This window comes from Arthrobacter sp. (genome assembly GCF_031179985.1).
GTDB lineage: Bacteria > Actinomycetota > Actinomycetes > Actinomycetales > Micrococcaceae > Arthrobacter.
Map to the genome: position 1 here is coordinate 1 of NZ_JAPSHJ010000020.1, position 57,106 is coordinate 57,106.

Below are 57,106 nucleotides of genomic sequence, written 5' to 3' on the forward strand. Positions count from 1 at the left end.
CTCCACGGTCAAGCTCGCCGCACAGGCACCGGCGTCTGCAGTGAACGTCGCCGGCAACCTGGCCAACACCGGGCTGGACGCAGCACCGCTCGCCCTCGGCGCGCTCGTGCTCTTCCTCCTCGGCGGAGCTGCCATGACGGTCAGCAAGGTACGTCGCCGGCCAATTCAATAAGAGGTACAGCTCTCGCTGAGACCGAGAACTGAGACCAGGAAGCGGCGCCCGGGATAACCCGCCGGGCGCCGCTTTCGTCTGCCCAGCAAGGCAAAGGACGGCAACGGCCGCCCATCCGAGGATGGGCGGCCGTTGCCGCACAGGGAAGAGGAAGTGAACCGCTACTGGTAGAGGTTCGGCTTGATCTCGTCCGAATCGATGTTCTTGGCGTCGTACCAGTAGAAGCCGGTGTCGATGATCTTCTCCAGTTTTTCGCCCTTGATGGCGGCTACGGCAGCCTTCACTGTTTCGTAGCCGATTCCGACCGGGTTCTGCGTGACGGCGCCAGCCATGAGGCCGGACCGGATGGCATCGATCTGGGCCTTGCCTGAGTCGAAACCGACGATGGTCAGCTTGCCCTTGAGGCCGAGTTCTTCAACCGCCTTGACGACGCCGATCGCCGAACCCTCATTGGTGCCGTACATGCCCTTGAGGTTGGGGTTGGCCGTGACAATGGCCTTAGCCGCATCGGCCGAAAGGAGCTGATCGCCACCGGCGTACTGGATGGCCACGATCTTGATGTTCGGGTGGTTCTTTTCGATGTATTCCTTGAAGCCGTCCCGGCGGTCGGTACCGGACTTGGAGGTCTGGTCGTGGCCGATGATGGCAATGTCGCCGCTCCCGCCGATGAGCTCCGCGAGGTGCTTGGCGGCCTCGGCCGCAGCAGCCTTGTTGTCCGTTGAGGCGGTGGTCACCGGAATGTCGGATTCAACCCCGGAGTCAAAGGCAACCACGGGAATGTTCTTGCTCTTGGCCTGCTCCAGCAACGGGGTGGCTGCCTGGGAGTCCAGGGCGGCGAAGCCAATGGCGGCTGGTGACTTGCCCAGAGCGGTCGTCAGCATCTGGATCTGCTGGTCCACGTCCTTTTCGGTGTTGGGACCTTCAAAGGTGATTTCGACGTCGAGCTCTGCTGCTGCCTTGTCCGCGCCCTGCTTCACGGCCTGCCAGAACTGGTGCTGGAAGCCTTTGGAAACGATGGCGATATAGGGCTTTGCTCCGTCGGCGGGAGAAGCGCCGGGGGTTCCGGCAGGGGCCTCGCAGCCGGCGATGGCTACAACACCGAGGGCCAGACCGGACAGGGTAAGGAAACTGCGCCGGTCGAAAGTTGACTTGTTCATGGATGAAAACTCCGTTGTTTTTCTCATTGGAAAGGAAGAGAGGGTGGGAAAGAGGGGATGATGCTGGAGGGAGGTCCGCATCGGACCGGCTGAAGACGCTACTTGGCTGCCTCCTTCCGGCGAAGCATGTCCAGGTAGACAGCCACCAGGATCACAACGCCGATGGCCACGTTCTGCCACTCCTGCGGCACCGAGATGACGCGGAGGCCGTTGGTGAGGACGGACATAATGAGGGCACCAATAACCGTGCCGACGATGGAGCCTTTGCCTCCGGCCAAGGACGTCCCACCGATCACAACGGCGGCGATCGCCTGGAGTTCATACCCCATGCCCTGTCCTGGCTGTGCTGAGTTGAGCCTCGCCGCGATGATCACGCCGGCCAGCCCGGTGAAGGCTCCTGCGGCGGTGTAGATCCAGAGCTTCCAGCTGCGGACGTTGATGCCCGAGAGCGCCGTCGCTTCCTCGTTGGAGCCGATGGAGAAGGTGTAGCGGCCCAGCAGGGTCTTGCTCATGACCACGCCGGCCAGTGCCGCCGCTCCGAAGAAAATGAAGACAGCATTGGGAATGACCAGCCCGGCAATGGGTTTGCCAAGGGCGAGGTTGGCAAAACCCTCGGTACCTGTGAAATAGATGGGCTTGGTTCCCGAAACCACCAGCGCCATCCCCTGGCAGACGAGCATGGTGGCCAAGGTTGCAATGAATGGGGGGATTTTCAGGAAGGAAATGAGGAAGCCATTTACGGCCCCGATAACTGCTCCCATCAGGATGCCGCCCACAATACCGGCCCATATCGGCAGGCCCAGATAGGTCAGCACGACGCCAACCATCACAGAACACAGGCTCATGCCGGTGCCCACGGAGAGATCGATGCCGCCAGTGACGATGACGAAGGTCGCACCGAGGGCAAGGAGCCCGATGACCACCGTGGAAAGCAGGATGTCCGAGAGGTTGCCCGGCAGCAGGAACCGGGCGTTCATGACGCCGAAGAAGACCACCAGGACAATCAGCGAGCCGAAGGCCAGGAGCTGCTGCAGGGACGAGCGGAGCCGCAGGGAGAGGCCTTGGGCGCGTGGCGGTGAAGACGGCGCCGTCAACACCTTGGATTCTTTCGGTGTGGGGGTTTCTACAATGCTCATGAGGTTGGTGCTCCTGTGGTGATGGAGACGCGCCGGGTGGCAAGTTCCATGATGTTTTCCTGGGTGGCTTCTGCATTATTGAGGAAGCCGGTGATCCGCCCTTCGCACATAACGGCGATCCGGTGGGACAGGCGGAGGACTTCGGGCAGTTCGGAGGAGATCATGATGATCGCCTTGCCTTCGCCCGCAAGTTCGTTGAGGAGCTTGTAGATCTCGTCCTTGGCTCCGACGTCGATGCCCCTGGTGGGCTCATCGAAGATGAGGATGTCACAGTCCTTGACGAGCCATTTTGCGATGACTACCTTCTGCTGGTTGCCGCCCGAGAGGTTCCGGGCAAGCTGCCTGATGGACGGCGTCTTGATCCGGAGCTTGCGGGCGTATTCGTCGGCGGTGCGGCGCAAAGCAGCGTCCTTGATAAAGCCGCCCGCAGAGTTCTCCACGAGCGAGGAGAGCATGATGTTTTCCTTCACGTCGCGCTCCAGCATGAGGCCCAGATGCTTTCTGTCCTCAGAGAGGTAGCCGATGCCCAGCTTCGCCGCTACGGCCGGGTTGGGAACCTGGACGTCGGCCCCGTTCACTTTGAGGTGTTCGAAGCTGGCCTTGTCCGCGCCCACCAGGGCCCTGGCAACTTCGGTGCGTCCGGCACCCATGAGTCCGGCAAATCCCAGGATCTCGCCCCTGCGCAGCGCGAAGCTGACACTCTTCAGCAGGGAAGGGGTAGTGAGCCCTTCAACCGAAAGTACGACGTCGTCCGCGCGGTCTGCTGCGTCGGCCGGCGGGCGCTGGTCACCGGAAATCGAACGTCCCACCATCAGCGAGATGACCTCCTGCATGCTGGTTTTTTCGGTGTCCACAGTGTCCACGTACTCGCCGTCGCGGATAACGGTAACGCGCTGGGAGATCTGCTTGAGCTCATCCATTCGGTGTGAAATGTAGATGACTCCCGTCTCCGGCGAGACAAATCCGCGGATCAGTTCATGCAGGGTGGCCACTTCGGCATCGTTCAGGGCCGCGGTGGGCTCATCCATGATGATCACCTTGGAGTCATGACTCAGGGCCTTGGCGATCTCTACCATCTGCTGTTTGGCCACCGTCAGATCACCGCAGCGCTCCCTTGGATCCAGCTTGAGGCTCATCCGGTCGAACAGATCCTGGGTCTTCCGGTTCAGTGCCCGCTCACTGAGCATTCCAAAGCGGCGGGGTTCCCGGCCGATGTAGATATTCTGCGAGACGGTCAGGTCGGCCATCAGGTTGAACTCCTGATGGATGATGCTGATGCCCAGCTCCTGGGCATGCTTTGGTCCGGCTGGCGTAAAGGCCACACCGTTGAGTTCAAAGGTTCCCTCATCCGGGACGTAGATGCCGGAAAGCAGCTTCATCAAGGTGGACTTGCCTGCACCGTTTTCGCCCACAAGAGCGAGCACTTCACCGCGCCGAAGGTCCAAATGCATGTTGTGCAGTGCCCTGACACCGGGGAAGCTCTTCTCCACGCCGTGCACCGACAACAGTGGTGTCTGATCCGCCGTCATGCTTTCACCTCGTCCTGCTTGGTTATGGTTGATTCCGTTTCCGGGGTGGTTCCGTCCGCTGACGATGCAGGCAGCCCGGAGTTTTCCAGTCCATAAGTACGGACCGCTGTTCCTTCGAGGAAAGCGTGCCGCTCCGCGGGACCCAGGTCGGCAGCCAGTTCGAGCAGCACCTCCACTGTGCGGCGGTAGGGCGCTCCGAGCGTGCTGACCGGCCAATCCATGCCGATCATCAGCCTCTCGGGTCCAAAAGCTTCGAGTGCCTCTTCCCAAAGGGGACGCAGCGCCTTCGCCGTGTACTCCAGTCCTGGCAGGTGCAGGCCGGAGACCTTGGCCACGGTGTTAGGCAGTTCAGCCAGAGCCCGGAATTCGCGGCGCCAGCGCTCCAACTCACCGCACGACCCGTTGCCGCCGGAGGTGACGGTGCCTGAGAGTGGCGGTTTGCCCAGGTGATCCAGCACCACGGTGAGTTCAGGAAGGTCCCTGGCAAGGTCAACGGCACGCTGGAGGTGCCGGGGATAGGCGTCCGGGACGTCCAGTGTCAGTCCCTTGGCGGACAGCAGCTTCAGCGATTCCCTCACCTCAGGCAGCTCCAGGAAGTTATCCCGCGGGTCGTTGTGGACCAGGTGGCGGACACCGCGGAACTTAGGGTTCTGGCCCAGCCGTTCCAGCGCGGCCTCTGCCTGCTCAGGCTGTTCCAAAGGTATCCAGCCGACGACGGCGAGCACCCAGTCGTTGCGGTGAGCCGCGGCCAGCATAAATTCTGTGTCAGAGATGGCGTCGTCCGCCTGCACCAGCACCGCTCCGCTGACACCGGCGTCAACCAGGGTTCCCTGTGCCTCTGCTTCGCCATAGCTGCGGAAGAGCGAACCATGCTGAGGACCGAGCCATGAGTACGGACGCCGCGGCGCTCCCGGCTCGGTTGGCTGCTCGGGGACAGGCGGCAGTTCCCACAAATGGAGATGTGAGTCGATCATGCCGGGATCAACTTCCGCTGTGAAAGTTCCGTCCACAGTTCCTCCGGAACCACTTCTTCCATCCGGCTGGCGCTGTCGCGGATCTGCTCCGGGGACGTTGCCCCAACCGTCACATTGACTACCGCGGGGTGCCGAAGACCAAACTGGAGCGCCGCCGTCGGAAGCTCTACGCCGTAACTGGCGCAGATCGCTGCCAGTAGGCGGGCGCGTTCCAGTAGCTCGTGCGGTGCCTGTCCGTAGTTGTAATGGGCGTCGTCGGGAACGTCCTGGCGGGCCAGCAATCCGGAATTGTAAGCTCCGACGTTGACCACGCCTGTACCTTTCTCTACGCATCGCGCCAAGAGCGGCACCTGGGGCTGCTCAAGAAGGGTGTACCGGCCGGCCAGCATCACGAGGTCCAGGTCAACCGCCTCGACGCAGTGAAGGGCGGCTTCGGCTGAGTTGATTCCGACGCCGATGCCGCGCACGAGCCCTTCGGAGCGCAGCTTTTCCAGGGCGGGAAGTCCGTCACTGATGCCTCCGGCGAGGTCATGGATGTCTGCATCGTGAAGGTAGGCGATGTCCAGATAATTCAGGCCCAGGCGTTCCAGCGATTCCTCGATGCTTTGCCGGATACCCCGCTCGGTGAAGTCCCAGACGCGGCGGCTGGCGGCAGGCACGTCGAATCCTTCCGGATCGCGTGGGCTGACTCCATCGATGTCACCAGCGGTCACACCCTGCTTGGGTACAAGGAGGCGTCCAACCTTGGTGGAGATGACAAATTCCTGCCTGGGCTTGCCCTGGAGAAAAGCACCGAGACGGTGTTCGGACAGGCCCAGGCCATAGTGCGGGGCCGTATCGAAGTATCTGATGCCGGCGTCCCAGGCGGCTTCTGTGATCGCTGAGGACGTGCTGTCGGACATGGCACGGTAGAGATTGCCGAGCCCGGCAGCGCCGTAGCCCAGCCTGCCGAGTTGGAGGGTGCCAGGTTGCAGGCTGCGCGCGTCACTGGAAGTCTGTGCGCTCATGGCAGTTCCCAGACCAGCGGAACACCTGAATCGTTGCCGCTGTAATCGTCTTCGATCTCCAGCAACTCGGCCATGCGGGCTTGCCAGGCGAGGTTGACCGGGTGCTGGGCAAGGGCTTTGCGCATAGCCTTGTAGTCCTCTACTTCCACCACGTGAATCAGTTCCAGGCCGCTGCGCCAGATGCGCCAGTTGGCGACGCCGGCATCCTTCAAGGCAGTGACCAGCTCGGCGGGGATGGCGGCGTGCGCGTCGGCATAGGCCTGCGCTGCTCCCGGCTTCAGCTTGGTGTGCAGGACGATGGTCTCAGGCATCAGCCGACGCCTCGTTGAGTGCCAGCTCCCGCTCGGGCGACAGGGGATCGGTGGTCTGGTGGCCGGCAGGCTGGTGAACGTCCGCTGCGGTGCCGCTCCAGGTTCCGCCGTCGGGGAAGCTGAAGGCAGTCAATGTCTGCCGGTGCATTTCGGCGCCGGCCCCGGGTGCTGAGGGCGGCCAGTAGCAGCCTCCGCGGACGTCCACGGGGGTGATGAAATGCTCGTGGAGGTGGTCCACAAACTCAATCATACGGTCGTCCTTTTCTCCGGAGACAGCAATGAAATCGAACATTGAAATATGCTGAACGGCCTCACAAAGACCGACCCCGCCGGCATGCGGACAAACACGGATGCCGAACTTCGCGGCGAGCAGCAAAATAGCGATGTTCTCGTTGACGCCCGCCACCCGGGCCGCGTCAAGCTGAAGCACTTCGATGGCACGTGCCTGCAGAAGCTGCTTGAACATGACCCGGTTCTGCACGTGCTCACCGGTGGCAACCGGGATTGGTGCCACACCGCGCGCTATAGCGGCGTGTCCCAGGATGTCGTCCGGGCTGGTAGGTTCTTCAATCCACGCGATGTCGTAGGGAGCCAGATGTGCCATCCAGTCAATGGCTTCCTGAACGTCCCACCGCTGGTTGGCGTCGACAGCAATCTTGATGTCAGAACCTACGGCCTCGCGGGCTACACGGACACGCCGGATGTCATCCTCCAGCGAGGCGCCCACTTTGAGCTTGATCTGCGTGAAGCCGTCCGCAACAGCTTCCTTGGCCAGGCGTGCGAGCTTCTCGTCGCTGTACCCCAGCCATCCCGGTGTTGTGGTGTAGCCAGCGTAGCCCTCGGCTAGGAGCCTGGCATGCCGTTCGGCGCGGCCCGGCTCGGCGCGGTGAAGTATCTCCAGCGCTTCCTCCGGGGTCAGCGCATCACTGAGGTAACGGAAGTCAACCAGGGCCACGATCTCCTCCGGGCTCAAGGATGCCAGCAACTCCCACAGCGGAAGCCCCGCACGCTTGGCCTTCAGGTCCCACAGGGCATTCACCACGGCGCCGATTGCCATGTGCATCACGCCTTTTTCCGGGCCCAGCCACCGCAGTTGGGAGTCGTGGACCAGGAGGTTCCAGGTACCGCCCATGTCCGCCAGCAGGTCTTCGACGTTCCGGCCCAGAATGTGGGGGCGCAATGCGTCGATGGCTGCAGCCTCGACTTCATTGCCGCGCCCGATGGTGAACACAAAGCCGTGTCCCTCCAGGTCATCGCCCGCATCTGTGCTGATGATCAGGTAGGCCGCGGAGTAATCGGGATCCGGATTCATCGCGTCGGAACCGTCCAGTTCCTGGGACGTGGGGAAGCGGATATCAAAGGTTTCTACCGCCGTTATGACGCTCATAATGCTCCTGACTGTGCAGCGGCCGGAAGGGGCGCTTCGTGGCCGACCGGGCACATCACGAAGCTGCCGGGTCGGGAATCTGGGATTAACCTAAACATCCGATGTTTCACTTGTCAATGGGTAACTTATGCGTAGTATTAGGGGAGGCCCGCAGCAAAAGCTCGGATGTTAGCGGCATACCTTGCGCCAAAGTCAGAGGAGATCATGAATATCAAGCTGGCCCGTTTGGGCGAACGCGGAAAAGAAAAGCCGGCAGTGGTCACCACTGACGCCAACGGGGACGAAAAATACTTCAGCCTGGCAACACTGACCCGCGACGTCGACGGCGTCTTCCTGGCAAACCAGGGCATCTCCCGCACTCGGCAGGCCCTCGATGCAGGGACTTTGCCGGAGGTTTCAGCAGCTGGCCTTCGGGTCGGAGCGCCGGTCGCCCGTCCCGGGGCCATCGTCTGCATCGGCATGAACTACGCTGCCCATGCTGCCGAATCAGGTGCGGCGCCGCCAGAGATTCCAGTGGTGTTCCTCAAGCCGTCAAACACCATCAGCGGACCATTTGACGCCGCCCCCATCCCGCCGTCGTCCAAAAAATACGACTGGGAGGTTGAACTGGGAGTGGTCATCGGCCGGGAGGCCAGTTACCTTGCTGACCCCGCCGAGGCCATGGACTACGTCGCAGGATATGTAATTGCCAACGATCTTTCCGAGCGCGACTATCAGCTGCCCGGCGCGGCCGGTCAATGGACCAAGGGCAAATCCCTGCCGGCTTCCACACCGCTTGGCCCCTGGCTTGTTCCTGCGGATGAGATCGATCCGGGCCAGCTGAGGTTGCGGTCCCTGGTCAACGGTGACGTCCGCCAGGATTCTTCAACAGCGGATCTGATATTTGACGTGGCTACCTTGGTGCACCATGTCAGCCAGTACATGCTGCTGGAGCCGGGCGACGTGATCCTCACCGGCACTCCTGAAGGAGTGGCGTTGTCGGGTCGCTTCCCGTACATCCAGCCGGGGGACGTAGTGGAGCTCGATATAGAAGGACTCGGCCGGCAGCGCCAGGAGTTTTACCGGCAGGGAGCAGCGCAGTGACGACGTTAGGAAACAGTGAAGTGAACAGCGAATTTGAAGGCCTGGTGGCCCTCGTCACCGGAGGAGCGTCTGGCATCGGGGCGGCAGTCGCGGACAGGCTCGCGGCTGGCGGCGCCCAAGTAGCGGTGCTGGACCTGAACCCTTACGGCACGCCGCACTTCGGGATTGAATGCAATGTTGCGGATGACGCTTCCGTGCGGACCGCCGTCGAAAGCGTCGCCGCCCGCTTCGGTCGGCTGGATATCGTGGTGAACAACGCGGGCATCGGAGCCATGGGTGACATTGCCGCGAACGACGACGACGAATGGGCCCGGGTCCTGGACATCAACGTGGTGGGGATCGCCAGGGTGACCCGCACGGCCCTCCCCCATCTGCGCCAATCGCCCGCAGCAGCCATCGTCAACACCTGCTCCATCGCCGCCACCGCAGGACTCCCCCAGCGGGCCCTCTATTCGGCATCGAAAGGCGCGGTCCTGTCCTTGACACTGGCCATGGCCGCTGACCACATCCGTGAAGGCATCCGCGTGAACTGCGTGAACCCTGGAACAGTGGACACCCCCTGGGTCTCCCGGCTGCTGAGCCAGGCGGCCGATCCTGAAGCCGAACGGTCCGCCCTCAACGCACGCCAGCCGCATGGCAGGCTCGTGGCGGCGGAGGAAGTGGCTGAGGCTGTGGCTTACCTGGCAAGCCCCCGCTCGGGGTCAACCTCCGGCACGGCCCTGGCGGTCGACGGCGGCATGCAGGGACTGCGGCTCAGGCCCCTCAGCTGATCTTGCGACGGTAGATGGTAGCCGCGAAGGTGTAGGCGACGGCGAGAATCCCGACGAGCCAGACGAGGGCGATCCAGATATCACTGCCGATGGGTTCCCCGGCGTACAGCGCCCGGATGGTGTTCACAATGGAAGTCACGGGCTGGTTCTCCGCGAACCATGCAACCGGGCCTGGCATCGATTCGGTGGGTGCGAACGCCGAGCTGATGAACGGCAGGAAGATCAGCGGGTAGCTGAATGCGCTCGCGCCGTCGACAGTTTTCGCCGATAGCCCGGCAATCACGGCGATCCAGGTCAGGGCGAGCGTGAACAGGATCAGGATGCCGGCCACGGCCAGCCAGGCCGCCACCGACGCCCCCGTGCGGAATCCCATGATCAGCGCGACGCCGGACGCGATGGTGATGAGAAGGATGCCAGGGAGCATGTAGTTAAGGTACGACTCGTCGGATCCGGTGTTGATCGCACCGCCGAACACGTACACGAACAGCAGCATCAGCGCGATCGGGGTGACCGCCGTGGTGATGATCGTGTCGGGGCTGCGGACGATGTGGCGCAGCGAGCGGCCTGTCAGGATGCCGGTATCGCCGAGGACATGGGTGCTCATCGTGGTTCCTTTCGTGCCGGGACTGTGCGGTGGTCTCCGGAGCTGCCGTCGCCGTCGCCAGCGGCGGCTGGGGCCGTGCCACCGACGAGGGCGAGGAAGACATCCTCAAGGGAGGGTTGTTTTTCGACGTATTCCACCTTGGCGGGCGGGAGGAGTTGCTTGAGTTCGCTCAGGGTCCCGTTTTGGATGATTCTGCCTTTGTGCAGGATTGCGATGCGGTCGGCGAGTTGTTCGGCCTCGTCGAGGTACTGCGTAGTGAGGAGCACGGTTGTGCCTTGACCGGCAAGTTGCTTCACCGTCTGCCACACCTCGATACGCGCCTGGGGGTCAAGTCCGGTGGTCGGTTCATCCAGGAAGATGATGGGCGGGTTCCCGATCAGGCTCATTGCGATGTCGAGTCGGCGTCGCATGCCGCCTGAGTACGTTGAGGCCTTGCGGTTCCCTGCGTCCGTGAGCGAGAAGCGGGCAAGCAGGCCATCGGCGATCTCACCCGGGTTCGTCAGGTGACGCAGCTTCGCGACCAGTACCAGATTTTCCCGGCCGGTGAGCACTTCATCGACGGCGGCGAACTGGCCCGTCAGGCTGATCGACTCGCGCACATCACCGGGTGTCGCTGCGACGTCGAAGCCATGGACTGTGGCGGTACCAGCGTCGGCCTTCAGCAGCGTCGAGAGGATCCGCACCAGCGTGGTCTTGCCCGCACCGTTCGAGCCGAGCAACGCGAAGATGCTCCCCGCCCGCACGTCGAAGTCGACCCACCGCAGCACGTGCAGGTCCTTGAATGACTTCTCGATGCTCTCGACTCTGATCGCCGGTTCGAGGGCCTGGCTGGTGGTCATGCTGTGGTCTCCTTCCCGTTCTGAGTGCTAGCGGCGTCGATCGCCTTCATCAAGCGGGCGCGCTCCTTATCGATCCACCGAGTGCCGCCGTAGGCCTGGGTGAAAGTTTCGGCGAACTCCACCGGGTCCTCGCCCACGATGCTGCGAACCGGCGTTCCGTCGACGGCGGCCCGCTCCCAGAGGTCGGCGAAATCGCCGAACATCCTGATGATGGTCTCGCCATCGGTGACTCCGCCGTAGTACATGAAGTAACGCTCGAATGCCTTCGCGGCGGCGCGGTATGGCTCGGGGAGCGCCTCGATGCGGGCCTTGTACTGCCTGTACTGCTTCTTCTGCTCGAGCGATCCGGTGAGGGCTTCAATCCACTTTGCTGCCATGGTTATTTCTCTCCTTGTTTCTGCGCGTGCTCAATGTGGTGGTGGAGCTGTTCGATCCGCTGTTCGAGGAAGCGCCAACTCCTCCAGAACTCTTCGAGGTAGTCGCCGCCCAGCGCATTCAGCGAATAGACCTTGCGCGGCGGCCCCTTCTCGGACGGGATTTTCGCGACGTCAACGAGGCCGCGCTGCTCGATCCTGACGAGCAGCGCGTAGACGGTTCCCTCGACAATGTCGGAGAAGCCCTGCTCACGCAGCCGTGCCGTGATCTCGTATCCGTATGCCGGCTGCACGGCCAGGATCGCGAGGACGATGCCTTCCAGTGTGCCCTTGAGCATCTCGGTCATCTGCTTGCCCATGGAAGCCTCTCTACAGCTACTCAGTGTTACTGACTACCACTAGATAGTAACACTGAATAGCGGTCTGGCAAGGGGAGATTTACGGGCTTAACCGATGATGGGCCGTTCTTCCGGCAGTCGGTAGAGCCTGGGGCGGGAGGAGAGCGCTATGGCTGAGGCGACCGTGATGGTGCCGATGCGGCCTGTGTACATGAGGACGATCAGTACCCATTCGGCGCTGGGTGGCAGGTTGTAGGTGATTCCGGTGCTCAGGCCGACGGTGCCGAATGCTGAGATCGATTCGAACAGCACTTTTTCGAGGCTGTAGTCGGTGAACATCAGGAGCAGCATGGTGCCCGTGACCACCGCTGCCACACCGAGTAGGGCAACAGCGAGCGCCTGCCGTTGTGAGGATGAGCTGATCGACCGGTGTGCGATGGTGACCTGGTCGCGGCCCCGGATTTCGTTCCAGATCGCGAAGCCGAGCACCAGGAATGTAGTGACTTTGATGCCGCCGGCTGTCCCTGCGCTGCCGCCGCCGATGAACATCAGAACGTTGGTGACCATTAATGTTTCCGGTGTAGCTGCGCCGTAGTCGATGCTGTTGAAACCGGCGGTTCGGGGGAACACGCCCCCGGCCAGTGAACTGAGCAGCTTTCCTCCGAAACTCAGCGGGCCGAGGGTCTCCGGGCGGTTCCATTCGAAGGCCGCGAACAAGGCAATACCGGCGACGAGCAGCAGCAGCGTGCCATAGATGGTCAGACGGAGGTGGATACTCCAGTCCTTGATCCTGGTCTCGCCTCTGAGGAGTTGGATGATGACTGGGAAGCCGAGTCCTCCGGCGATGACGGCGGCGCAGATGGGAACGATGATCCAGGGATCTTCGGCGAAGCCAATCAGGTTGTCGCTGTAGAGGCCAAAGCCTGCGTTGTTGAATGCGGAGACCGCGTGGAACGTGCCGTGCCACAGGGCCGTGGCAGGGTTGTCGTCGTAGGCGATCCAGAAGCGGGCGGTCAGGATCAGGGCGGTGGCAGCCTCAAAGAAGACCATGATCTTGGCTACCCTGAACAGCACCGTCCGGACGTCGCCGAAGTTCAGGGTGTGGGTTTCGGATTGCGCCACGAGCTGGCCCCGCACGCCGATACTCTTGCGGACGAGGAGTGCCAGCAGGGTCGCCAGGGACATGATGCCGAACCCTCCCACCTGGATCAGTCCGAGAATTACGCCTTGGCCGAGCGGCGTCCAGAACGTTGCCGTGTCCACGGTGATCAAGCCCGTGACGCAGACTGCTGAGACAGAAGTGAAAAGAGCTGTGGTGAAGGTGTCGCCCTCGTCTCCGGTCCGCGACATCGGCAGCATCAGCAAAAGTGCGCCCACAATGATTACGGCCAGAAATGCCAGCGGCACCAGGCGGACCGGATGAAGCAGACCCCTCGCAAGGTACTCTCCTCCGTCGGCGAGATTCCGCAATACGCTTCGGCGGATAGGAAGACCTCGGGACACGTGGCTCTGTACTCTCGGCAGACTGATGGTCTCCGGATGCCTTTTAGATAGAGTCACCCCACATGCACCCAAGGCCGTTGGGTGACGTCGGGTTCGGCTTCGCGCAGCACCTCGCGGGTGACCGGGGCAATCTCGCCCTCGCCCAGGAACAGGAAGCGCAGCAGGTTCGCAACGGGGTTTCCTTCAGTCCAACGGAAGTAGATGTGCGGCATCAAACCTGTTGCGTCACGGATATGGAAGAGGACGGAGGCGATGGTGTTGGGCACCACGGGGCCATGCACTTCCAGGATCCGGTATCCGTGACGGACAACCCCGCGGACGTGGAGTTCTGTTTCAAAGTCGGAGGAATCGTCAACGATCACTTCCAAGAAGAGGGCCTCGTGTGCGAGGGGAAGATGACTGACCTCGATCGCGGACCTGAGCTTATCCCTGTACGCCTCGGCGGACGTTAGGAGGGGTTCGTGGGCGATGATGGTGATGGGCCCGTCCAGGTTGGAGGACATGAACTCCAGTGCCGCCTGGTCCAAGTGGACACGGATGGCGTGCAGTTCGAAGGAACGCCGCACCCGGGAGAGCAGGGACACGACGATGATGCCCAGGATAAATATGCCGGCGATCCTGATGCCTTCGGGGCGTTCAATGATGTTGGCCACTGTTGTGTAGAGGAACACGACGGTGATGACGCCGAAGCCGATCGTTTGTTTGCGCTCTTTCCGCCGTCGCGCGGACAGGGTGACGGCCACGGCGGCTGAGGTCATCAGCACCAGGACGCCGGTGGCGTACGCACCGCCTTGGGCGTCGACGTCGGCCTCGAACAGGTAGGTGATCAGGAAGCCGACCAGGGTGAACACGAGTACGAGCGGGCGGACGGCTTTGGCCCAGCCTGGTGCCATGCCGTAGCGGGGCAGGTACCGGGGAACGAGGTTCAGGAGTCCGGCCATGGCGGAGGCGCCGGCGAACCAGAGGATCGCGATCGTGCTGATGTCATAGACGGTTCCGAATCCGACGCCGAGGTATTCATGGGCGAGGTAGGCCAATGCCCGGCCGTTGGCCTGGCCGCCGTCCTGGAATTCCTGCGCGGGGATGAGCACCACTGTGATGAAGCTGGTGGTGATGAGGAAGGAGCTCATGATCACGGCGGCGGTGGTCAGCATGCGTCGGGTTCCGCGGATGCGCCCTGTCGGGTTGACCTCGGTGTCATTGGTGTCTCCGCGGACCTGGGGCATGACGGCCACGCCTGTTTCGAAGCCGGAGAGTCCGAGGGCGAGCTTCGGGAAAACGATCAGTGCGACGGCGACGGCCATCAGCGGATTGCCGTGGGAGGTCCACAGGGTTGTCCACCAGTCGCCGACCGCGACGGGGTGGTTGATGACGCCAACGATCGTTACTGCCACGACCACAACATTGAGGCACAGGTACAGGGCGACAATGGCGACGGCGACGGCGATGGCTTCCTTGAATCCGCGCAGGAACACCGCTGCCAGGAGAGCGAGCAGGAAGAGCGTGACAAGGACGTTCTGTCCGTGGAGCCAGTCAGGGACGACCGGGTTCTCGATCAGGTGGGCGCTGGCATCAGCGGCCGAGAGTGTCATGGTGATCATGAAGTCGGTGGCAGCGAAGCCCAGGAGAACGAGGACGAAAAGCTTCCCGCCCCAGCGTGGCAGAAGGCGCTCAAGCATTGCGATGGACCCCTCCCCGCGAGGGCTTTCTCCGGCGACACGACGGTAGACCGGCAGCGCGCCGAAGAGGGTGACAGCGACCAGGACGAGGGTGGCGAGTGGAGAGATGACACCAGCGGCCAGCGCAGCGATGGCCGGCTGGTAGCCGAGGGTGGAGAAGTAGTCCACACCAGTCAGGCACATGACCTGCCACCAGGGGTGCTTCATTTCCAGCTTCGTGGTTACGCCGCCGGGTCCCTGGTGAGTGCCTTTGCTGTCCTGGAGTCCGAACAGCAGCCAACTCTTCAGCGCTGCCTTACCCGCCGGCCCGGGAGCCGAGGGGTCTGCCGGCGGCCTGCTCAATGTGGTCATAAGTTCCTCTCCGTGCGGCGCACCAGGCACCGCGACCGGAGCCGAAACTACCAGCGGCAGGGAGCCGAAATTCCGGAAAGGGGATTTTTTTGATGAATCCTTTACGCCTCAATAATCAGGACACAGGTACCCTTTCAGGGCTCGAAGCGGTATCCCATGCCGGCTTCGGTGAGCAGGTGCCTGGGCCGGGCTGGATCGGCTTCCAGTTTGCGGCGGAGTTGTCCCATGTAGACACGCAGGTATTGGGTCTCACTCCCATATGCGGGACCCCAGATCTTTTTCAGCATCTGCTGCTGGGGGATAAGGCGGCCGGGGTTGCGGACCAGGAGCTGCAGAATGGCCCATTCCCGCGGGGTCAGACGCACCACTTCGCCGCCGCGGGTGACCTTCTGGTTGATCAGGTCAACGCTGAAGCCACCGGCCTCGACGACGCTCACCTGTTCGCCCCCGTCGGATGCTGTGAGGCGCCGTTCCGCGACACGCAGCCGTGCGAGGAGCTCGTCGAGGCCGAAGGGTTTGGTGACATAGTCATCCGCCCCGGCGTCCAGGGCTCGTACTTTGTCCTCGGATCCATGCCTGGCGGACAGCACGATGATGGGCGTGCCGGCCGTGCGGCGGACCTTGGTGATGACATCCACGCCGTTGATATCGGGCAGTCCAAGGTCAAGGACGATGAGGTCAGGATGGTGGTTTCCCACGTGCTGGAGGGCTGTCATTCCGTCGAGGGCAACCAGGACCTGATATCCCTCCGCCTGCAGGTTGACCTGGAGTGCGCGGAGCAGTTGCGGTTCGTCATCCACCACAAGGACTGTTCTCATGAGGCACTCTTGGATTCGTGGGCGGTTGGGCTCATCTTCCCAGGACCGGCAGGGGCGCCGGCGCCGGAAGAGAGGGGCAGGCGGATGATCATGGTGAGCCCGCCACCCGGGGTTGGTTCTGCCGTCAGCGTTCCGCCCATCGCTTCGGTGAAACCTTTGGCGACGGCCAAGCCAAGTCCGATCCCAAGGCCCTCCGGTGCGTCGTCGAGGCGCTGGAAAGGCTGGAACATGGCAATGACGTCGGCGGCCGGGACGCCCTGGCCGTGGTCCACAATCCGCAGCTCACCGCAGGGCCGCCCATCGACAGTGCCCGTTACGGAAGCGCTCGAGGGTCCCAGAATGACGACGTCGGAGTCGGGAGCGTATTTGAGGGCGTTCTCCACGATGTTGGCAATGACCCGCTCCAGCATGCCCAGGTCGGCGTCAACCGCCGGCATGTTCGGGGCCAGTTCCACGCGCAGGCGTCCCGCGGATATTCCCCGTAGTGAGTCTTCGATGGCGTCGCGCCAAGTGACCGGAGCGGTGTGGGGCGCGATGGCGTCGCTGGATATCCTGGACATGTCCAGTAAGTTGCCGATGAGCGCATCCAAGCGGTCCGAGTACGAGTCGATCGTCTGCAACATCTCGGCCTGAACCTCCTCGGGCAGCCGGGTGTGCTGCCGCTGGAGGGCGGTGACTGCCAGTTTGATTCCTGCCAGCGGTGTCCGAAGGTCATGGCTGACGGCACGCAAGATGGCAGTCCTGATCTTGTTCCCCTCGGCCAGCTTGGTTGTCTGCTCAAGGCTTCGCTTGAGCGCCTGCCGCTGTTGCAGCAGGAGAAGATGGGCCCCGTGGGCTGACAGCAGGCGGCGCTCTCCCGCTGTGAGGGTTCTGCCGGACACGACGATGGCAGTCAAGGGATCAGCCAGCTCGGTCGTTTCAGCACTCGAATCCGGGGTTCCCGGACGTAGGGGCGGAGCGTCGCCGGCATACGCTTTCAACTCCCACTCCTCCTGGCCGGCAGCGGCCCCTCTCGTGAACAGCCCGGCCGACCGGACGCGGAAGGTTTCACGGACTTTTTCAAGGAATGCCCCAACGGTGTCGTCGGCAAGGAGTGCACCCCTGGCCAAGTCGGCAAGGGTGGCGGCCTCGGCGCGGGACAGGGTGGCCTCATGCGACCGTTTGGCAGAGACACCCACCACCAATGACACCGCGACTGCCACACCGAGGAACACCACAAGGGCAAAGAGGTTCTGGGGATCATCGATGCTGAACGTCCCTACTGGACCCGTCTCAAAGTAATTGATCAAGAGAGAATCCAGAATGGCTGCAACCACTGCCGGCCAGAGGCCTCCGATGAACGCCACCGCGATCACGCCCGTCAGATGGACCAGCACATGCGTAGCAAGGTTCAGCTCCGGACCAAGGGACATCAACGCCGTGGCCAGGACCGGCAGAAGAACCGCCAGGACAAAACCCACGCCCGTTCTGGTCCGGCCCAGCAGTCCGGGCACCCGCCGTCGCAGCGACCGCGGTGCCCAGGGATGCGACACCATGTGGACATCAATGTCGCCGGAATCCCGCACCACCTTGGCGCCCACGCCCACGCCCCCGCCCAGGAACCCTTTGAAGCCGCGGGAAACGCCAACCACTATTTGGGTGGCGTTCACGTCGCGGGCAAACTCCAGCAGGCCGTCGGCCGGGTCATCAACGGCCACCGTGTGATAACTTCCGCCGAGTTCTGTGACCAGACGGTGCTGGATTTCCAGTTCCTGCCAAGATTCCGTTGCAGCACCGTTCGCACGGCGGGCATGAACCGCCAGCAGATCCCCGCCGCTGACCCTGGACAGGATCCTGGCTGCGCGGCGGACGAGCACTTCCCCCTCGGGACCTCCGCTGAGTCCGACAACCACTCGTTCGCGTGCGGGCCAGCTGGTGCGGATGCCCTCCACCTCCCGGTACTTCGAGAGTCCTTCATCCACCCTGTCGGCAAGCCAGATGAGGGCGATCTCCCGCAGCGCCGAGAGGTTTCCGAGCCTGAACTCGTTAGCGAGCGCGGTGTCGATCATGTCCGGTGGATACACCTTTCCTTCGGACAACCGCTGCCGCAACAACTCGGGAGAAACATCAACCAGCTCGATCTGGTCGGCCCTCCGCACCACGTCATCGGGCACCTGTTCCGGCCGTGGAACCTCCGTTATGGCGGACACAACATCGCCCAGCGACGTCAACTGCTGGATATCCACCGTTGAAAGGACGTCAATGCCGGCGGCCAGGAGCTCCTCCACGTCCTGCCAGCGCTTTTCGTTGCGGCTTTTGGGCATGTTGTTATGACCGTACTCATCAACGATTGCTACCTCCGGATGGCGGGCCAGGACGACGTCGACATCCATTTCCCGGAAGTGCGCATCCTGTTGCACACCCCCTCCCCCGGCGGCAGCGGCCGGTATGACCTCCAGCCCGGACAAAAGCTTTCGCGTCTGCGGGCGGCCCTTGTCATATGCGGTGGCCACCACAACATCCCGTCCGGCGGCCAGGAGCTGGTGGGCTTCCTGCAACATGGCATACGTTTTGCCGGCGCCTGGAGCCGCGCCCAGGAAAATGCGAAGAGAGCCCCGTGACATGCTCACAATTCTGTCAGCCCTGGCCTGCAGACGCGTCCGTTTCTACGGCCTGCGAAGGTTTGGGGGCCGTCGTCCCGGCACCGAAGCTGCCGAGCAGTTGCAGGGAATCGGCCGACGGCGATCCCGGCTTTGCGGAAAACACCCGCAGCACCTGATCCGGATCGTCCAGGCGTGCCAAATCTTCGAAGTTCAGTTCCAGGTCGCCCACGATCGGGTGGTGGAGGCGCACTACGCCGGCCGATCCTTTGGCCACCCGGTGCCCTGCCCACCACTGGCGGAAGTGCTCGCTGCGCACTGCGAGTTCGCCCACGAGCTGATTGGCCTGGGGATCGTTGGGGTGCCGTCCGACATCCGAGCGAAGAGTTCCCACGGCTTCGGATGCCACTGCCTTCCAGTCCCGGAAGAGCTCCCGCGCGGAGGGCTCAAGAATGAGCCAGCGGGTGAGGTTCCGCTCCGTTTCGGGCATGGCAGGGAAGTCGGCAAGCAACAGGAACGCAAGAGGGTTTCCGGCAAGAACATCGGTCCGGCGCCCCAGAACCAGGGCGGGCACATTTCCCACGGCGTCGAGAAGCTGCAGCAAGGCAGGCCGGACGCCCTGTGCCGGTATCGGCGAAGACTCCTCACAGTTTTCGAGAAGGTCAAGCATGTGCGCGTGTTCGCTGGGATTCAGCCTCAGCGCCCGGGCTACCGAATCCAGCACCGCCCGGGAGGGATGAATGTTCCTGCCCTGTTCCAGCCGGGTGTAGTAGTCCGTGCTGACATCGGCCAGGCGAGCGATCTCCTCGCGCCGGAGACCAGGCACACGCCGGGCGCTGGACGTCGCTCCTATTCCGGCTTGCTCCGGACTCAACCGTGACCGCATTGCCTTCAGGAACTTTCCAAACTCAGCGCTCTGACCCATGGTTTCCATTGTCCATGGGTCAGAGCGTGGTTTTCATACTTCGTGGCAACAACAGCTACCGACGGCGCAGGAACCAGACTGTCCCACCGCCAGCGCCAGCCCCCAGGAGCATAAGACCCGCTGCCATGGCGATCCACAGCCACAACGGCACTCCGTCGGGCGACGGTGCTAGGTCTCCAGTCGAAGCGGCGCCGGTACCCGGGCGGGTCCCGGTCATAACGGCTGCGCTAACCGGTGCTGCGTCTGCGGCAGGAGCAGCAAAAGCCCCAGCGGGCAGGCAGCCGGCCGTGGAAGTACCCGGCCCGGCTACAAGACCGGCAGTACGCTTCCCGGCCGCCGGAGCCTCGCCGTTCCCGCTGTTGCCAACGATGACAGTGACCACCTGCGTGTCCGAGCTGCGGCTGCCGTTCGCGAGTGTGGCTGACTGGGTCATGGTGAGTCTGTATTCACCGGCCGCGGGGAACGCCCAGGTGGCGTGCGCGTGGACGCCAACCGGCACTGAAAGGCTCCGCCCCGGGCTGAGGAGCTGGACGGGTTCTCCGAACGCGCCGAGTTCATAGATGGTCACAGCACCGGGGCCGCTTACGTTATCGAGCGACCAGGTCACGGGCCCCACCACATCGGACCCCAGCGATTGGGTGTTCCACCCCAGCCATGGAAGGCCTGCGGCCTGCGTCTGCGGCAACTGGTACACGATCGCTCCAGGTTCGCCGAGGAAGCCGAATGCGCCCTCCGGTATGCGGGTGGCAGCGCTGGCTCCCACATTCAGGACAACCTCGCCCGGCTCCCGCCAGGCCGGCACGGCGGTGGTTCCGTCCTTCAGAAAGGAGCGCAGGCGCCCGTCAATCACGCGGGTCGCGTAGTCCACGTGCCCGGCGGCGATCACTGCTGCGCCGGCCGCGATCCCGGCCCCGGCGGATGTGCTGGCCTTGCCAGTTTCGGATTCCTCCAGCCAACCGGGCAGGGCACCGCCCGCCTTCGCAGGCGCACCGGGCAGGCAGACCGTGCCGGGTCCCACGGGGCTGCCCGCAACCGCCCGGCCGCCTGCCGCACCTTGTGCAGCATCAGGCACCGCACTGGTAGAGACGATCGGCGCGGTTTTCACGCCGCCGTCGATTGTGTCGATGGACTTCCCCGCGAAACAGTCGCCGGGATCCACCGTCGATGCGTCCACTGACTCGCCCACGGTCCACGCGACGGTGAAGTCACTGCTGGCACCCGTGGCTGCAGTCCGATTGAACGCCATGCAGTACACCCCCGGGTGGGAGAACACCCACGTGCCATGCTGGTGGACGCCGGACGGAATGGTGAACTGGTTCGTACCGTCCGTGGTGTTGAACTTCATTGCAGCTGCGCCGAACGTGCCCAGCTGGTACAAGGCCATCTTCCCGGGTGCCGCACCCTCGCTGCCTGTGGTGCCAAGCTTCTTGAGCGTCCATGTCACGTCCCCGGCTTCTGGGACCTCTTCTGTGGACCAGCCGGGCCAGATGAGCCCTGCCTCCTCGCTTTGCCCCAGTACATAGGCAGTGGAGCCTTCGGTGCCGATGAACCCGAACGGCGAGCCAGCAGTGACAGGTCTGCGGGCTGCATCGCGGACCTGCAGGACGGTCTTGGCAGGGTCACGATAGACGACGGTGCCTTGGCTGGAGTCCTTAACCTGGGTGGTGAACATGCCGCCCAGCTGGCGGCTCGCCAGGTCAAGGTGCCCAGCACCGATGACGGTCACGTTGCTGGGCTGCGTGCCCGTGCCGGGATCCGGCGTCGGTTTGGGCGTTGGGGCCGGGGCCGGCCCGGTGCCGGTCCCGCCGGACGCGCAGGGTACGACGGCGACACGGTTGACGTAGTCAGGCTCCCCCGGCGTGGTGCTCCCTACCGCGATGGTGAGAGTCGTCGTCGTGCTCGAGGCTGCCCCCGTTACTTTAGGAACAGCCGAAAATGTGAGTGGGACACAGTACACGCCGGGCGCAGAGAAGCTCCACACCAGCATGTTGAGCGAGCGCGGGGCGAGGTCCGCTTGGGTCCGCCCCGCTGAGGTATCGGAGGACAGGACAGCGCCGGTCGAGCGCTCCGCCGTAACAGTTCCCGGCCCGATTACGGTGCCCAGGCTAACCCCGGCCTCCCCTACGATCCCCGCGGGGTCGAGCCGGTCCGTTGAAAAGCGCAGACCGGGCGCACCCCATGCGCCGTCGGGTCCGAAGACATAGTTGGTGCCATTGCGGACTGAGCTCGAGATGACGATCCGGCTTGGATCGACGTCCCGGGCAGACGCCGTGGTGGTGGTGTGAACGCGTGCGCCCACTGCAATTTTTCCTTCATCGAGACGGGGTTCCAGTGCCACGAGCCCGGTGTCCGCCACTTTGCGGTCGGGCTCCGTTACGGCCACAGGCTCCTTGCCGTGTGAGAGCGTGGCCAGGCCGTCGAGCCCGGCGGGACGGTCGCACGGGACCTGGTCCTTGGCCTTGGCAGGATCGCCGACCCAGACAGTCAGGCGGGCGTCCTGGCCCACGCGTGTGCCGTCACCCTTGAGCATCTTGGCGTTGATGGCCAGGCAGTATTTGCCCTCTGCAGTGAACGCCCACGTGAAGTGGCGGTGGTTAGCGGCTCCCACGGAAAGGCTCTGCGGCAGCCCGCTGCGCGTGGACCAAAGGAGCGACGACGGGTCGAAACGTTCGGTCACAGCCCGACTGTCGTAGAGGGCGAACGAACCGCCTGCGGGACCGCGGACCTCCATCAGGCTAAGGTCCTGTGACGAGTAGGGGCCCATAGATCCCGGCACGAAGTCCTGCCCGCTCACACCCGGCCAGAGATGTGTCGAGGAGTTGCCTCCTCCTTCGCTCCAGAACCAGAGAGGGCTGCCGGCTGGTGCTATCGCGGACAGGTCCGAGGCGGCGCTGGGTGAGGGAACTGTGGTTTGCTCGAGCCCGGAAGTAACAACGTCACGGAAGGGAATGCGGCCGTAGGTACCGGCGTCGATGAGCAGGGCAAGGGACCCGCCGTCGTTGGCCAGCGGGGCGCGGACGTCAACATGGCCAGTGGTGAAGACAGTCACCGGCTTCTCAGCGGGCCCGCCCGGGCCGGGGCCACCGTCACCTGGGACAGGATCAGGCCTGCCTCCGGCGCTGCACATTGGAACCGTCGCCGGAAGGTCCCCGGCCACCACCGTGTAAGTTGCCGTGCTCGGAGCGGGCTGGTTGCCGCTGCTGCGCAGGACGGGTGCCATCTCGATGGTGAGGCAATAGACGCCCGGAGCGCTGAAGCCGGCCTGGAGTGCGTAGATGGAGTTGTTCGGGCTCATGCCGAGCCGCGGTTGTGCGGGGTCAGAGCCGAGTGTGCGGGTGTCCCATCCTGCCGACGTCGCCACCCCGCCCGGGCCCCGCCCCGTCACCGTCGCGTGAGTGCCTTCAGGCGTGAAAGCCCCGGTCAGGGCCAGGTACCCGTTCGTGCTGGGTCTCAGGTCTGTTGTGGCCGTGGAGCGCCGGTTGATCTCCGGCTGCGCATCCGGAATCATGAAGTCAGCCTGCCCATTCAGCAAGTGGGTCTGGAGGAAGAGCCGCGCGTTCTGCCCTGTCGCGTAATCCACCGGCGTCAGCCCGGAGGTGCCTACTGTCCCGTCCAGGGCCATTCCTGGTGTGGTGTAGGTGCCATCGTCCGCGCGATCCGCGGCCGGGATGTTGAGGACCGCGCCTCCGGCCGGGAAAAACTGCTGGTTCCGGTAATCGCCGTTGAAACCGGAGCCCCAATGCTCCGTGTCCACACCGTAGCCCGGCGTGATCGTCTCAACGACAAGCGGGTTGCCCGCGAACGGGTTGATCTTGGGTGCGAGGCTCACGCGGCCGTGGTCGAGAACAGGAAGGTCGCCCGCGCTCGTGCGCACCGTCCGCAGCCCGGAGGACTCCGAGGATTCGCCCTGCTTTGCAGTTGCAGTCGGCCCGGTGGCGGCGTCAGGATCTGCGCCCACGGCTGGGTCTGTCGGGGTGAGCGGTTCAGACGCGGACGGCGCCGGCGTGCTCGAGTCGACGGAAGGCGCTGGGGCAGGAGCCGGGCTTGAAGGTTCAGGGGCGGGATCTGTGTCCGGTGTGGGAGTCGGGCCTGAAGGCTCGGTGGCCGGATCTGGGTCCGGGGCTGGAGCCGGGTCAACCGGTTCAGGCTCGGAAGCAGTGGACGTGGGCGGCGCGGGTGCAGGAGCCGGCTCGGTGGCCCACGCCGGGACCCCCGCGACGGAGCTGAGCAGCGCGGCGGTCAGGAGGACCACGGCGGAAGCGGTGCGGAGGGGTCTTAAGCGGGTCACGTTGTGGCTTTCCAGGGTGCGGGTGGGATTTGGGGCGGGATGCCCCGCGGGTGCCGGGATGAGAATCCCGGCACCCGCCGTCGACTATTTGGTGACGATCTTGTAGGTCAGAGGATCGGACGCAGCTACTTTGCCCTCAACGTTCGAGGCCTTGATGGTCACGTAGTAGGTACCCGCTGCGGAAAAGGTCCACTTCGGGTGGACGTGGAGCGCCTCGGGGGCCGTCACGTCTGCCACCCTCGCGGTGTGTGTGGTTCCCGAGGAAACAACGTTCTGGGTCGAATCAAACACAACGCTTACGCTGCCCGGGTTCCCGGACGCCGGGACAACGCTGTAGGCAATGCGGTCACCGTTGACGAGAACTCCCTCGGCGCCGATCCCCTCGGGTGCTTCCGAGCCGGACAGGGCGAAGCCCGCGAGGAGCTGGGACGGATTGGAGTCGTTGGCCTTGATAACCCACGAAGAGCCCTCACGCTGGGTCACCACGACGTCGACCACCGGTTCTTTGGTGGGCGACGCAGCAACCTGGGCAGCCGTGTAGTACGCGCCCGTGTACTCATGGTTGAGGCCCAGGATGAGCTTGTTTGCCGTGGGGTTGATGCTCGCGCGGGCAATGTCAGCATGCCCTTGTGAGACGTGGTAGGTCGCGGCACTAGCGGCCGGGACCCCGAATGCGAGGACGAGCGCCGCGACGCCGGCGGCCACTGACCCGGCAAGCCCCAGGGACCTGCGGGGCCTTACTGTCGCTGTGGGTGTGTGCGCTCCGGACGTTGAGGATGAGGAGACCGAAATGGAAGAGTGCAGCATGGGCACCTTTCTGGTGCGAGTGGTGTGCGGACGGTGGATGACCATCGTTATTGAGAATGATTCTCAAACAAGCTGGACCCTACTGGTTTACGCCGCCTTAGTCAATTCAGCCGGCTCAGACACTTGATCGGGCGGGTTCGGCGTCTTGCGGTGGACCAGACGCCAGAGGATTCCATGCCGGGGCGCCGCAGCCCATGCCGCGACGAACAGTCCGGTGGCCACGAGCACGATCGTCCCGCCGACGGGCAGGTCCCAGCTCCATGACACATAGAGGCCCACTGCTGCCGCGCCTCCTCCGATGAGCGGCGCGAGGAGCATCATGCGGCCCAGGCTGTCTGTGAGCAGGCGCGCGGTTGCGGCCGGTGTTATGAGGAGGGCGAGGACGAGGATGGTACCGATGGTCTGGAGAGAAAGGACCACCGCGATGGTCACGAGCACATAGAGTGCCATGTCGAGCCACATCACGGGCAGCCCCGACGCGCGCGCCATATCCCTGTCGATACTCACGGCCACGAACTCCTTGTGCAGCGCGGCCAGAACGCCGAGAACGAGGACCGTGCCTACGGCAACCGTGATGACGTCCTCATCCGGGATCCCCGTGATCGAGCCGAAGAGGAAGGACTCAAGCGAGCCGGAATATCCTGGCGCGCGGCTCACCACGACGATACCCAGAGCGAACGCCGCAGCGAAGAACACACCGATGACCGAATCCTCGCGCAGCCGGCGGTGCTGAGTGAACACTGCGATCAGGAGTGCCGTGACTACTCCCGCCACCGCTCCACCGAGGATCAGATTGCCTTGAAGGACGAACGCGACGGCGAGGCCCGGAAACACGGCATGTGAGACGGCATCGCCGATAAAGGCCATGCCCCGCAACACCACAAAGTTACCCACGATCCCGCAAAGTACTGACGAGGCGACAGCCACGAGCAGCGCACGCGGGAGGAAGGCGAGGTCCGGGTTAGCCAGATCGGCGAGGAAATCAGCGAAGGACATCAGGCACCCACCATTTCGGTCTGTTCGGCAGGCAGCACAGTGTTTGGCCCGGTTCCAAACCCTCGCCGGGAATGGGTTCCCAGCGAAGGTTGCGCACCAAAGGCCCGCATCCACCCGTCAGTCGCTACGACGTCGGCCGGCGTCCCGTCGGCCACGACGGTCCGGTTCACGAGGCACAGGCGCGTGCAATCCGCAACGGCGCCGGCCAGGTCATGGGTTGCCATCACTATGGCCGTTCCTTCGGAGGTCAGTTCCTCGAAGAGCCCGGTGAGAAGCTGTTGAGTAGGGATATCCAGCCCGGTGAACGGCTCGTCGAGCAGGAGACCCTGCGGCACCAGGGCCAGTGCGCGGGCCACCAGGACGCGTTGCTTCTGCCCACCAGAGAGCTCCCCCACCGTGCGGTGATGCAGATCGGCCAGCTGGACGCGGTCGAGCGCGGCGTTGACAGCGCGCCAGTCCTCGAGGCCGGGACGCCGCAGCCAGCCCAGGGCTGCAGTGCGGCCGGTCATAACGGCGTCCTCGACCGTGATGGGGAATTCCCACGCGAACTCGTGCTTCTGCGGCACGTAGCCGAGCCGCTGGCGGCTCCGGCCGATCCGCGCCGCGCTGACGTGCACATAACCCTTCGATGGCTTCACGAGCCCGAGGATCGAGCGCAGGAGCGTCGTCTTACCTGCGCCATTGGGGCCTACCAGTCCCACGAGTTCTCCGGCCCTGACCTGTAGATCCACGTCCGTGAGCACCTCCCGCCCGCTGAGTCGCACGGCAAGGTTCGCAACCTTGATAAGCGGGGCAGGAGGGCCAAGAACGCATCCTCCTGCGGCGGCATTTCCGGAAGCCAAGGCGCTCACGCCCGCGTCTCCCCGGCTTTGGCGGGCTCCCGTTCGGGCCCGCGGGCATGAACAAGCTCCGCCGCTGCGGCTGCCTTGGCGCGTCGTCCACGCACGGCCGCGACTGCGACGATCACCCCAATCGCGAGGATTCCGACGGCACCCACCCCCGTCATAGCGGCCGTCACCGCTTCTGCAGGAAGGCCGAACGGCCCCGTTCCCGCCAGTGTCGCAGCCTCGGCCCCGCCTTTGTTGCCCCTGGTTTCCGTCTTCCCCTCGGCTGCGGCGGGAACGGCGTCGAACACCGCCTGAGTGTCCGCTGAGTCGCCGACGGCGAAGCGCAGCACCTTCCGGTCCACCAAGGGTGTCCCGTCGGCGAGTTCGGCGGCGAATTCGACCGTGAGCAGGTACGTGCCCGGCTCCGTAAAGATCCAGTTCCCGTGAGTGTGGACGTTGGTGTCCATGAAGATATCCTGGAGCCCGGTTTCACGCGAATCCCACAGCACCTGCGGGGCCGTAAGGTTGCCGCTCTGGAGGTAGAGCAGGAGATCGCCGGGGCCCTCCACGTCCACGAGTGTGTAAGCAATCTGCCGCTTAACACCCTCAATCACGCCCGGATCCTGCGTGTTCCAACCGATCCAGACGACTCCTGGCATCTCCGTCTGGGGTACCACATGAACTGCCTGCCCCGCAGCCTTTCCGACGAACGCGTAGGCGGGGTCATCCGGCATGGTCAGTTCGGCGGTATCGCGAACGTGGAACACTACATCGTCCGTCTCACGCCACACTGATGGTTCGAGGGTGCCATCGCGAACCTGGACACGCCACGCACCGTCGACGAAGCGGGGAGCGAGGTCGACGTGCCCCCGGTCAACCACCACACGACCGTCCGGAGGCGCGGGGCTGGCAGCATGCGCAACAAGCGGCGTGCCCGGTGCAAGCAGGGCGGTCCCGCCGGCCAGACCGCTGGCGAGGACAGCCGCGAACAGCAAGGTGAGGAGATGTTTAATGCTTCTCATAGGTGGTGCTTTCCGGGTTGAGGCAGCGTGAGACGGAGTCTGCTGTGGCGCGCATCATCGCTGCATAGGTGGTGACGGTGGAGTCGAACGTGTCACCGTAGATCGGACAGACGGCCACGCCGGAATCCCGGGCGATCGAGGTCAATGCCGAGGTTCGGGTGAGAAGGTTTGGCTCGAGAAAGACGGCCGGGACCGCCAGGTTGCGGATGGTCTCGGTAAGCTTGCGACGGTCCTGGACGCTCGGCTGGACAACGGGACTTGGCGTGACAAAACCTGCGACTGTCAGGCCGTAGGCGTCCGCGAAGTAGGCGAAGGCGTCGTGGGTGGTTACGAGCTGTCGGCGCTCCCGCGGGATCGCACTCACGCTCGCGGCGATCTCGGCGTCGAGCGCATCAAGTTCGGCGGCGTAGCGGGCAGTATTGGCGTCGTATGTTGCTTTGCCATCCGGGTCGCGCAGCACCAGCGCATCCCGAATTGTCAGCGCGTATGCTTTCGCATTTTTGACGTTCTGCCACAAGTGTGGGTCAAGCTCGCCATGGACGTGTTTGCCAAGCACCGCCTGGGGCAACTGGTAGAGGCGGTCGCCGGGGCTGCCCAGAAAGCGGTAACCGGGTCCGCTGGGAATCTCCTGAATGGCTTTATTAGGGACCTCAATCACCGTCGATTGCGGATCATAGCTCACCCGATCGCCCTGCCGTCCGTGGACATCGCCGTAAAGATCGAGGTGGCCGGCGTCGAGGTCCACGGAGACATCGGCGTGGCCTCCCTCGAGGACGGTAACCGCATGCGGATCGACCCCGGGGTGCGCACGAGCCAGCGTCTTCGCCGCCGTCTCGGGCGCCACGCCGACCGCGAACGTGTACGTCGACTCCCCGACAGCCACCGGCGTAGCCCCGGCCTCCCCGCGGACAGCCGCGGCGAGCGTGAGCCGGTAGACACCGGGAGCTGTGAAGGCCCAGCTCATATGCGAGTGCGCGTTGGGCGGCAGAACGGCAGAATCGGCAGCGATCCGATCTGAGTCAATGAACATACGGCGGGCGCCGAGTGTCTCGGTGGTGTATGCGACTAGCCGGCCGGGCCCTTCGACCGCGGCCGCGCGGAGCTCGACGTCGGATCCGGCTGTCGCCCCAAGTGCCGCACCACTGCCCCGCGCCCGGATCCCGAGCCACACCGTATCCAGCGTGAGGTTCTCAATGAGGGGGATGACTTTGCCACCACGCTTGTCGGCCTCCTCGCCCAGCGTCACGTTGCCGACACCGGGACGCAGGTTCGCCGCCAGAGCCTTGATGATGCGGTGCTCCTCGAGGAGGAGTCCGTTCGAGAGCGCCAGATCCGCGTATGCGATGGAACGCACGTCGCGCAGAGTGGGCTCATAGGAGTGAACGCTCGCGCCTGGAGGCACGAGCGAGGTCACTACTGCCCGCTGCCCCGCTACATTTTGGGCGATATCAGCGATGATTCCCGTCGTCGCGATGACCTTTAGCCGCGGGTCCTGGACACTGAACTGCACGGGGGGCGCGCAACCCGTGAGGAGCAGACCCACAAGGACAGCGAGCACGGCGACCGGTGCGGCAGAGGCGTGGCGAGGTGAAAGGGCGATGAAGGGCACGGCTGCTTTCGGTCGAAGGGGAACTTCTCGACTCTAAAGCACATGATAATCATTCTCAACTATGGAGAAGGCCAAATAATGGCGAGGGTAGGTTTCCGAGTCCTAGGAAGAGCAGGGACAGGCAAAGGGGTTTATCCCGGGACGGGAAGCACTTAGGTTGGAGACAACCTCCGCAACCGTAGTGTTATCCGCTGCGCGCGTGGGGAAATGACTGTTCAATTCAAGAGAGCGAGCTTCAACAGTATGGAATTCCGGTATCTGGGAAACAGCGGCTTCAAAATTTCCGAAATCACGTTCGGCAACTGGCTCACGCACGGCTCACAGGTGGAAAACGACGTCGCCACCCAGTGTGTGCAGGCGGCTTTGGATGCCGGCATCAGCACTTTCGACACCGCTGACGTCTATGCGAACACCGCCGCGGAAAGCGTCCTGGGCGAGGCGCTCAAGGGTGAACGGCGCGAATCCATCGAGATATTCACAAAGGTTTTCTGGCCCACCGGCCCTGGCGGGAAGAACGACGTCGGGCTGTCCCGCAAGCACATCATGGAATCGATCAACGGTTCCCTGAGCCGGTTGCAGACGGACTACGTGGACCTCTACCAGGCGCACCGCTACGACGTCTCCACTCCCCTCGAGGAAACCATGCAGGCCTTCGCGGACGTCGTCCGGCAGGGCAAGGCACTCTACATCGGCGTGAGCGAATGGAATGCGGAGCAGATCCGGGCTGGCCATGCCCTCGCGAAGGACCTTGGCATCCAGCTGATTTCCAACCAGCCGCAGTACTCCATGCTGTGGCGGGTCATTGAGGAAGAGGTTGTTCCGGCGTCGGAGGAACTGGGCCTGTCCCAGATCGTCTGGTCACCGCTGGCCCAGGGCGTGCTCACTGGAAAGTACCTTCCCGGCCAACCGGCGCCGGAGGGCAGCCGGGCCACGGACGGGAAGGGCGGCGCCGACATGGTCAAGGGCTGGATGAAGGACGACGTCCTCACCGGTGTACAGAAGCTGAAGCCCATCGCGGAGGAGGCCGGACTGACCATGGCCCAGCTGAGCATCGCCTGGGTCCTGCAGAATTCGAACGTTGCTGCCGCCATCATCGGCGCTTCCCGCCCCGAGCAGGTGGAATCGAACGTCAAGGCCGCCGGCGTAAAGCTCGAACCGGCCGTGATGAAGCAGATCGACGACGCCATCGGCTCCCTCGCTGAGAGGGATCCCGCAAAGACCGTCTCCCCGAACCTCCGCGACGTATAGAAATTCCTTGCTGTCGTAGGAGCAGTAGTTTATCCATTCGGTGTATATTCAGTCAGATGCCTTTGGTCTCTGGCGGACATGAATCCGGGCGCCCAGGACTGGTCCAGGGGCGCCCGGATTTCCGCTGCCAACCGAAGGAGCTTCCATGAGCCGGCCAGATCCAGCAGCTTCCCTAACCATGACTGGTGACGCTGACGCTGCCGAAGCTGTACCCAACGGAGCTGCCACTGCAGCTACCAGGCCGGCGCATTCGCAGCCAGCAAGGGGCAGCGTCCGTTTGCTCACGATCTCCTTTTTTATCGGGTTGCTGGCTGGAATCTTGACTCTGGTTCCGTGGCTGATTACGGGGGCCCGGCTGCCTCTGCAGAACCTCTGGGGATCAGAGGTACTGCCCGCGCAGATGCCGCTGGCACTGCTGCCACTAAGCCAATACGACGCCGTCGCGCTGGTGGGCCTCTTGACCTCAGGCGGAGCTGCAGCCGGGCTGGCACTGAGATGCTGGTCGCCAAAACGGCGCGGGCTCACTGTGTTGAGTGCAGCAGCTGGCCTGCTGTTGGTCCAGGTCACTGCGACGGCTCAGGCATTTTTGGTGGTCGGAAATGGCTTGGCACCCGGGCCAAGGTCTCACCTCTACCTGGCCGGACTGCTGGCAGGGGTTGGTGCCGCTATCGTGGCAAGCGTAGTTGCGCTCTTGCTGCTGGCAGCAAGAGCCCGGGCCGTGGCTGCCCTCGGAATGGGCATCATGGCAGTGCCCTTTGTCTTCTGGGCAGAAAGCAGCGTCGCTGACCTCGTCGGGGTTCACAACGTGCCTCTCATGGTGCCCGTGCTGTGGCGCTGGTTGCCAGCGGTGCTGGTAGGTGCGGCACTGGCATGGTGCGGGTTTCGGCCTATGAATCGGCTGCTGGTGTGGCCGCTGAATCTGGCTTTCCTCTGGGTGACTCCAGCCATGTTCGCTGCAATCGGCAGCTCGCTGGGCACACGGGTGTACGCCGGGGACCTCCAGGCGATGTCGGAGCAGGGTGCCGGCGTGTTCGCAGCTGCCCTTGCTCCGGGCAGAGCAGTACCCGCTGTACTGCTGGCGTTGGCAATCGCCTTGGCAGGGTCGCTCCTCCGGGAAGTAACCGCCCGATCAGGATCCAAGACATGAACAGCGTGCACGCTGGTCGTGACGGCACTGGGTCAATTCGGCATCCGTGCAGCTTACGTTCACGTTACTGTCACCTGCCGCTGATACGTTCTGCGGATGAACCAGCTACTGCCTGAGCCTCAGTCCCTGATGGTGAACGATCTCTCTGACCGGGCTGGATACGACGATCAATTCCTCGGGACCCGCGTTCCCCTCCCCACTCTGGACGACGTCGCCACTGCCCTGCTTCCCTACACACACTTCTCAGTTCTGATGCGGTTGGATAAGCGGCTGGCCGCCGTAACGGCGCTCGGAATTGACGGTGAGAAGCTAATGGAGCTGGACCGCGATGGAATCCAATGGAGGTTGGACCCGCGGTTGTCCGAGGATCAGCAGACAGGCGAAAGGGTCTACGCCCGCAACGACATCGACCGGGGTCACCTGGTCCGCAGGGCGTCAGCTGTGTGGGGTGAGACCCTGGCAGAAGCCGCTACGGCGAATGAAGACACCTTCCATTACACAAACGCTGCGCCACAGGCGGCCAAGTTCAACCAGGGCCTGGATCTTTGGCTCGGCCTGGAGTCTTACCTGCTGGACAACGCAGCCGACAACCGCCGGCGTCTCGTCATCTTCACAGGTCCCATCTTCAACGAGGCCGATCCCGTATACCGGGGTGTCGAGATCCCTTTGCAGTTCTTCAAGGTCGCCGTCTTTGTCGAGAGCGGGGCCTTGGCTGCGACGGGGTACGTCGTGGACCAGACACCACAACTGGCAGACCTGCCGGATGTGCCGCGCCCCGGGATCGAGGAAGACGCTCCCCCGCTGGGACCGTTCCGGACGTTCCAGGTACCTATCCGGGACATCGCTGCCTTGACCGGGCTGGAACTCGCGCACTTGACCGCATTGGACAGGATGCCCATCGCGGCTGCCCTGCCGTCAGCCCGCACAGGTTCGGCCTGGCGGCGCCTCCACTCCCCGGAAGACCTTGACCTGGACTTCGATTTCCCGGCGTAACCCACTACCGCGAAACGTCTCATCCGCGCGGCGTCACCTCCGGTCACATATGCTCGAAGGGCACTCATTGGCTCAACGACGAACCACGCGGGAGACACCTCATGACCACCTGGCGGATCAGGGATTTTCATTCGGCCGACCTGGACGGGATCCTGCACTTATGGGAATCCCTCAAGGCCACCAACGTCGAGCCCGTCTATGCCCTGTCTGAAGTTCTGGCTTCCTGTGAAAAGGACTACGCCGTAGTGGCTGTGCAGGGCGAGCAGGTGGTGGGTGCCGCCGTCGGACGCGCCGCCCATGACCAGGGGTGGGTGGTTTTCCTGGCCACCCTGCCCGAATTCCGCGGCCGTGGAATCGGCACTTCGCTGCTGGCCGCCGTCGAAAACCGGATGGCGCCGCACGGGCTCAACAAGCTCTCCGCGTTGATGCCGGAATCCGAAACCCGTGTGGAGGCTTTCCTCAGCCGCGGCTTCCAGCTCAAGAAGAACCTTCGCTATTTTGAACGCAAAATCCCCGTGGCGCGCCAAGAACTGGAGCCTTTGGGCCTGCTGGGCGGCCGCGTCCTGGCCCGGAACCTCTGGGAGAACGTCGCCGGCATGCACAACGAGAAGGAACTGCTGGAGCGGCGCCTGGTCCTTCCGCTGGCCGAGGCAGATCTCGCCGACGAATACGGTGTGGTGCCGCCCCGCGCTGTGGTGCTGTTCGGACCGCCCGGTACCGGCAAAACCACGTTTGCGAAGGCCATTGCTTCCCGCTTGGAGTGGCCGTTCGTGGAGGTGTTCCCTTCCCGTTTGGCCTCGGATCCCAAGGGGCTGGCGGGTGCGCTGCGGGAAACCTTCCTCGAAATCGCGGAGCTGGAGCATGCCGTGGTGTTCATTGACGAGGTGGAGGAGATTGCGGCCCAGCGCTCCGGCGAACCGCCGTCCCCACTGCAGGGCGTCACCAACGAACTGCTCAAGATCATCCCGGCCTTCCGCGAACAGCCGGGCCGGCTGCTGGTCTGCGCCACCAACTTCATCCGCGCCCTGGACAGTGCGTTCCTGCGCCACGGCCGGTTCGACTACGTCATCCCCATCGGCCTTCCGGACCGCATCGCCCGGGAAGCCATGTGGCAGCGCTTCATCCCTCCCGCAGTGGTGGACGACGTCGATATCGAACTCCTCGTGGACCGCACCGAAGGCTTCTCGCCGGCCGACATCGAGTACGCTGCGCGCAGTGCGTCCCAGCGGGCGCTCGAAAAAGCAGTGTACGACGACGGCGGGCTCGCTTCCGGTGGAAGCGCCTCGGTCCGGGAGGCCGTCCGGAAGGGTCCGGCCACCCAGGACTACCTGGACGCGATCGGGGAAACGCGGACCACCGTCAGCAAAGAGGTCTACGCTGAGTTCCTGGAGGACATCGACTCCCTCGGCCGCGTATAGCAGGAGGCGCTTTTATGGCCACGAACCCACTCGGGCATGCACTCATCCGGATGGGAGGCCGGGATCCCGGGGAGAAGCACAGGGCCGCTAGTCCGCTGGAGCTCTTTTTTGATCTCACTTTTGTGATTGCCTTCGGCGTTGCCGGCAGCCAATTTGCCCATGAGATTGCCGAGGCGCACTACGGTGCGGGCCTCCTCGGTTTTGGCTTCGCCATGTTCTCCGTGATCTGGGCATGGATCAACTTCAGCTGGTTTGCCAGCGCATACGACACGGACGACTGGATTTTCAGGGTTGTCACCATGGTGCAGATGATGGGCGTCCTGATCCTGGCCATGGGGATCGAGCCGATGTTTCACTCCCTCGTGGAGGGCGGCCATGTTGACAACGCGGTGATGGTTGCCGGCTACGTGATCATGCGGCTGGCCCTCGTCTCCCAGTGGCTGCGGGCTGCCAGGCAGGATCCGCAAAGGCGGCAAACCTGCCTCAACTATGCGAAGTATCTTGTGCTGGCACAGCTCGGCTGGATCGTGGTGATGATCGTCCAGGCCGGCATCCTGACCACTTTCCTGATGATGGTGCCGCTCTTCGTGTTGGAGATGGCCACCCCTTCCCTCGCCGAACGGAAGGTCAGGACACCCTGGCACGCCCACCACATCGCGGAACGCTACGGACTCCTGGCCATCATCGCGTTGGGCGAATGCCTTATCGGGGCCATCGAGACCTTGCGTGCGATCGTCGCGAACCACGGATGGAGCCTGGACGCTGCGGTGGCGGGCTTTGCCGGGACTGCCATCGCCTTCGGGATGTGGTGGATCTACTTCATCCTGCCGACGGGCCAGTCACTGCATCTGCAGCGGCACCGTTCTTTTCTTTTCGGCTACGCGCACATGCCGATTTTTGCCGCGATTGCCGCAACTGGCGCAGGTCTCCACGTTGCCGCCTATTTCATTGACCACGAAGCCCATATCAGTGCCGCCGTTGCCGTAGCCACTATGGCCGTTCCTGTCGCACTCTTCAAGGTCTCGCTGACGTGGCTCTACAGCGCCATGCTGGGCTTTGACCGGATAACTATTGCTGTGGCAGCGGTGGTGGTGCTTCTGCTCGGCCTCAGCGTGGGGTTGGCTGCCGCTGGGGTGCCCGTTCCCGTATGCATGCTGGTGATTTGTGCCGCCTTGGCTTTCGCAGTTGTCGTCGAGGAACATCCTCGGGCGAAAGCGGCCCATCGCCGGAAGATTGCACTGGAACGCCTGCGTTCAAGGGTGGCCGAGGCCGGTAGCTGAGCGTAGCTTGTGAGGGACCAGCCAGTTCCCTTCAGGAGCCCCACATGAGCGAGAAGAAGACCATCGGCGTCTTGGCCGACTTTGGCGCCGGCGACTTTGCCCTGGCCGGAGGAAAAGGCGCCAACCTCGGCGAACTGGTGCGCCAAGGCTTTCCGGTACCGGCAGGGTTCGTTGTCACCACCGACGCCTCTGCCACCCTTTTGGCGGAAGGCGGCCTCTGTGCCAGGCTGCACAACTATCGCCTAAGGGCGCTGCCCTGTGGCGCACGCGAATCAGGGAGGGGAGGCTTTGTGGCCTCCCCTCCCTCCTTGCTAGCGGGTCTGGATGGGTCGTGAATCCTTTTTATTCACGAAAAACTCCAGGTCACTTCAGGGCGGTCACCCGGATGCGGTCGATGTTTGGTGCGTATTTTGACCTCAGCAGTTCCGGAGCGGACGCCGAGAGCAATTCGGTGCTGTTGAAGTTCGGCAACTCCTGGGAGGAGAACCTGATGGTGTTCGTTCCTGCTGCCAGCTCCACGGGGATTGTCAGCTCCCAGAAGTTGTCGGCGTGAAATGAGTGGGGGAACCAGCCGCGCTTGGTGGTTCCGCCGTTGACCTGGATTTCGGCATGGCGTGCCAGCGGGTCCGGGTTGTAGTGCGTGGCCGGAGACTGCTCCTGGTTGGAGTAGCGCACGGTCAGCGCGTACGTTCCGGCCACTGGTGCCTGGACGTTTTCGAAGGTGAGGGTGTTGGTGTTGTCAGGATCTCCACCAACGTTCGTCACTGCCTTGCCGCCTGAGGCCAGAAGGTAGTTGGTGATGGCGGCGGAACCGGAGAGCGTAGCCGCCTCGGCTTCATAGGCGGTGGAAGTAAGCTTCCCGGATGATGCCCCGGTACGGACCCGGTCCACGTAGAGTGTGCCCGAATCAGCTGTTACCTGGACCTTGTTGATGCCTCCTGCGAGGAACACCGGCTTGCTGAGCGGCCCGGTGATCCCTTCGGCCACTTTCTGGCCGTTGACGCTCATGTTCGCAGTACCGGTGCCAAGGATGTCCAAGGAGAGCTCCGCTTCGCCGTCAGCTGCAGAGTAGACCCAGAACGTGGCGCTTTGGCCCTGAGTGATGCGTGCCGTTCCCGAACCGGAAACGCCGGTACGGGTGTAGTCGGCTACTGCCCCCTTGAGGGTTGCGTTTTCGCCTTCATATACGGTCTGTGCCGCCGCTGGGTTTTTCAGGGTGAGGTCGATCTTGTCCACAATGGCATCGCCCTTGGTCCCCTTGGTTCCGGCAAGGTTCTTCGCAGAGAGGGAGATGGTGTGTTTCCCGGCGGTCAGTTTCACCTTGGTGTCTGCGTGGTCCCAGACCACCCACTTGTAACCCAGCGGGAGGTACATCTCCTGCTCCGCTCCGCCGTCGACGGTGAGGAACACGTTTGTGGGCCCTTGTTCCTGGACCAGCCCGAAGGTGTTCAGAGAGTTTGCGAAGACGCTGAGATCGTAGTCCCCGTTCTGCGGCACGGTGACATCGAAGTTCAGCTTGATGTCGGAATCCGTGCGAAGGCCGCCGACGTTGTAGTTTCCTGAGGTGTAGAACTTCGAGACGGCCGACGGCGTGCCTTCCGGCCCGTTCTTGGTGTAACCGGTTCCGGTGAAGGCGGCGTTCTCGGCCTCGTACGTTCCCTTCCACAACGTGGTTGCGGGGGTACCGGTGGAGGCTTTCGCGCCAGGAGTGAGGATGATCTCATAGGAGGAATCAGCGTTGAGGGCGGGCAGGTGCGCACCGAAATCGAAGCCGATAGAGCCGTTGGTCACCGGGAGGTTCAGCTGGCCAACCACCGACGGCTGGGCCGAATCACCCAACTGCCCGCTCCAGCCGATCTCCCTGACCAGGGCGTGCACACTGCTGCCGAACACTGCCGGATCCACTCCGTTGACCTGCACATGCTGGTTGCCGCTGGTTCCACCCAGGAGGATGCGCGATTGCGCCTTGCCCTTATCCAGAGTTGCCACGCCCTGAAGTGTGTAGCTGACATTGGGCTTGGGCGGGGTGACCTTCACGGTATCCCCGGACATCTGGGCGTAGGCGTTCAGCAGCCACCACTGGCCATTGGCGCGGTTCGCCTGGACGGCCGAGTCGCTGAGATTGCCGTCAATGTTCCAGTAGGCGATGTCGCCGTCCACCTTTGAGTCCTCGATGGCGGAGAACCACTGGATCATCTGCCCCGGCACTGACGTGTGGTAGTTGAAGGCATATTCGTTGAGGTTGATCGGCAGATGCTTCCCGGCCAGGGCAGTGCCGGCGAACGCCCTATCTTCCCAACCGCGGTAACGGGCAACATTGGTGCGGATCAATTGCGGAGCGCTGAGTTCATGCCAGGTCATCACGTCCGGCACCGTTCCGGCCGCCACCGTGTGCTTAAGGAAACCTTCCACCTGGTTGTAAAGCGTGCTCGTATTGGGGCCGCCGATCCGGGCCGTCGGCATCTTGGCCCTGATGAGCTTGTACGTGTCATCCCACGCCTTGAAGAAGTACTGCGGGTCGTTCAGCCAGCTGATGTTGTTGTAGCTCCACGTGCTTGTGCCGAACATGTTCCCTTCGGGTTCGTTGTACGGCACGAAAACAATATTGTCCCGGTACTCGACGGGAAGCTGCAGTACCTGATCGACCTGGGCAGCAACTTTGGCCTTGTAGTCGTTCAGGCGTTCTTCCGGTGTGTTCCCGGGCCATTGGTAGGGGAAGCCGCGGTAGATGTCGGTCATGTAGATGTACACATCGCCGTTGGAGGCATCCGCAAGGGGTTTGACCACTTCCAGGGCGTCGGCTCCGGGGTGCTGGGGTCCGTCCTGGGCCTTGGTGGAGACAGTGCGCAGTTTGATGGCTTCCAGGAGATTGGCTGAAGGCAGCCCCTCGCCGTACACCCCGTACAGGGTGCCTGAAGCTCCGCCGTGGAAGGGCCCGGTGCTGGTTCCCAGGTCCACCGTGAAGTCCGCCCTTTGAACGGAGTCACCGGCCAGGGTCCGCACCTGCTCCGGGCTCAGCGCCTGGGAATAGACCCTGAAGTCGTCGATCGCACCGTCGAAGAAAGGGTGCCCTCCCCAAAACGCCTTACCCAGGGCCCCGGACGTGGTGTTCGTCGCCGAGTACATCTTCGCCACCAGGTCCACCGTTGCCGGCTTCGTCCCCAGACTTATGCCGTTGAGGTAGTACGTGATGGTTTGCTGGTCGATAGTGGTGGTCACATTGACCCAGGTGCCTATCGGGATCTTGCTGCTTCCTGAAACACCCACTTCGGATGTCCCGTTGACAGGCTTGATGGAGGAGCGCGTTTTGGAATCGCCCGCGAACGACGGCGTCAGGAACGTCGCGTTGTTCAGGTCCTTGCCGAGTCCGTACAGCCACTGAAAATCAGCGCCGCCATCCCACTTCATCCACGATGACACCGTCATCGCCGTAGCGCTCTGAAAGAGCCCGTTCGGCACTGTGACGTAGGGCGCCGTCGTCGAACCTGCCGCACCGCCGGGGAGGCTGATGGCCCTCGTGCCCGGTGTGCGCCCATCCACGAACGTGGCGTTGGCTACGTTCGCTATCGCACCGTCGAGGTGCTTGGCGGACAGGTCCGTAACCGTAGAGCCGGCCACCTGGTTGGCTTCGAAATCGTAGTGCAGGATCAGGCTCTCATCGGGAAGAGGCACATCAGCCGCGGCCACCATCATCGGGGCCGGGGCAGCTTGGGCTACCGAAGGGCCAGTAAACGTGAGCCCGGCGCCTACACATAATGCGCCGGCGAGGGTCGCGGAGAGGACACGGCTGGGGAGTGGACGTTGTTGTCGTTTCACCGAGTATCGCTTTCTTGGTTGGGGGCAGTCGTTGGGTGCTGAGCGCTGGAAAGGACGTCATCATCAATCCCGTTGAAATAGCCAGGGGTGAGTTGCCGCCAAACGCTGTCGAACCGGTTCGAGCAGTGTACATATGAGTGATGGAGGTAACAAGGGCTGAACCGAATTCGACCTTATTCTGGCCTTCTCCGACCTTGTGAGACGTTCCGGGACTCGATTTCACGCGTTTCGACTACACGTCATTGCCAGAATCAAAAATCGAGTCTATATTTAGCGAACCGATTCGACGCAGGAGGACCCTTGGCAACCATTGGTGACGTGGCACGTGAGGCTGGTGTCTCGCGAAGCACTGTCTCGTACGCCCTTTCGGGGAAACGCTCCATCTCCCCGGAGACCCAAGAACGCATCCGGGCGGCAGTGGAGAACCTGGGTTTCACCCCTAACGCCGGAGCGCGCGCACTGGCGAGCCAGAAAACCATGGTTTTGGGGCTTCTGCTTCACTTCAATGCCGACGAGTTCGCGCCGGCAATGATGCAATACGTCATGTCCGTGTCCAGCGCGGCAAGGGAGCGTGGCTACGACATCCTCATGATCACTGAGGACGACGGCGCCGCGGCCCTGCGAAGGGTGACGGAGTCGAACATGGTCGACGGAGTGGTCCTCCTGGACATCCACCATTCCGATCCGAGAATCGAGGTGATGCGGTCTGCGCGCCAACCCGGCGCACTGATCGGACTCCCGGCCGAGCCGTATGGCCTGGACGTCTTCGACCTCGACTTCGGGGAAGCCGCCAGGGTTATCGTAGACAAGCTCTACGGCCTGGGGCATCGCGACATCATGCTGCTCTGCCCGCCGAAGCATGTCTTTGACCGCGGCGCAGCATACACATGGCGTTTCCGGGATGCGGCACAGGAGCGGGCAGCCCGGTACGGCATCCACCTGCACACCTACTACGGCGAATCACGGCAGCCTGCCATTCAGACCAGCCTGGAGGCAATGCTGAGTTCACGGCCCGACGCGACCGCGTTGATTGTCCACAACGATGCGACCATCGCAGCGCTGCCCGCGTTCCTCAGCAACCGTGGAATGTCTGTTCCAACCGATCTGTCCGTAGTCAGTCTTTACTCCAAGGAGTTCGGACGGGACTTCTCACTGCCGTACACCGCCGTCGAGACTTCTCCTGGCGAACTTGGCCGGATGGCAGTCGAGCGGCTCATACAACGGATAAATAATCCAGACCAGGCGGGCGAACCCCTCGTCCGCTTTGTCGCCCCCGAACTTGTGGACCGGGGCACGGTCCGCTAAGTAGTACGCCCCCACCTCGCGGACCTCGCAGGGACCGCGAGCTACTCTCCCACGCCCAAAAAAGAAGCCTCCCCAGCTACAGCATCCCCAAAATCCCGTTCACACCCTACACCTGCACGTTTTTCAGAGAGGATTACCGTGTTTTACAAGAAATCAATCCAGGCCAGATCCGCCGCTGTCCTTGCCCTGGCCGTTCTGGCCGGTGGCGGGCTGGCCGGCTGCGCCTCAGGTCCGTCTCAGGCAACGTCTACGGGCAGCAGCGAATTCACCTTCTGGGACCCCTACCCCCAGTACGATGCCTCGTCAGCCTGGGCGGGATCGATCGATAAATGTGGCTCGGAGGCCGGGGCCACGATCAAGCGGACTGCCTACGACACCAGCGATCTGACCAGCAAGGCCCTGCTGGCCGGCCAGCAAGGCTCTTCCCCCGATGTTCTGCTGGTGGACAATCCAGTTGTCTCCACACTCGCTGAAGCAGGCGTGCTGACCTCCGCCAAGGACAGTGGCCTGGACGCTTCCCAGACACAGGCCAACCTCCTGGCCGCAGGTGAAATCGATGGAGATGCGTTTGGCGTTCCCATCGGAGCAAACACGCTTGCCCTCTACTACAATCCAACGGTTCTCGAAGCAGCAGGCGTTGACGCGACCTCCGTGACTGACTGGGCGTCCCTGAACGCAGCGCTGGAAAAGGTGAAGGCAGCCGGCAAGAAGGGTATTACGTTCTCCGCCGTCGGAACGGAAGAGGGAAGCTTCCAGTTCCTGCCGTGGTTCTGGGGCTCGGGAGCACAGCTCGACGACCTTTCCTCCAGCGACGCTGTATCCGCCCTGGCTCTGTGGACGGACTGGATCAAACAGGGGCACGCTCCCAACTCGGTCATCAACAACACTCAGACAACAAGCTGGCAGGAATTCATGGCAGGCGACTTTGCCTTCGCCGAGAACGGAACCTGGCAGAAAGCAGACGCCGCGAAGGCCGGCTACAAGGTCATGCCGATCCCAGCGAAGTCCGGCGGCGCCGCAGCCGCCCCGACCGGCGGAGAATTCCTGACCATCCCTGTCCAGAAGGAGACAGCGCGCTACGAAACGTCCAAGAAGATCATCGCGTGCCTCACAAATGCCTCCAACGTGGTTGCCACCGACAACACACTGAACTACATCGCGCCCACCGAGGATGCCCAGAAGGCCCAACTGGCAGCCGATGCAACGCTGAAGCCATGGATTGACGCCGTCACTGCCGCCAAGGGACGCACCAGCGACAACCTGGGCACCAAGTACCCCAAAATCTCGGAACAGCTCTGGACGGCTGTCCAGGCTTCGATAACGGGATCCGTCAGCCCTCAGGATGCAGCCAAGACCGCACAGACGGCCGCGGCCGCCGCAACAAAATAGTGGTGATGACGTAGCGGTCCAGGCGCAGGGAACCAAGTCTCTCTGCGCCCGCGGCGCCCGCGTCAAATGACCGCACCTCAACAGAAGGAATCACCATGTCACCCGTGAACATCGGGACCGCGCCGCGGGAAGTACGCCCGGCCGTCGTGACAGCCGACGCCGTGGATACCCGGGTGCGGCGGGCGGCGGCGTCGACCCGCTGGTCCGCGGCAGCCTTCCTGGCACCCCTGCTGGTCTACCTGGTTGCCTTTTATGCTTACCCGCTCTACCGGAACATCGAACTCAGCCTCAAGGCCTATACCGTCCGCAGCTTCGTCCAAGGTGACGCACCCTTCGCAGGGCTGGACAACTACATCGAGGTCTTCACCTCACCCACGTTTGGGCCAGCCATTTCCCACACGGCCACTTTTACCGTCGTCTCGATTGTCTTCCAGTTCGGGATTGGCCTGGCGCTGGCCGTGTTCTTCCACTCAGGGTTCCGGCTCTCCGGCACACTGCGGGCTCTGTTTCTGGTGCCCTGGCTGCTGCCGCTGATTGTCTCCGCCTCCACCTGGTCCTGGATGCTCAACAGCGATTCGGGCATAGTCAACGCGGCCCTCACAGCTATGGGGATGCCTCAGATCAACTGGCTCACCTCACCAGACTGGTCCCTCGTAGCCGTTCTCATCGCCAACATCTGGATCGGTGTGCCGTTCAACCTTGTGATCCTATACAGCGGCCTGCAGGGAATCTCCACCGATGTATATGAAGCCGCCGCCATCGACGGAGCCAACGCCTGGCAGAAGTTCTGGCGCATTACCCTTCCGCTGCTGCGGCCCGTTTCAGCCATCACCATCCTGCTGGGCCTTGTCTATACCCTCAAGGTCTTCGACATCATCTGGATCATGACGAAGGGCGGTCCGGCAGGTTCGTCCACCACCCTGGCGACCTGGACATATCAGCTGGGCTTTGGCTCGGTCCTCCCCGACTTCGGTCCCGCAGCAGCCATTGGAAACCTCCTGATCGTGCTCGCGGTGGTCTTCGGCTTCATCTATATCCGTGTGCAGAGCAGACAGGAAAATCAGTGAGTACCCGCCGTTCTTCTTTCAAGACCATTCTCGGAATCGTCCTCACAGCAATCATGCTGTTCCCGGTGTACTGGATGATCAACGTCTCCTTGACGCCCAGCACGGACATGAGGAAATCCCCACCGAGCCTGTTTCCCGTAGACGTGACTTTCGAAGGCTATTCGGCTGTCATCCAGCAGCAGATGCCTTTCCTGGGGACCAGCCTCATCCTGGGGCTGGGCACAGTGATCCTGACTGTTGCTGTGGCGGCCCCGGCTGCTTTTGCACTGGCAAAGCTACGCCCCCGCGGAGCAGGGCTCTTGAACTTCCTCATGCTGATCGCCCAGATGATCCCGGCCATCATCATTGCCATGGGCTTTTACGCCATCTATCTGGGCATGGGAGTTCTGAACACTCTTCCGGGGCTGATCGTGGCCGACTCGACCATCGCGGTTCCGTTTGCTGTGCTGATCTTTTCAGCCTTCATGTCCGGAATCCCCGAGGAACTGCTGAACGCTGCGAAGATCGACGGCGCATCAAACTGGCGCACTTTCCGCTCCATCGTTATGCCGGTCAGCAGAAATTCAGTGGTCACCGTTTCGTTGTTCGCCTTCCTCTGGGCCTGGTCCGACTTCATCTTTGCATCGACCCTTAATAACGGCGGTGCCCTGCGGCCCATCACCCTTGGCATCTACGCCTACATCGGGAACAACAACCAGCAATGGAATGCCATCATGGCAACGGCCGTGGTCGCCTCCATCCCGGCAGCCGTCCTGCTCGTGGTGGCTCAGAAGTACGTCTCAGCAGGGGTTACGGCCGGCGCCGTCAAAGACTGAGTCTGTCCACACCGCCCCCTCGCCTGGCTCACGCCCGCCCACAACCGTTGAGCCACCCATTACCCGTTGACAGGAATCACCAATGCCCAAAAACTCCCGTGTCCCCTTCGACATAGACCACATCCCCTTCAGCACCCGCGGATCATGGCTGAATCTGTCGCGTGTCATCGGACTCCACAAAAGTGCACCGGACATCCACCTCGTAACCCATCAAAACGGCCACCAGAACGGCCTCACAGGCGTCCTTGGGCTGACACCGCGCCGGAACGGAAGCCAGGTGGATGCCTCCATCGAAGCCAACAGCTCAGTGCTTTCATGGGTCGACGGCGATGCGAGAGTTGACGCCGTCTTCGACGGCCCCGAAATCCTGCGCCTCTCCGGGCAGGGACTCGCCATGCGCCTCGAAGACGCAGCCGCAAGCCTCACGCCCTTTACGGGGACGTTCTTTTACTACGATCCTGCCAGTAACGGATGGTGCTTCACGTCCTACGAAACAGGCTTGAGGTACAGGATCACGGTCTTGAAAGGCGCACTCTCCGCGGTCGGCTCGGAAGCCTTGGGCCAGGCGAAGCGCTGGGTTGAAGTGAGCGCCTCGAAAGGGGTCTGGGAAATCGCCATCGATGAGTTCCGCACTGCGAGGGACCCGCTGGTGCTTCAAACGTCCTTCGAGGAGTCCGTCGAGAAAGCCGACGCCACCTTCGCAGGCTATTTGGACCGGATCGCGGCATGGCGAAACCAGGAGACTCCCGCTGCTGCGCTTGCCGCCTACGTTCTCTTTTCAGCAACGGTCAGCCCTTTGGGATTCCTCCATCGTGAGTCCGTCCTGATGTCCAAACACTGGATGGACAAGGTCTGGAGTTGGGATCACTGTTTCAACGCGGTGGCCCTGTCGGCCGGTTTTGCGGAGGAAGCGTGGGACCAGTTCCTGGCCCCCTTCGATCACCAGACGCCCGAGGGCGCACTCCCCGACTCGATCTCCCACTCCGAGCTTCTGTACAACTACGTCAAGCCGCCGATTCACGGATGGGCCTACTCCAAGCTCCGCGAGAGCCTGCCCGGGATCGACGACGCCCTGCTGACCGAGATCTATGGTGCCCTTTCACGGTGGACAGGGTTCTGGGTCAACCATCGCACAAGCCCGGGCCGCGAGCTCCCCTACTACCAGCACGGCAATGACAGCGGGTGGGACAATTCGACGACGTTCGATAAGGACCGGCTCATTGAGTCACCCGATCTGGCCGCTTTCCTGGTCTATCAACTGGACGTCCTCATCGATATTGCCCAGGAACTCAACACGGGCGAGGAGGGTATTTGGCGCGGTCACAGGGACAGGATTTTCCAAGGACTGATGGGGCTCTGGGACGGGGACGGCTTCAGGGCTTACGCACCGTTGACCGGACGCTGGAGTACCTCCACCAGCCTCCTGAACCTTCTTCCGCTCCTGATCTCTGACCGGCTTCCAGCCGAAATCGGCCAAACCATGGCGGTCCGCCTCACCGAACACCTCACGAACTGGGGTCCGGCAACCGAGCCTCCAACTTCCCCGCTCTACGAACCCGACGGATACTGGCGCGGACCCATCTGGGCTCCGTCGACCTACCTGATTGAGGACGGCCTGCGACGAGGCGGCTATGTGGACCTGGCAAACGGAATCAGCAGCCGGTTCCGGACCCTTTGCGAAACCAGCGGGTTCGCTGAAAATTTTGACGCTCTAACGGGTGAAGGGCTGCGCGACCGGGCTTACACGTGGACCGCCAGCACTTACCTTGCCCTCGCCGCCGATGCGGTTCAGCGGTCAGCCGAAAGCCTGGCTTCCGAGGCCCCCGCGCCTGATGAGTTGTTTGCCGACACCGTCAGCTGAAGGCGCGGACGGTTCTGTCACTCGCGTCTGCCAGTCCAGGCGGGTTCCTGGTGTCGGTTAGATGAAGGGGTGCGGGCGGGCGTTGCCCTGATGCTGTTTAGCGATGGGTGGGACATTAAGCACGTTCCAGTCCAGGGCATCAGACATCCGCAGTGGCTGAAGGGTGTCGCAGAAAATCTTCACGGCGCACCACCCCATCTCCCTGATGGCTGGCGGTAGGCGCGGCGTCAGGTCAACCATCGTGTACCCCGGCAGGCTGTCAAGCCAGGTCCTGCGCCGTTCCTGGTTGTCCGACTGCGTGGCGGACAGGGCGGTGGAGCGGGGAGGCCGGTCAGCTCGGGGGATGCGGTCCAGCCATTCGCGGATCCCGGCAACACTGGTGTCCGCGGCCCAGTACCGCGCCCGGGCCATCTCGCTGGTGATTGGTGGCACCACGGTTCTCCAGCCCTCGAAGTCCTTCAGATTGATCAGCAAAGACCGGATCTGTAGGGACTCCTGTACGGCCCGCAGTACGCCCTGGGACGGGTCCTGCTCGAGGCCAAGGCCAGCCCCCACCACCATGTGCCTGGTGTCGATGGCCACGGCCATCCACACAGCGTGGCCGTGGGGCTCCCGGAGGAGGACGAGTTCCAGTTCGACGCCCTGTCCGGCGGCAGCGGTGGCGAGGCCAAGGGTCTGGGCACAGAATCCGTTGCCGTGCAGGTTGTAGCGGAGTGCCGTTTCAGGCTGATCCCATCCAAGCATCGCCGAACTGCGTTCGATGATTTCTTTGGCGGCGGACTTCTCTGCCATGGCCAGGTCGATCCCGGCCGCGGTCCCTGAAGGGCCTGGGTCAAAAAGGTCCAGGACACCGGGGGCGGGCGGAAAATCAACCGCCGCCGCAGGGACAGCGACGGCGGCTTCAATGCCGTCGCGCTCATACCTCGTTGCGGCGTAGGCCTTCAGGGCCGGAACAGTGGATGTGTCAGCCCAGCACGCGCCACGTGGCGCCAGCGGAAGTCCGCCGCCGCTTGCGAGGCCCTCCCCGGGAATGAGTGCGCTGCGCTCCACCGCTTCGCCTGCCGCACGGGCGAGAGTCGGGGCCCGCCGGATTCCGGCCGCGCCGACCCAGCTCATGTCGATGCCCGCGTCCGGACCGTCGAGGCGTTCCTGGCCGATGTCTACGGCGACCGTCCAGAGGAAGCTGTTTGTCCCGTCGGGACGCAGGATACGCACACTGCGCGCCAATCCGTTGTCCGGGTTCAATGTCTGCACGTAGTCAACTGCCATGTGGATCAATCCCTGATTCCCGCAAACCGGCTCGGATGGCAGCGGCAAACATCTCCGAGAGCTCCTCATGCCCCAATGCCCTTTTCATAGGACGTCCGCGGCCGAATCGGCGCAGGGTGTTCTTGGCCAGCAGATCTGGGAGTTCGGCCGGCGAGGCGCCACCGCTGCCGGGAAACTGGATCCAGGGGGGCCGGCTGTAGTCAGGGCCCAGCAGTGCGGCAGCACCTACCCCGGCAACGTCAGCGGACACCAGGGGCCACAGCTCCTCAAGCTTCCGCCGGCTCCCCCAGACCGCGCGGCCCGCGGTCACCGCGTCGAGCCACGGTCCCAGCAGCAGGGCGGATGCCTGGTTCTTCCGCAAGCCCAGCGCCATGGACAACTCGTTCGCCAGGAACCACAGCGATGACGGCGCGGGGCCACGGCCGCGTAAGGACCAACCCGCATGCGACTCCGCGCTCAGCAGGGCAGCATCCACACGCTCCGGACCGGACAGCCGGAACGAGCTTTCCCTGCCAGCGGCAAGATTCTTGCCAGCGGCTGCCAGGAGCCATCTGCCCTGGGCTTCCGAGTAGTCCAGGTCCGAATTTCCTTCCACGAGGGAGGTGAGGAGCCGGACTGCCGGTTCGAGCAGGCCCTCAGCGGTAAGCCACGGCGGCGCGTCAAGGAAGTCCGGGTCATAGGCCACCGCGGACGTTGCCATGCCGTCCAGCAGCACCAGGTTCTTGGTCGGGACCAGTCCGGTAGCGTCGCCCGCGCCTCCGGCCGATTCGTAGCAGGCCGCCGCATTGACTTCGGATCCGGTGCCAAATGTGGTGGGGATGGCGCAGAAATCGATGTGGCTTCCGAGCGGCCGAGGCAGGACCACCACCCCGGTCCGGCCGTCACTGCGTTCCAGAACCTGCTCCACCAACGGATCCGCCGCCATTGACACGGCCAGCTTTGCGAAGTCCATGGTGTTTCCGCCGCCGACACTGAGAATACGTTCCACAACGGACTGTTTCAGGCGCCGGGCGAGCCCGGACGCCGCCTCCACGGCGGCGGCGGGCGATGCGGCAGTCTCCACCCAGAGGAAGCCGCCGGACCTGAGGCTTTCGGCGCGGTCAGCCATGGCGGGATCGACCACCATGACCGCCCTCATGGCCTGGAAACCCTGCGACAGTTGCCGGGCAGACCCAGCTCCGGCAATCTGCAAGGGGGTGGAAGGCCTCAAAACAGTCGCCGAAATCACGCGAGCTTCCCGCCCAGGTAGTCCGCTACGACACCTTGGATCCTTCCGAAGAGCATGTCCAGCTCCGCATCGGGATAGTTGAGGGCGGGCACGAACTGCAGCGCCCCGGGAGAAGGCTGTACGATGGCCCCGCGCCGACGGCACTCTCCGACGAGCTCGAAAACCTTGTCCGTCCCGATGACTTCACCTTCCTCGTCAAAGAGCTGCACGGCACGGAACGACCCGCGTCCGAAGGCTTTGACCCTAGGTGACAGGCTCTCCAGCCCGCTAACAAAGCCTTCCAGCTTCCCACCCACGCGGGCTGCCGACGTCGCGATGCCCTGCCGTTCGATCTCGTCCAGCGTTGCCACAATGGCGGCGCAGGACTGCGGGGATCCGGCCTGGGTCTCACCGTGCCAGAACACCTGCTGTGCTTGGTCCAGGGCATCCACGACGCGGTGCCCCAAAAGGAGGGCCGAGGCGGCACAGGTGCCGTTGGTCAGCGCCTTGCTGAGGACCAGCACATCCGGCTGGGTCCAGTGGTGGCTGGCAAATTTTGGTCCCGTCCGGTGGAAGCCGGTGGCGACCTCATCAGCCACAATCAGGAAACCCTCGGATTCCCGGTACGCGTAGACGGCATCAACAATATCCGCGGGTACAGGCAGCGTTCCGGAACCCAGAACCGGTTCCATGATGATTGCGGCAACCTCCGAGCCGAACCTTTTCATCACAACGTCCAGGGCGCCTTGGTCATCATAAGGAATCTTTATGTGCAGGCGCTGATCCACCTGGTAGACATCCTGGAAGAGGTAGGAACCGGTGACGGCCATCGCACCCATAGTCACGCCGTGGTAGCTGCCGGTGAAACTGATGATGCGGCGGCGTTTGGGATTCCCGGCGATGTCATGGAACTGGCGGCTGAGCTTAACCACGGCGTCCAGCGCGGAACTGCCGGACGTTGCGTAGAAGACCGAAGCATATTCATGCGGGAGCGCAAAGTCGAGCAGTCGCGTCGCGGCTTCGCGCGAGTACGCGCTGCCCCGGCGAAAGATGGGCAGGGTGGCTGCGTTGAGGTTCGCTTCGTTGATGGCTTCCGCCACAGCCCGGTTGCCGTAGCCCAGGCTGGCGTTCCAAAGGCCACTGATCCCGCACAGGGCTTCGCTTCCGTCCGCGAACGTAATGGTGTTGCCCTGGACTGCCGTTGCCTCGACGTTGCCCCAGTCCTTGGACGGCAGATAAAACTCGAAGTAGTCGCCGCTAGACATTGGCCGTCCCCCCGATGGTGTCTCGGGCCGGAGCGTGCGCCCTGAAAAGTTTGTAATTGCCAATGGCACCGAGCCGGTTCCGGGGTCCGACGTCGACTGCGCCTGTCACGGCAAGGCCTGCCGCTCCGAGCTCGTCCCTGAGTTCGCCCTCGGTAAGCAGATGCGTCGTCACGGAATACTCCGCAATTCTTTGCCCGTCCCCTGACCGCTCGACCAGCGTCGAGGTAAAGGTTCGGCCGACGGCGTCGAAGGTTTCCTCAATCGCCAGCTGCGGCGAAACCTCGTGCAGGTAGAAGTTGCTTCCGCCCAGCTCGGGCGTACGCAGGGAGAGCAGCAGTTCGCCTCCCGGGGCCAGCCACCGCCGGATGTCGGTCAGCAGCGAGCGGCGCTGGTCCGCGTCAAAGAGACAGAACGACGTCGTGCCCAGGACCACACAGTCGAAGATTTCATCTAGCTCCAGCGCGAGAATGTCGGCCAGCACGGTCTCTACTTTTGAAGCGGTCCTTCGGCGGTCCGGGCGAGCGAGTTCGTCTTGGAGTATCGAAAGGAGTTCGGCTGAGTTGTCGACTGCAGTGATTGAACGGGCGAATGGCAGGAGGGCAAGGGTTATCCGACCGGAGCCGGCCGCGAGCTCCAAAATCCGGGGGTCTTTCCCCCGGAGACTGTGGATGATCTCCCGCAGCTCGGAACTGTCCGACTGGACAACCGCATGGTAGAGCTCGGCGCCCCGCCCCGTGTACAGGGTTGCCTGGTGATTGCTCATGTGATGACTGCCGGGACAATGGTCAGGGCAGGGTTCACCGGTACTGCCACAGCGGGCGGGGGCACCGAATCTGTTTCACGCCCCATCTCGATGGACAGGTGGGAGAACAGCTTCTGCAGCTCTGTGCTGCTGCCAACCTGTGCCGCCGGTGAAAGGTTCTTGCCTGACAGTTTCAGGCCGAGCCTGGCCTGCAGGTCCCGGCCAAGCTCTGCGCCGGCCAGCACGGTTTCGACTGCTTCGGCGACGTCCCTGGGAACCTTACTCAGCCGTCCTGTGCGCAGATCGGTCACAAAATACTGCTCGTCGGCGACGATCACGAACACGCTGTCCCCGCGGGACCGTTCCAAGGCGGGTTCGCCTTGGAACAGCGACGAGCCGAACCCCGAGACCTGGGCACCGGCCCGGAAACGGCTCTGTGCGGCGCGGAGCACTTTGGCCGCCCCGAGAAAACGTCCAATCCCCATGTTCCCGGCGAGCAGTTCGGCGTTGTCCTCCCCCGCAACGGGGACAGCAGTGGAGTAAGCGTCGCCGGAAACCTCCACGACGCCGCCAGCCGGTCCGGAGAGCAGCGCGGGTTTCCCGGCAGGAACAAAAAGCCGCGCGGGATCGCTGCCGAGCCGGCCACTGCTCTGCCAGAACTGCTGGTCCAGGACCGTGACAAGCTGGGTCAGAAGGAACCGTGGAAACACCCCGGATTCGAAGGCCGTTTCGGCGTCGGCCGCGACAGACTCCCGGTCTGCGTTCTCCTCAATGGAGAAAACCGTGGGACACGAGATTGCCACGTACGGGGCCGTTGCATAGCCTTCAAGCTGCACCACGAAGCTGTCGCCGATGCCGATTTCGCCACCGTTGGTGGAGAACTCACCGTTGTAGCCAACGACGGTTGAGCCGGTCAGCTCCCGGGCCGCTTCCACCTGCGATTCTTCGACGAACACCAACGATGTGTCGGACGCCGGCAGCGACTGAATGCGTTCTTTGTCAACGCTCCCGGCTACCAGTGCATCCCGGATTGCGGCGCCAGGGCGTATTCCCTCCAGCCACAAACGCAGCCGCTCTGAAACTGCAGACTCCTGCGAAAACTCTTCACTCATGGTTACCCTCCTGGATATGCGTTTTTCATACTTCTACGTGTTAATGTCCTGAAGCCGCAGCAACAGGGCCGATCTCAGGCGCGCCATCGCCACGGGAAAACGGCGCTCCAGTACCGTCTCCATGCTTCGACCGTGGCTGCGGCTGACGATCGGTGCGGCAAGGCCCACCAGCCAGCCTTCACGGCCGCCAGGGAAAACAGCCAGCGTGAGCACCACGCCCGGCCAGCTGGATGCCGCGGTAAACGTATCCGTCACGCCGCCGGCGGCGGGCAGCCCGGCGTCAGGCCCGTATTTGTGGCACGGCAGCGGCAGCCTCGCTTGCGGGTCACCGTCGATCTCCGCAGCCCAACGACGGAAGTCTTCGGCAAAAACATCTGTCAGTCGTTCGCCCGCCCACTCACCGACCACTGCCTTGGCTAATGCCTCACTTGCGGTGTTGGCCAGCGGTGCCACCATCTTGTAGCCCAGCGAATTCCGCCGGGTTGATCCCGAGATAGAGACCACCGCACTCGGCTCGTCAACGGGCTGGAGAGCAATTCCCTGTGCGCCCATCCGCCACCAGAGGTCCCAGTCTTCCAGCCCACGGCATGCACGCCGCCAGCCGCCAGCCGAGTCCAGGACACCCTTGCGGTGGGCCACCCGGCTCGGCTCGGCATAGGGGTCCACGACGGCGAGCTCCGGGTGCCATAGCAGGCTGCGACCGCGCAGGATGGCCGAGGCGCCGTCCTGTTGCCGGTACTCAGCGCCGCTTGCGGCCAAGGGCGCACCGCCGTCCAATACAGCGCCGAGGACGGCCAGATGGTCTTCCCGCCACATGTCGTCGTGGTCAATATAGGCTACGTAGGCAGTGCCGAGGTCCCGGCACAGCCGGCTGCGGACCAGGCCGGGATCACCCGTGTGTTTGAGGCGCAGCAGCTTCACGCGCCGGTCACCGCGGGCGAATCCGGCAACGACGTCGTCCGTGTCATCTGTCGAACCGTCCGAGCCAACTAAGAGTTCAAAGTCCCCCGTGGTTTGGCCTATGACGCTTTCAATGGTTGCCTCAATCGCTGCTGAGCGGTTGTAGGCCGGGCAGACAACGGTGAACCGCGGGTGGGTCATGGCCGCGCCAGCCTCGCGACGACGTTGCCCACCCATTGTGCGATGGTCTGGCCCGGAACTTCCCAGACCGCCGTGCCGGTCCGCGGCGCCGTGCCGGCGTACTCAAGGCGAACGCAGAGCGATTCAAGGGCGAGTTCCGATTCCTTCACAGCCACCGTCGCGGCCAGCGGAACGGTGCAGGGTTCAGGCGCGCCCACTGCTGTTCCTGTACCGATGCTGCCCCCCGGAACGAGCCCGGGGCCAAAGAGCTCCACTCTTCCGCCGGTGGACCCGGTGGAGCCGCCGAGAAGGACAAAGCGCGGCCCGTTCCCGTCGGTGTACAGGCCGCCGTGGACATTGTTCGGGAACGGAACGGCGACTACCAAAACGGCGACAGCAACCAGCGCAACGGCAGCATATGCCCGGGCAGGGCCCTTGCCAATACCGGATTTCCGCAGTCCGATCACGTGCCCGATTCCGCGCAGCACCAGCCATGTGGCGAGGCCGCCAACCAGGAGCAGCTGGATCCACGCCGCCGGCTTGCCCAGGGATGCGAGATAGCTGCCGGCCGCCGACACAACGCCGATCAGGATCAGCAGTGGGAACACGATGCACAGGAGGCCGAACAGAAGCCGAAGCGGAGAAGTGCGCACGTCAGGCCGCGTACCGGTGCGGAATATAAGGCCCCTTGTCCAGGCCTGGAACTCGTCCATGCAGCGTGCCCTGAGGTTCGGCTTGTCCAGATATCCCACAAGGGCTATGTAGCCGTCCAGCTTAACGAAGGGAATCAGGTTGAGCACCCCGTAGAGGAAGCACAACATGCTGAAGGCAGCAGCCAGGGTGGCAAGATCCCGGGGCAGGATGAAAGCCAGGACACCGGCAATAGCCCCCAGGTTTCCCTGGGCGGCAATACCTGCCAGAGCAACTTTGGCGCGTTCGGCAGGCTTCAGTTTCCAAGCCTCGGTCACATCGCAGAAGAAGGCGGGAACCAGGTAAAACAGCATAAAACCAACACGGCGGGACCTCCCACCGTAGGCAACCAGTGTTGCCGCATGGGAAAGTTCGTGGACAAAAACAGCCAGATACAGGGCGACCAGCAGCCAGAGGTAGCCCGACACGGTAGTGGTGTCGTGAAGGGCGCTTCCCTGGTCCAGCAGCAGCATGGCCACCGCGATGACTCCCACGGCGTTTATGGCAGCGACCGCCCACCAGAAGGCGCGGGTAGAGATGATCTTTGTGATCCCGGGCAGACGGCCGAGCAGCCATGACGGGTCCAGCAGAGTCAGCTGGACGGAAAAAGGTTTGCGAAACTGAAGGCGCCGGTCCGACGACACGTCCATCCGTGCCATCGCAGGGTTCTTTGCCAGCGTATCGAGCAGCAACTGCACCTCCTCCCCGGTCAACGGCGAAGCTCCAGTTTCGGAATGGCCTGCCCGCCCGGCCCGAATCCTTTCAGCTATGCCATTTGCATTCACTCCGGGCAGTGACTTTTGCGCTTCCTGGACAATTTCCCCCAGGGCATAGGGCACGCGAAGGACTGGACCCGACGCATTGCTGATGAGGACGCGGCCGCCTTCATCCTTCTCAGAGAGCCGTATCTGGCTAAGCCACGGGTACTTAGTGCTCACAGGAGGTCTGACCGCTTGAGCCGGAGCGCAGCCGCGGCGTAAAGAACCACGAGCCAGCCCAGGTAGACGGCGTAGCCGCCGCCGACAGGAAGCATGTCATATGTGGCCGAAGCATCCAGACTCATTGCCTGGCCGGCGCCGCCGGGCAGGAACTTGCCCACGGCAGGAAGCAGATTGATGACGTTTGGCTCAAGGACCAGCGTCCATGCGATCAGGGCGATGACGACCGGGAGGGACTTCCGGCCCTGCCAGGCGATGAACTGGCCAAGGTAGGCCGCGAAAATGATGGTAAAGAAAACTCCCGCGAAGGTTGCTTGACCGTCGCCGTCCAGGATGAACTCGCCGCCATTCGACGAAATGGTGACTATGGCGACAACCACGACGGAAAGGGTGCCCGCCACTGCGAATGCGATCGCGGGGATCAGCAGGGCAAAGGCCCGCAGGGATAGCAGGCGCAGCGGCCCACCGGATAGGAACGAACTTCGGCCGATGGACGAGTTCCCAAAATCCCGGGTGACGCAGATGATCCCGAAGATCATGGAAAAGAGGCTGGCCCCGAATCCAAGGCCAACGAGTGCCGCAGTGGCCTTCTCCGAACCGCCGGGGGCAGCGAATCCTGCGGCGTCCATGGTGGTGGACGTGCCGTAGGCAGCCAGCACATTCATGGCGAGGGCTGTGAGGAGCAGGATCGGCAGTGACCATCCCCGGGACATACGAAAGGTTTCAGAACGGATCATGCGTGCTCAGCCTTTCCGGCAGCCACGGCGGTGCCACTGTCGGCCGTTGCGCCGTCATCAACAAGCGACAAATACCAGCGTTCAAGTTCGGACTCCCCAAGCTCAGGAATGGGGCCGTCGAAGCGCTGGTTCCGGCGGATTACAATGGCCCTGTCCGCCAGCCGCCGGACTTCGGCAAGGTTGTGGCTGGAGATCAGCGTTGTTTTGTTCCGGACTGTGCGTTCTTCGATTTTTTTCCGCAGCCAACGCGTGGACTCGATGTCCAGACCGTTCATTGGTTCGTCGAGGATCAGGATTTCCGGGTCGCCCATCATGGCAGCTGCCAGAGCCGCCCTTTGACGCTGGCCTGTGGACAGTTTTCGTACGCGCCGGCCCACGAACTCTGACAGTTCAAAGCCCTCCGTTGCCTTGCCAACGGCGCCCCGGCCGAGGTCCTGGCCCAGCGCCTCGATGGTAAGGCACTCCCGAACCGTGAGGTCCGGCGGGAGGCCCGCCGGATCAAAAACGAATCCCAAGGTCCTGCCCGGCTCCGCTACGGAGCATGGGTCCTGGTCCAGGATCCGCACGTTCCCTGCAGTCGGTCGCATCAGTCCACAGAGAATCTTAAGAAGCGTCGACTTTCCGGCCCCGTTCGGGCCGAGGAGCCCTACACACTCGCCCCGGCCAATGCCAAAGGTGATTCCTGCAATTCCTGTTTTCTGTCCATACCTCTTTTCCAGGCCTGTCACTGAAACCATCGGCTGCACGGCCATAGGGTTAGCTCCGCTTCCGCAGGAGTCCGATGAAAATGCCGAGCACAACAAGCAGGATCAGGCCGACAGCCAAGGTAATGCCCAGGAGGACGGGTTGGGTGCCGGTTACGGCCAGCATCGCGGTCAGGCCGCCCAGCGTTGCGACGAGGGCTCCAAGTACGGCGATAAGCGGGATGATTGCCTTGCCTTGCGTGATTCGCATGGGTCACTCTTTTCTGCAATTGATGTCTTGTCGTTGAAAATGCCTATGGGGGCGGAAATAAGATGTCCACCCCCATAGGGACAATCATTTCCTAGGTGATAGCTACGCCGATGCCGATGCCACCGGCGACAACGCCAGCGGCGCCAACTCCGATTGCTACGCCGCCGAAGAATTCGCCCCAGTTCCAAGCCGCGTCAAGCGACTCCAATGGTTCGATTCCAGCCACGAGGGCCGCGAATTCGCTGTTTACATTAAGTTCGGTTTCCATTTTCACCTCCCCAAAAGGCTTTATCTGACAGTCTGGACTTTCATCCTCAATGTCAGGTGATTGCGACGCCGATGGCGATCCCGCCGTAAACGAGACCGCCGCCAACAACTGCACCTACGCCGATTCCGGCCACCCATTCGCCCCATCCGGGTGCGTCGAGTTCCTCAAGCTGCTCAATCTGAGCGAGTTGGTTCTCCATGTTTCTTACCTCCCCCCGGTACAGAAATAGAACGATGAACTTATCCATTCATTGGACAAAATGAGTCTAGTAGGTCAAAACGCGAAGTCTTATCGAAGCAGCCGCCACCAGTCATGTGACTTGATGTTCCCCAAGGAGCATGAGATAAGTCGGGCGCGAACGGCGGGGTCGGCCCCAGAACTTGAGCAGTACGAGGATTCCGGACCTACCCCGCCCGGCATGATGCCTCTGTCGCCGTCTGCCAACGTTAAGTAACCCAACCTGTTTTAGCCGTAAGCGAAACCCGCAGCGGCTTGAGACCCTTAATCGTCCCCAGTGTCTGGAAAAGCAAGGTTCCCGTGCACAGGCCGGAGAATTACTCAGGCTGGAGAGTCGTCGTCCATGGTGACGATGATCTTGCCTTTAGCGCCGCCCGTTTCCAAAGCGGCAAAGGCGTCTGGGATCTGCGTCAGCGGATAGATGCTATCCACCACCGGCCGGACGTACCCTTCGTCCACCAGCCCGGCCAGGAACCGGAGATCATCACCGCTTGCGTGCATGAACAGGTACCGGTACGAAACCCCGGCCCTCCAGGCGCGCAGCCGAACCCCCAGGCTGACAACCCAGAACAGGATGGCGACAGCCCGGGACGCGTGGAGGTCCTGGAGGGCTGTCTTCGGCTCGGGGATGCCGGCCACGGAGACAATTCTGCCGCCGCGCCGGAGGATGCGAAAGACGCGTGTCAACGTCCGCCCACCCACTGCATCCAGAGCGGCGTCGAAGCCCTCGAGGGTGTGCGCGAAATTCTCCCGCGTGTAATCCACCACGCGGTCAGCGCCCAGCTCCCTGACCAGGGCATGGCCGCGGGGAGAGGCAGTGGCGGTCACCTCTGCTCTGTAATACTTGGCGAGCTGTATGGCAAGGGTCCCCACTCCGCCTGCCCCACCGGAAATGAACAGCCGGCTTCCCGGTTGGATCCGCAATTCGTCCCGCAACGCCTGCAGCGCCGTGAGGCCGGCAAGCGGGAGGCCGGCCGCTTCTGCGAACCCCAGCGATTGAGGCATCAACGCCACGAGCTCTTCGGGGACACAGACAAACTCGGCGAAAGCACCCAGCCCCGGAGCGTCAACCCGCGAATACACCCGGTCCCCGGCGGTGAAACGGTTGGCGCCCGGCCCGGCCCGCACGACGGTTCCGGCCAGCTCACAGCCCCCAATGAACGGCAGCCTGGGCCGGAAAAGG

General features: G+C 63.2%; 49 protein-coding genes. 13 read left to right on the forward strand and 36 right to left on the reverse strand.

The window, feature by feature from the left end:
* Positions 1-333: 333 nt before the first annotated feature.
* From RIN13_RS11085 to RIN13_RS11115, 7 genes are all read right to left on the reverse strand, one after another.
* A complete protein-coding gene (locus RIN13_RS11085) occupies positions 334-1,329 on the reverse strand; it encodes an ABC transporter substrate-binding protein (RefSeq protein WP_309107393.1) in 996 nt (331 codons plus the stop codon).
* 98 nt (positions 1,330-1,427) lie between these two features.
* Positions 1,428-2,465, reverse strand: a complete 1,038-nt coding sequence (locus RIN13_RS11090) for an ABC transporter permease (RefSeq protein ID WP_309107394.1) — start codon at positions 2,463-2,465, stop codon at positions 1,428-1,430.
* Entirely contained in the window at positions 2,462-3,994 is a 1,533-nt protein-coding gene (locus tag RIN13_RS11095) for a sugar ABC transporter ATP-binding protein (protein WP_309107395.1), read from the reverse strand. The genes RIN13_RS11090 and RIN13_RS11095 overlap by 4 nt, the downstream gene beginning before the upstream one ends.
* Positions 3,991-5,004 carry an amidohydrolase family protein gene (locus tag RIN13_RS11100; RefSeq protein WP_309107396.1) on the reverse strand — a complete coding sequence of 338 codons (1,014 nt, stop codon included), beginning with the start codon at positions 5,002-5,004 and terminating at the stop codon, positions 3,991-3,993. Before RIN13_RS11100 ends, RIN13_RS11095 begins: the two co-directional genes overlap by 4 nt.
* A complete protein-coding gene (locus RIN13_RS11105) occupies positions 4,965-5,975 on the reverse strand; it encodes an aldo/keto reductase (RefSeq protein ID WP_309107397.1) in 1,011 nt (336 codons plus the stop codon). The genes RIN13_RS11100 and RIN13_RS11105 overlap by 40 nt, the downstream gene beginning before the upstream one ends.
* Positions 5,972-6,286 carry an L-rhamnose mutarotase gene (locus tag RIN13_RS11110; protein WP_309107398.1) on the reverse strand — a complete coding sequence of 105 codons (315 nt, stop codon included), beginning with the start codon at positions 6,284-6,286 and terminating at the stop codon, positions 5,972-5,974. Before RIN13_RS11110 ends, RIN13_RS11105 begins: the two co-directional genes overlap by 4 nt.
* Entirely contained in the window at positions 6,279-7,673 is a 1,395-nt protein-coding gene (locus tag RIN13_RS11115; RefSeq protein ID WP_309107399.1) for an L-fuconate dehydratase, read from the reverse strand. Before RIN13_RS11115 ends, RIN13_RS11110 begins: the two co-directional genes overlap by 8 nt.
* A gap of 204 nt (positions 7,674-7,877) precedes the next feature.
* On the opposite strand from RIN13_RS11115, the gene RIN13_RS11120 reads away from it, so the two are divergent.
* Both RIN13_RS11120 and RIN13_RS11125 read left to right on the forward strand, forming a co-directional pair.
* On the forward strand, positions 7,878-8,756 hold the full coding sequence (locus RIN13_RS11120) for a fumarylacetoacetate hydrolase family protein (protein ID WP_309107400.1): 879 nt from the start codon (positions 7,878-7,880) through the stop codon (positions 8,754-8,756).
* Positions 8,757-8,776: 20 nt separating this feature from the next.
* Positions 8,777-9,526 (forward strand): SDR family oxidoreductase, encoded by a 750-nt coding sequence (locus RIN13_RS11125; RefSeq protein ID WP_309107401.1) that lies wholly within the window; start codon positions 8,777-8,779, stop codon positions 9,524-9,526.
* Here the strand turns inward: RIN13_RS11125 and RIN13_RS11130 are convergent.
* The 15 genes from RIN13_RS11130 to RIN13_RS11200 all read right to left on the reverse strand — a co-directional run bounded on the left by RIN13_RS11130 (position 9,519) and on the right by RIN13_RS11200 (position 29,085).
* Positions 9,519-10,130 (reverse strand): ABC transporter permease, encoded by a 612-nt coding sequence (locus RIN13_RS11130; protein WP_309107402.1) that lies wholly within the window; start codon positions 10,128-10,130, stop codon positions 9,519-9,521. The two genes, RIN13_RS11125 and RIN13_RS11130, sit on opposite strands and share 8 nt — an antisense overlap.
* On the reverse strand, positions 10,127-10,969 hold the full coding sequence (locus tag RIN13_RS11135; RefSeq protein WP_309107403.1) for an ATP-binding cassette domain-containing protein: 843 nt from the start codon (positions 10,967-10,969) through the stop codon (positions 10,127-10,129). The genes RIN13_RS11130 and RIN13_RS11135 overlap by 4 nt, the downstream gene beginning before the upstream one ends.
* Entirely contained in the window at positions 10,966-11,346 is a 381-nt protein-coding gene (locus RIN13_RS11140) for a DUF1048 domain-containing protein (protein WP_309107404.1), read from the reverse strand. Before RIN13_RS11140 ends, RIN13_RS11135 begins: the two co-directional genes overlap by 4 nt.
* A 2-nt stretch (positions 11,347-11,348) precedes the next feature.
* Entirely contained in the window at positions 11,349-11,702 is a 354-nt protein-coding gene (locus RIN13_RS11145; RefSeq protein WP_309107405.1) for a PadR family transcriptional regulator, read from the reverse strand.
* An 87-nt stretch (positions 11,703-11,789) separates the two neighbouring features.
* The gene (locus tag RIN13_RS11150; protein WP_309107406.1) at positions 11,790-13,184 is read right to left on the reverse strand and encodes a potassium transporter TrkG; all 1,395 of its coding nucleotides are present in this window, start codon (positions 13,182-13,184) and stop codon (positions 11,790-11,792) included.
* Between the two features lie 53 nt (positions 13,185-13,237).
* Positions 13,238-15,214, reverse strand: coding sequence for an amino acid transporter (locus RIN13_RS11155; RefSeq protein WP_309107407.1), 1,977 nt, complete (start codon positions 15,212-15,214; stop codon positions 13,238-13,240).
* 134 nt (positions 15,215-15,348) lie between these two features.
* Complete coding sequence (locus tag RIN13_RS11160) at positions 15,349-16,032, reverse strand: response regulator (RefSeq protein ID WP_309107408.1); 684 nt, start codon at positions 16,030-16,032, stop codon at positions 15,349-15,351.
* Positions 16,029-18,635 carry a DUF4118 domain-containing protein gene (locus RIN13_RS11165; protein ID WP_309107409.1) on the reverse strand — a complete coding sequence of 869 codons (2,607 nt, stop codon included), beginning with the start codon at positions 18,633-18,635 and terminating at the stop codon, positions 16,029-16,031. Before RIN13_RS11165 ends, RIN13_RS11160 begins: the two co-directional genes overlap by 4 nt.
* A 13-nt stretch (positions 18,636-18,648) precedes the next feature.
* Positions 18,649-19,536, reverse strand: a complete 888-nt coding sequence (locus RIN13_RS11170; protein ID WP_309107410.1) for a helix-turn-helix transcriptional regulator — start codon at positions 19,534-19,536, stop codon at positions 18,649-18,651.
* 55 nt (positions 19,537-19,591) lie between these two features.
* Positions 19,592-23,824: a TIGR03773 family transporter-associated surface protein gene (locus RIN13_RS11175; protein ID WP_309107411.1), complete on the reverse strand. Its 4,233-nt coding sequence runs from the start codon at positions 23,822-23,824 to the stop codon at positions 19,592-19,594.
* 84 nt (positions 23,825-23,908) lie between these two features.
* Positions 23,909-24,631, reverse strand: a complete 723-nt coding sequence (locus RIN13_RS11180) for a TIGR03769 domain-containing protein (RefSeq protein WP_309107412.1) — start codon at positions 24,629-24,631, stop codon at positions 23,909-23,911.
* Positions 24,632-24,718: 87 nt separating this feature from the next.
* Positions 24,719-25,627, reverse strand: coding sequence for an anchored repeat-type ABC transporter permease subunit (locus RIN13_RS11185; RefSeq protein ID WP_309052762.1), 909 nt, complete (start codon positions 25,625-25,627; stop codon positions 24,719-24,721).
* Positions 25,627-26,478, reverse strand: a complete 852-nt coding sequence (locus RIN13_RS11190; protein WP_309107413.1) for an anchored repeat-type ABC transporter ATP-binding subunit — start codon at positions 26,476-26,478, stop codon at positions 25,627-25,629. Before RIN13_RS11190 ends, RIN13_RS11185 begins: the two co-directional genes overlap by 1 nt.
* Positions 26,475-27,476 (reverse strand): choice-of-anchor M domain-containing protein, encoded by a 1,002-nt coding sequence (locus RIN13_RS11195; protein ID WP_309107414.1) that lies wholly within the window; start codon positions 27,474-27,476, stop codon positions 26,475-26,477. The genes RIN13_RS11190 and RIN13_RS11195 overlap by 4 nt, the downstream gene beginning before the upstream one ends.
* Complete coding sequence (locus RIN13_RS11200; RefSeq protein WP_309107415.1) at positions 27,463-29,085, reverse strand: anchored repeat ABC transporter, substrate-binding protein; 1,623 nt, start codon at positions 29,083-29,085, stop codon at positions 27,463-27,465. Before RIN13_RS11200 ends, RIN13_RS11195 begins: the two co-directional genes overlap by 14 nt.
* Before the next feature lie 243 nt (positions 29,086-29,328).
* On the opposite strand from RIN13_RS11200, the gene RIN13_RS11205 reads away from it, so the two are divergent.
* The 6 genes from RIN13_RS11205 to RIN13_RS11230 all read left to right on the forward strand — a co-directional run bounded on the left by RIN13_RS11205 (position 29,329) and on the right by RIN13_RS11230 (position 35,506).
* Positions 29,329-30,333, forward strand: a complete 1,005-nt coding sequence (locus RIN13_RS11205; protein WP_309107455.1) for an aldo/keto reductase family protein — start codon at positions 29,329-29,331, stop codon at positions 30,331-30,333.
* Positions 30,334-30,478: 145 nt separating this feature from the next.
* On the forward strand, positions 30,479-31,480 hold the full coding sequence (locus tag RIN13_RS11210; protein ID WP_309107416.1) for a hypothetical protein: 1,002 nt from the start codon (positions 30,479-30,481) through the stop codon (positions 31,478-31,480).
* Positions 31,481-31,576: 96 nt separating this feature from the next.
* The gene (locus RIN13_RS11215; RefSeq protein ID WP_309107417.1) at positions 31,577-32,473 is read left to right on the forward strand and encodes a DNA/RNA non-specific endonuclease; all 897 of its coding nucleotides are present in this window, start codon (positions 31,577-31,579) and stop codon (positions 32,471-32,473) included.
* A 101-nt stretch (positions 32,474-32,574) separates the two neighbouring features.
* Positions 32,575-33,891, forward strand: a complete 1,317-nt coding sequence (locus RIN13_RS11220) for a GNAT family N-acetyltransferase (RefSeq protein WP_309107418.1) — start codon at positions 32,575-32,577, stop codon at positions 33,889-33,891.
* Positions 33,892-33,905: 14 nt separating this feature from the next.
* The gene (locus RIN13_RS11225) at positions 33,906-35,171 is read left to right on the forward strand and encodes a low temperature requirement protein A (protein WP_309107419.1); all 1,266 of its coding nucleotides are present in this window, start codon (positions 33,906-33,908) and stop codon (positions 35,169-35,171) included.
* Between the two features lie 44 nt (positions 35,172-35,215).
* Positions 35,216-35,506 (forward strand): PEP/pyruvate-binding domain-containing protein, encoded by a 291-nt coding sequence (locus tag RIN13_RS11230; protein WP_309107420.1) that lies wholly within the window; start codon positions 35,216-35,218, stop codon positions 35,504-35,506.
* 28 nt (positions 35,507-35,534) lie between these two features.
* Here the strand turns inward: RIN13_RS11230 and RIN13_RS11235 are convergent, their stop codons facing one another.
* Entirely contained in the window at positions 35,535-38,987 is a 3,453-nt protein-coding gene (locus tag RIN13_RS11235) for a LamG-like jellyroll fold domain-containing protein (protein ID WP_309107421.1), read from the reverse strand.
* 300 nt (positions 38,988-39,287) lie between these two features.
* Here RIN13_RS11235 and RIN13_RS11240 point away from each other — a divergent pair, with 300 nt between their 5' ends.
* The 5 genes from RIN13_RS11240 (at position 39,288) to RIN13_RS11260 (ending at position 45,424) form a co-directional block, all read left to right on the forward strand.
* Positions 39,288-40,292, forward strand: a complete 1,005-nt coding sequence (locus tag RIN13_RS11240) for a LacI family DNA-binding transcriptional regulator (RefSeq protein ID WP_309107422.1) — start codon at positions 39,288-39,290, stop codon at positions 40,290-40,292.
* A gap of 138 nt (positions 40,293-40,430) precedes the next feature.
* A complete protein-coding gene (locus RIN13_RS11245; protein ID WP_309107423.1) occupies positions 40,431-41,681 on the forward strand; it encodes an extracellular solute-binding protein in 1,251 nt (416 codons plus the stop codon).
* A 95-nt stretch (positions 41,682-41,776) separates the two neighbouring features.
* Positions 41,777-42,748, forward strand: a complete 972-nt coding sequence (locus RIN13_RS11250; protein ID WP_309107424.1) for a sugar ABC transporter permease — start codon at positions 41,777-41,779, stop codon at positions 42,746-42,748.
* 53 nt (positions 42,749-42,801) lie between these two features.
* Complete coding sequence (locus tag RIN13_RS11255; RefSeq protein WP_375164763.1) at positions 42,802-43,563, forward strand: carbohydrate ABC transporter permease; 762 nt, start codon at positions 42,802-42,804, stop codon at positions 43,561-43,563.
* 82 nt (positions 43,564-43,645) lie between these two features.
* The gene (locus RIN13_RS11260; protein WP_309107426.1) at positions 43,646-45,424 is read left to right on the forward strand and encodes a glycogen debranching protein; all 1,779 of its coding nucleotides are present in this window, start codon (positions 43,646-43,648) and stop codon (positions 45,422-45,424) included.
* Positions 45,425-45,481: 57 nt separating this feature from the next.
* On the opposite strand, the gene RIN13_RS11265 is transcribed toward RIN13_RS11260, so the two are convergent.
* The 13 genes from RIN13_RS11265 to RIN13_RS11325 form a co-directional block, all read right to left on the reverse strand.
* On the reverse strand, positions 45,482-46,693 hold the full coding sequence (locus RIN13_RS11265) for a YcaO-like family protein (RefSeq protein WP_309107427.1): 1,212 nt from the start codon (positions 46,691-46,693) through the stop codon (positions 45,482-45,484).
* Complete coding sequence (locus tag RIN13_RS11270) at positions 46,683-47,921, reverse strand: iron-containing alcohol dehydrogenase (RefSeq protein WP_309107428.1); 1,239 nt, start codon at positions 47,919-47,921, stop codon at positions 46,683-46,685. The genes RIN13_RS11265 and RIN13_RS11270 overlap by 11 nt, the downstream gene beginning before the upstream one ends.
* On the reverse strand, positions 47,918-49,165 hold the full coding sequence (locus RIN13_RS11275; protein ID WP_309107429.1) for an aminotransferase class III-fold pyridoxal phosphate-dependent enzyme: 1,248 nt from the start codon (positions 49,163-49,165) through the stop codon (positions 47,918-47,920). Before RIN13_RS11275 ends, RIN13_RS11270 begins: the two co-directional genes overlap by 4 nt.
* A complete protein-coding gene (locus tag RIN13_RS11280) occupies positions 49,158-49,928 on the reverse strand; it encodes a class I SAM-dependent methyltransferase (RefSeq protein ID WP_309107430.1) in 771 nt (256 codons plus the stop codon). Before RIN13_RS11280 ends, RIN13_RS11275 begins: the two co-directional genes overlap by 8 nt.
* Entirely contained in the window at positions 49,925-51,019 is a 1,095-nt protein-coding gene (locus tag RIN13_RS11285; protein ID WP_309107431.1) for a hypothetical protein, read from the reverse strand. The genes RIN13_RS11280 and RIN13_RS11285 overlap by 4 nt, the downstream gene beginning before the upstream one ends.
* Before the next feature lie 33 nt (positions 51,020-51,052).
* A complete protein-coding gene (locus RIN13_RS11290) occupies positions 51,053-52,156 on the reverse strand; it encodes a glycosyltransferase family A protein (RefSeq protein ID WP_309107432.1) in 1,104 nt (367 codons plus the stop codon).
* Positions 52,117-53,727: a daptide biosynthesis intramembrane metalloprotease gene (gene mpaP / locus RIN13_RS11295; protein ID WP_309107433.1), complete on the reverse strand. Its 1,611-nt coding sequence runs from the start codon at positions 53,725-53,727 to the stop codon at positions 52,117-52,119. The genes RIN13_RS11290 and mpaP overlap by 40 nt, the downstream gene beginning before the upstream one ends.
* Complete coding sequence (locus tag RIN13_RS11300) at positions 53,724-54,464, reverse strand: hypothetical protein (RefSeq protein WP_309107434.1); 741 nt, start codon at positions 54,462-54,464, stop codon at positions 53,724-53,726. Before RIN13_RS11300 ends, mpaP begins: the two co-directional genes overlap by 4 nt.
* The gene (locus RIN13_RS11305; RefSeq protein WP_309107435.1) at positions 54,461-55,216 is read right to left on the reverse strand and encodes an ABC transporter ATP-binding protein; all 756 of its coding nucleotides are present in this window, start codon (positions 55,214-55,216) and stop codon (positions 54,461-54,463) included. The genes RIN13_RS11300 and RIN13_RS11305 overlap by 4 nt, the downstream gene beginning before the upstream one ends.
* A 4-nt stretch (positions 55,217-55,220) precedes the next feature.
* The gene (locus RIN13_RS11310) at positions 55,221-55,418 is read right to left on the reverse strand and encodes a hypothetical protein (RefSeq protein ID WP_309107436.1); all 198 of its coding nucleotides are present in this window, start codon (positions 55,416-55,418) and stop codon (positions 55,221-55,223) included.
* 91 nt (positions 55,419-55,509) lie between these two features.
* The gene (locus RIN13_RS11315) at positions 55,510-55,686 is read right to left on the reverse strand and encodes a hypothetical protein (protein ID WP_309107437.1); all 177 of its coding nucleotides are present in this window, start codon (positions 55,684-55,686) and stop codon (positions 55,510-55,512) included.
* A gap of 52 nt (positions 55,687-55,738) precedes the next feature.
* A complete protein-coding gene (locus RIN13_RS11320; RefSeq protein ID WP_309107438.1) occupies positions 55,739-55,885 on the reverse strand; it encodes a hypothetical protein in 147 nt (48 codons plus the stop codon).
* Between the two features lie 359 nt (positions 55,886-56,244).
* Positions 56,245-57,106, reverse strand: an 862-nt coding sequence (locus RIN13_RS11325) for an NADP-dependent oxidoreductase (protein ID WP_309107439.1), incomplete at its 5' end; no start/stop codon positions are given.

Excerpts from the sequence above, each read along its gene's own strand:
- RIN13_RS11090 (WP_309107394.1), bottom strand. The coding sequence starts at position 2,465 with ATGAGCATTGTAGAAACCCCCACACCGAAAGAATCCAAGGTGTTGACG.
- RIN13_RS11095 (WP_309107395.1), bottom strand. The coding sequence starts at position 3,994 with ATGACGGCGGATCAGACACCACTGTTGTCGGTGCACGGCGTGGAGAAG.
- RIN13_RS11180 (WP_309107412.1), bottom strand. The coding sequence starts at position 24,631 with ATGCTGCACTCTTCCATTTCGGTCTCCTCATCCTCAACGTCCGGAGCG.
- RIN13_RS11215 (WP_309107417.1), top strand. The coding sequence starts at position 31,577 with ATGAACCAGCTACTGCCTGAGCCTCAGTCCCTGATGGTGAACGATCTC.
- RIN13_RS11135 (WP_309107403.1), bottom strand. The coding sequence starts at position 10,969 with ATGACCACCAGCCAGGCCCTCGAACCGGCGATCAGAGTCGAGAGCATC.
- RIN13_RS11160 (WP_309107408.1), bottom strand. The coding sequence starts at position 16,032 with ATGAGAACAGTCCTTGTGGTGGATGACGAACCGCAACTGCTCCGCGCA.
- RIN13_RS11195 (WP_309107414.1), bottom strand. The coding sequence starts at position 27,476 with ATGAGAAGCATTAAACATCTCCTCACCTTGCTGTTCGCGGCTGTCCTC.
- RIN13_RS11110 (WP_309107398.1), bottom strand. The coding sequence starts at position 6,286 with ATGCCTGAGACCATCGTCCTGCACACCAAGCTGAAGCCGGGAGCAGCG.
- RIN13_RS11105 (WP_309107397.1), bottom strand. The coding sequence starts at position 5,975 with ATGAGCGCACAGACTTCCAGTGACGCGCGCAGCCTGCAACCTGGCACC.
- RIN13_RS11260 (WP_309107426.1), top strand. The coding sequence starts at position 43,646 with ATGCCCAAAAACTCCCGTGTCCCCTTCGACATAGACCACATCCCCTTC.
- RIN13_RS11315 (WP_309107437.1), bottom strand. The coding sequence starts at position 55,686 with ATGGAAACCGAACTTAATGTAAACAGCGAATTCGCGGCCCTCGTGGCT.
- RIN13_RS11285 (WP_309107431.1), bottom strand. The coding sequence starts at position 51,019 with ATGAGTGAAGAGTTTTCGCAGGAGTCTGCAGTTTCAGAGCGGCTGCGT.
- RIN13_RS11085 (WP_309107393.1), bottom strand. The coding sequence starts at position 1,329 with ATGAACAAGTCAACTTTCGACCGGCGCAGTTTCCTTACCCTGTCCGGT.
- RIN13_RS11140 (WP_309107404.1), bottom strand. The coding sequence starts at position 11,346 with ATGGCAGCAAAGTGGATTGAAGCCCTCACCGGATCGCTCGAGCAGAAG.
- RIN13_RS11305 (WP_309107435.1), bottom strand. The coding sequence starts at position 55,216 with ATGGCCGTGCAGCCGATGGTTTCAGTGACAGGCCTGGAAAAGAGGTAT.
- RIN13_RS11205 (WP_309107455.1), top strand. The coding sequence starts at position 29,329 with ATGGAATTCCGGTATCTGGGAAACAGCGGCTTCAAAATTTCCGAAATC.
- RIN13_RS11280 (WP_309107430.1), bottom strand. The coding sequence starts at position 49,928 with ATGAGCAATCACCAGGCAACCCTGTACACGGGGCGGGGCGCCGAGCTC.
- RIN13_RS11310 (WP_309107436.1), bottom strand. The coding sequence starts at position 55,418 with ATGCGAATCACGCAAGGCAAGGCAATCATCCCGCTTATCGCCGTACTT.
- RIN13_RS11320 (WP_309107438.1), bottom strand. The coding sequence starts at position 55,885 with ATGGAGAACCAACTCGCTCAGATTGAGCAGCTTGAGGAACTCGACGCA.
- RIN13_RS11210 (WP_309107416.1), top strand. The coding sequence starts at position 30,479 with ATGAGCCGGCCAGATCCAGCAGCTTCCCTAACCATGACTGGTGACGCT.
- RIN13_RS11300 (WP_309107434.1), bottom strand. The coding sequence starts at position 54,464 with ATGATCCGTTCTGAAACCTTTCGTATGTCCCGGGGATGGTCACTGCCG.
- RIN13_RS11250 (WP_309107424.1), top strand. The coding sequence starts at position 41,777 with ATGTCACCCGTGAACATCGGGACCGCGCCGCGGGAAGTACGCCCGGCC.
- RIN13_RS11290 (WP_309107432.1), bottom strand. The coding sequence starts at position 52,156 with ATGGGTGGGCAACGTCGTCGCGAGGCTGGCGCGGCCATGACCCACCCG.
- RIN13_RS11120 (WP_309107400.1), top strand. The coding sequence starts at position 7,878 with ATGAATATCAAGCTGGCCCGTTTGGGCGAACGCGGAAAAGAAAAGCCG.
- RIN13_RS11275 (WP_309107429.1), bottom strand. The coding sequence starts at position 49,165 with ATGTCTAGCGGCGACTACTTCGAGTTTTATCTGCCGTCCAAGGACTGG.
- RIN13_RS11170 (WP_309107410.1), bottom strand. The coding sequence starts at position 19,536 with ATGGGTCAGAGCGCTGAGTTTGGAAAGTTCCTGAAGGCAATGCGGTCA.
- RIN13_RS11165 (WP_309107409.1), bottom strand. The coding sequence starts at position 18,635 with ATGTCACGGGGCTCTCTTCGCATTTTCCTGGGCGCGGCTCCAGGCGCC.
- RIN13_RS11185 (WP_309052762.1), bottom strand. The coding sequence starts at position 25,627 with ATGTCCTTCGCTGATTTCCTCGCCGATCTGGCTAACCCGGACCTCGCC.
- RIN13_RS11115 (WP_309107399.1), bottom strand. The coding sequence starts at position 7,673 with ATGAGCGTCATAACGGCGGTAGAAACCTTTGATATCCGCTTCCCCACG.
- RIN13_RS11130 (WP_309107402.1), bottom strand. The coding sequence starts at position 10,130 with ATGAGCACCCATGTCCTCGGCGATACCGGCATCCTGACAGGCCGCTCG.
- RIN13_RS11145 (WP_309107405.1), bottom strand. The coding sequence starts at position 11,702 with ATGGGCAAGCAGATGACCGAGATGCTCAAGGGCACACTGGAAGGCATC.
- RIN13_RS11220 (WP_309107418.1), top strand. The coding sequence starts at position 32,575 with ATGACCACCTGGCGGATCAGGGATTTTCATTCGGCCGACCTGGACGGG.
- RIN13_RS11265 (WP_309107427.1), bottom strand. The coding sequence starts at position 46,693 with ATGGCAGTTGACTACGTGCAGACATTGAACCCGGACAACGGATTGGCG.
- RIN13_RS11155 (WP_309107407.1), bottom strand. The coding sequence starts at position 15,214 with ATGACCACATTGAGCAGGCCGCCGGCAGACCCCTCGGCTCCCGGGCCG.
- RIN13_RS11230 (WP_309107420.1), top strand. The coding sequence starts at position 35,216 with ATGAGCGAGAAGAAGACCATCGGCGTCTTGGCCGACTTTGGCGCCGGC.
- RIN13_RS11255 (WP_375164763.1), top strand. The coding sequence starts at position 42,802 with ATGCTGTTCCCGGTGTACTGGATGATCAACGTCTCCTTGACGCCCAGC.
- RIN13_RS11225 (WP_309107419.1), top strand. The coding sequence starts at position 33,906 with ATGGCCACGAACCCACTCGGGCATGCACTCATCCGGATGGGAGGCCGG.